General features: G+C 67.7%; 49 protein-coding genes (2 of these 49 cut by a window edge). 25 read left to right on the forward strand and 24 right to left on the reverse strand.

The window, feature by feature from the left end:
* From KPL74_06475 to KPL74_06490, 4 genes are all read right to left on the reverse strand, one after another.
* On the reverse strand, positions 1–106 hold the 5' end (the start) of the coding sequence (locus KPL74_06475; GenBank protein QWT21645.1) for a hypothetical protein. The gene continues 566 nt to the left of window position 1, outside the view; the window shows 106 of its 672 coding nt (coding positions 1–106); its start codon is at positions 104–106; its stop codon lies beyond the left edge, outside the window.
* A gap of 187 nt (positions 107–293) precedes the next feature.
* A complete protein-coding gene (locus tag KPL74_06480; GenBank protein QWT21646.1) occupies positions 294–1,022 on the reverse strand; it encodes a hypothetical protein in 729 nt (242 codons plus the stop codon).
* An 87-nt stretch (positions 1,023–1,109) separates the two neighbouring features.
* Positions 1,110–3,215, reverse strand: coding sequence for a phospholipase C, phosphocholine-specific (locus KPL74_06485; protein ID QWT21647.1), 2,106 nt, complete (start codon positions 3,213–3,215; stop codon positions 1,110–1,112).
* Positions 3,216–3,338: 123 nt separating this feature from the next.
* Positions 3,339–3,902, reverse strand: coding sequence for a hypothetical protein (locus tag KPL74_06490; GenBank protein ID QWT21648.1), 564 nt, complete (start codon positions 3,900–3,902; stop codon positions 3,339–3,341).
* Positions 3,903–4,173: 271 nt separating this feature from the next.
* Between KPL74_06490 and KPL74_06495 the strand changes: the two genes are divergently transcribed.
* The 9 genes from KPL74_06495 (at position 4,174) to KPL74_06535 (ending at position 12,906) form a co-directional block, all read left to right on the forward strand.
* Entirely contained in the window at positions 4,174–4,899 is a 726-nt protein-coding gene (locus KPL74_06495; protein ID QWT21649.1) for a hypothetical protein, read from the forward strand.
* Positions 4,896–5,621, forward strand: a complete 726-nt coding sequence (locus KPL74_06500; protein ID QWT21650.1) for a hypothetical protein — start codon at positions 4,896–4,898, stop codon at positions 5,619–5,621. The genes KPL74_06495 and KPL74_06500 overlap by 4 nt, the downstream gene beginning before the upstream one ends.
* Positions 5,618–6,376 (forward strand): aspartyl/asparaginyl beta-hydroxylase domain-containing protein, encoded by a 759-nt coding sequence (locus tag KPL74_06505; GenBank protein QWT21651.1) that lies wholly within the window; start codon positions 5,618–5,620, stop codon positions 6,374–6,376. The genes KPL74_06500 and KPL74_06505 overlap by 4 nt, the downstream gene beginning before the upstream one ends.
* Before the next feature lie 176 nt (positions 6,377–6,552).
* Complete coding sequence (locus KPL74_06510) at positions 6,553–8,313, forward strand: fatty acyl-AMP ligase (protein ID QWT21652.1); 1,761 nt, start codon at positions 6,553–6,555, stop codon at positions 8,311–8,313.
* Entirely contained in the window at positions 8,310–9,263 is a 954-nt protein-coding gene (locus tag KPL74_06515) for an NAD-dependent epimerase/dehydratase family protein (protein QWT21653.1), read from the forward strand. Before KPL74_06510 ends, KPL74_06515 begins: the two co-directional genes overlap by 4 nt.
* Before the next feature lie 29 nt (positions 9,264–9,292).
* Positions 9,293–9,544: an acyl carrier protein gene (locus KPL74_06520; GenBank protein QWT21654.1), complete on the forward strand. Its 252-nt coding sequence runs from the start codon at positions 9,293–9,295 to the stop codon at positions 9,542–9,544.
* Positions 9,541–10,725, forward strand: coding sequence for an aminotransferase class I/II-fold pyridoxal phosphate-dependent enzyme (locus KPL74_06525; GenBank protein QWT21655.1), 1,185 nt, complete (start codon positions 9,541–9,543; stop codon positions 10,723–10,725). The genes KPL74_06520 and KPL74_06525 overlap by 4 nt, the downstream gene beginning before the upstream one ends.
* A 7-nt stretch (positions 10,726–10,732) precedes the next feature.
* Positions 10,733–12,067 carry a lipopolysaccharide biosynthesis protein gene (locus KPL74_06530; GenBank protein ID QWT21656.1) on the forward strand — a complete coding sequence of 445 codons (1,335 nt, stop codon included), beginning with the start codon at positions 10,733–10,735 and terminating at the stop codon, positions 12,065–12,067.
* On the forward strand, positions 12,067–12,906 hold the full coding sequence (locus KPL74_06535; GenBank protein QWT21657.1) for a hypothetical protein: 840 nt from the start codon (positions 12,067–12,069) through the stop codon (positions 12,904–12,906). The genes KPL74_06530 and KPL74_06535 overlap by 1 nt, the downstream gene beginning before the upstream one ends.
* Positions 12,907–12,963: 57 nt before the next feature.
* Here the strand turns inward: KPL74_06535 and KPL74_06540 are convergent, their stop codons facing one another.
* The 5 genes from KPL74_06540 to KPL74_06560 are packed head-to-tail and all read right to left on the reverse strand — an operon-like array spanning position 12,964 to position 22,910.
* A complete protein-coding gene (locus tag KPL74_06540; protein QWT21658.1) occupies positions 12,964–14,334 on the reverse strand; it encodes an efflux transporter outer membrane subunit in 1,371 nt (456 codons plus the stop codon).
* Positions 14,331–17,447 carry an efflux RND transporter permease subunit gene (locus KPL74_06545; protein ID QWT21659.1) on the reverse strand — a complete coding sequence of 1,039 codons (3,117 nt, stop codon included), beginning with the start codon at positions 17,445–17,447 and terminating at the stop codon, positions 14,331–14,333. The genes KPL74_06540 and KPL74_06545 overlap by 4 nt, the downstream gene beginning before the upstream one ends.
* The gene (locus KPL74_06550) at positions 17,444–20,557 is read right to left on the reverse strand and encodes an efflux RND transporter permease subunit (protein ID QWT21660.1); all 3,114 of its coding nucleotides are present in this window, start codon (positions 20,555–20,557) and stop codon (positions 17,444–17,446) included. Before KPL74_06550 ends, KPL74_06545 begins: the two co-directional genes overlap by 4 nt.
* A complete protein-coding gene (locus tag KPL74_06555) occupies positions 20,554–21,771 on the reverse strand; it encodes an efflux RND transporter periplasmic adaptor subunit (GenBank protein QWT21661.1) in 1,218 nt (405 codons plus the stop codon). Before KPL74_06555 ends, KPL74_06550 begins: the two co-directional genes overlap by 4 nt.
* Positions 21,768–22,910, reverse strand: coding sequence for a hypothetical protein (locus tag KPL74_06560; GenBank protein QWT21662.1), 1,143 nt, complete (start codon positions 22,908–22,910; stop codon positions 21,768–21,770). Before KPL74_06560 ends, KPL74_06555 begins: the two co-directional genes overlap by 4 nt.
* A 225-nt stretch (positions 22,911–23,135) precedes the next feature.
* On the opposite strand from KPL74_06560, the gene KPL74_06565 reads away from it, so the two are divergent.
* A complete protein-coding gene (locus tag KPL74_06565) occupies positions 23,136–23,561 on the forward strand; it encodes a hypothetical protein (protein ID QWT21663.1) in 426 nt (141 codons plus the stop codon).
* On the opposite strand, the gene KPL74_06570 is transcribed toward KPL74_06565, so the two are convergent.
* Genes KPL74_06570 through KPL74_06580 form a run of 3 tightly spaced genes read right to left on the reverse strand, consistent with a single transcriptional unit; the run spans position 23,527 to position 26,129 of the window.
* Entirely contained in the window at positions 23,527–24,189 is a 663-nt protein-coding gene (locus KPL74_06570; GenBank protein ID QWT21664.1) for a DsbA family oxidoreductase, read from the reverse strand. The genes KPL74_06565 and KPL74_06570 overlap by 35 nt on opposite strands.
* Positions 24,190–24,246: 57 nt before the next feature.
* On the reverse strand, positions 24,247–25,014 hold the full coding sequence (locus KPL74_06575) for a LytTR family DNA-binding domain-containing protein (protein ID QWT21665.1): 768 nt from the start codon (positions 25,012–25,014) through the stop codon (positions 24,247–24,249).
* Entirely contained in the window at positions 25,011–26,129 is a 1,119-nt protein-coding gene (locus tag KPL74_06580) for a histidine kinase (GenBank protein QWT21666.1), read from the reverse strand. Before KPL74_06580 ends, KPL74_06575 begins: the two co-directional genes overlap by 4 nt.
* 190 nt (positions 26,130–26,319) lie before the next feature.
* On the opposite strand from KPL74_06580, the gene KPL74_06585 reads away from it, so the two are divergent.
* Positions 26,320–26,736, forward strand: coding sequence for a hypothetical protein (locus tag KPL74_06585; protein ID QWT21667.1), 417 nt, complete (start codon positions 26,320–26,322; stop codon positions 26,734–26,736).
* On the opposite strand, the gene KPL74_06590 is transcribed toward KPL74_06585, so the two are convergent.
* Positions 26,733–27,509, reverse strand: coding sequence for an SDR family oxidoreductase (locus KPL74_06590; protein ID QWT21668.1), 777 nt, complete (start codon positions 27,507–27,509; stop codon positions 26,733–26,735). The genes KPL74_06585 and KPL74_06590 overlap by 4 nt on opposite strands.
* A 109-nt stretch (positions 27,510–27,618) precedes the next feature.
* On the opposite strand from KPL74_06590, the gene KPL74_06595 reads away from it, so the two are divergent.
* Positions 27,619–28,524 carry a LysR family transcriptional regulator gene (locus KPL74_06595; protein QWT21669.1) on the forward strand — a complete coding sequence of 302 codons (906 nt, stop codon included), beginning with the start codon at positions 27,619–27,621 and terminating at the stop codon, positions 28,522–28,524.
* Between the two features lie 299 nt (positions 28,525–28,823).
* Positions 28,824–29,666, forward strand: coding sequence for an alpha/beta hydrolase (locus KPL74_06600; GenBank protein ID QWT22585.1), 843 nt, complete (start codon positions 28,824–28,826; stop codon positions 29,664–29,666).
* 47 nt (positions 29,667–29,713) lie between these two features.
* Here the strand turns inward: KPL74_06600 and KPL74_06605 are convergent, their stop codons facing one another.
* Positions 29,714–30,109, reverse strand: coding sequence for a nuclear transport factor 2 family protein (locus KPL74_06605; protein ID QWT21670.1), 396 nt, complete (start codon positions 30,107–30,109; stop codon positions 29,714–29,716).
* Between the two features lie 133 nt (positions 30,110–30,242).
* Between KPL74_06605 and KPL74_06610 the strand changes: the two genes are divergently transcribed.
* Complete coding sequence (locus KPL74_06610; GenBank protein ID QWT21671.1) at positions 30,243–31,271, forward strand: alpha/beta hydrolase; 1,029 nt, start codon at positions 30,243–30,245, stop codon at positions 31,269–31,271.
* Between the two features lie 26 nt (positions 31,272–31,297).
* Here KPL74_06610 and KPL74_06615 read toward each other — a convergent pair whose 3' ends face one another.
* Both KPL74_06615 and KPL74_06620 read right to left on the reverse strand, forming a co-directional pair.
* Positions 31,298–32,239, reverse strand: a complete 942-nt coding sequence (locus KPL74_06615) for a peptidoglycan-binding protein (GenBank protein ID QWT21672.1) — start codon at positions 32,237–32,239, stop codon at positions 31,298–31,300.
* Positions 32,240–32,346: 107 nt separating this feature from the next.
* The gene (locus KPL74_06620; protein QWT21673.1) at positions 32,347–33,576 is read right to left on the reverse strand and encodes a LysR family transcriptional regulator; all 1,230 of its coding nucleotides are present in this window, start codon (positions 33,574–33,576) and stop codon (positions 32,347–32,349) included.
* Positions 33,577–33,741: 165 nt separating this feature from the next.
* Between KPL74_06620 and KPL74_06625 the strand changes: the two genes are divergently transcribed.
* The 4 genes from KPL74_06625 to KPL74_06640 are packed head-to-tail and all read left to right on the forward strand — an operon-like array spanning position 33,742 to position 38,254.
* Positions 33,742–34,602, forward strand: a complete 861-nt coding sequence (locus KPL74_06625; GenBank protein ID QWT21674.1) for an amidohydrolase — start codon at positions 33,742–33,744, stop codon at positions 34,600–34,602.
* Complete coding sequence (locus KPL74_06630) at positions 34,599–35,489, forward strand: hypothetical protein (protein QWT21675.1); 891 nt, start codon at positions 34,599–34,601, stop codon at positions 35,487–35,489. Before KPL74_06625 ends, KPL74_06630 begins: the two co-directional genes overlap by 4 nt.
* 46 nt (positions 35,490–35,535) lie before the next feature.
* Positions 35,536–36,837 (forward strand): C4-dicarboxylate transporter DctA, encoded by a 1,302-nt coding sequence (dctA, locus tag KPL74_06635; GenBank protein QWT21676.1) that lies wholly within the window; start codon positions 35,536–35,538, stop codon positions 36,835–36,837.
* A 34-nt stretch (positions 36,838–36,871) separates the two neighbouring features.
* On the forward strand, positions 36,872–38,254 hold the full coding sequence (locus KPL74_06640) for a carbohydrate porin (protein ID QWT21677.1): 1,383 nt from the start codon (positions 36,872–36,874) through the stop codon (positions 38,252–38,254).
* A 4-nt stretch (positions 38,255–38,258) separates the two neighbouring features.
* Here the strand turns inward: KPL74_06640 and KPL74_06645 are convergent, their stop codons facing one another.
* Positions 38,259–38,708, reverse strand: coding sequence for a nuclear transport factor 2 family protein (locus KPL74_06645; GenBank protein ID QWT21678.1), 450 nt, complete (start codon positions 38,706–38,708; stop codon positions 38,259–38,261).
* Between the two features lie 314 nt (positions 38,709–39,022).
* Between KPL74_06645 and KPL74_06650 the strand changes: the two genes are divergently transcribed.
* Positions 39,023–41,932 carry a TonB-dependent receptor gene (locus KPL74_06650; protein ID QWT21679.1) on the forward strand — a complete coding sequence of 970 codons (2,910 nt, stop codon included), beginning with the start codon at positions 39,023–39,025 and terminating at the stop codon, positions 41,930–41,932.
* Between the two features lie 132 nt (positions 41,933–42,064).
* Here the strand turns inward: KPL74_06650 and KPL74_06655 are convergent, their stop codons facing one another.
* From KPL74_06655 to KPL74_06665, 3 genes are all read right to left on the reverse strand, one after another.
* Positions 42,065–42,985 (reverse strand): AraC family transcriptional regulator, encoded by a 921-nt coding sequence (locus KPL74_06655; GenBank protein ID QWT21680.1) that lies wholly within the window; start codon positions 42,983–42,985, stop codon positions 42,065–42,067.
* 63 nt (positions 42,986–43,048) lie between these two features.
* Positions 43,049–43,654 carry an outer membrane beta-barrel protein gene (locus tag KPL74_06660; protein QWT21681.1) on the reverse strand — a complete coding sequence of 202 codons (606 nt, stop codon included), beginning with the start codon at positions 43,652–43,654 and terminating at the stop codon, positions 43,049–43,051.
* An 89-nt stretch (positions 43,655–43,743) separates the two neighbouring features.
* On the reverse strand, positions 43,744–44,487 hold the full coding sequence (locus tag KPL74_06665) for a cyclic nucleotide-binding domain-containing protein (GenBank protein ID QWT21682.1): 744 nt from the start codon (positions 44,485–44,487) through the stop codon (positions 43,744–43,746).
* A gap of 212 nt (positions 44,488–44,699) precedes the next feature.
* On the opposite strand from KPL74_06665, the gene KPL74_06670 reads away from it, so the two are divergent.
* Positions 44,700–45,044 carry a carboxymuconolactone decarboxylase family protein gene (locus KPL74_06670; GenBank protein QWT21683.1) on the forward strand — a complete coding sequence of 115 codons (345 nt, stop codon included), beginning with the start codon at positions 44,700–44,702 and terminating at the stop codon, positions 45,042–45,044.
* A 72-nt stretch (positions 45,045–45,116) separates the two neighbouring features.
* On the opposite strand, the gene argS is transcribed toward KPL74_06670, so the two are convergent.
* Positions 45,117–46,868 (reverse strand): arginine--tRNA ligase, encoded by a 1,752-nt coding sequence (gene argS / locus KPL74_06675; protein QWT21684.1) that lies wholly within the window; start codon positions 46,866–46,868, stop codon positions 45,117–45,119.
* Between the two features lie 188 nt (positions 46,869–47,056).
* Here argS and KPL74_06680 point away from each other — a divergent pair, with 188 nt between their 5' ends.
* Entirely contained in the window at positions 47,057–48,349 is a 1,293-nt protein-coding gene (locus tag KPL74_06680; protein QWT21685.1) for an NAD(P)/FAD-dependent oxidoreductase, read from the forward strand.
* A gap of 134 nt (positions 48,350–48,483) precedes the next feature.
* Here the strand turns inward: KPL74_06680 and KPL74_06685 are convergent, their stop codons facing one another.
* The 3 genes from KPL74_06685 to KPL74_06695 all read right to left on the reverse strand — a co-directional run bounded on the left by KPL74_06685 (position 48,484) and on the right by KPL74_06695 (position 52,363).
* Positions 48,484–49,344 carry an aldo/keto reductase gene (locus KPL74_06685; protein ID QWT21686.1) on the reverse strand — a complete coding sequence of 287 codons (861 nt, stop codon included), beginning with the start codon at positions 49,342–49,344 and terminating at the stop codon, positions 48,484–48,486.
* A gap of 62 nt (positions 49,345–49,406) precedes the next feature.
* On the reverse strand, positions 49,407–51,746 hold the full coding sequence (locus KPL74_06690; protein QWT21687.1) for a response regulator: 2,340 nt from the start codon (positions 51,744–51,746) through the stop codon (positions 49,407–49,409).
* The gene (locus tag KPL74_06695) at positions 51,743–52,363 is read right to left on the reverse strand and encodes a response regulator transcription factor (protein ID QWT21688.1); all 621 of its coding nucleotides are present in this window, start codon (positions 52,361–52,363) and stop codon (positions 51,743–51,745) included. The genes KPL74_06690 and KPL74_06695 overlap by 4 nt, the downstream gene beginning before the upstream one ends.
* 289 nt (positions 52,364–52,652) lie before the next feature.
* On the opposite strand from KPL74_06695, the gene tviB reads away from it, so the two are divergent.
* The 4 genes from tviB to KPL74_06715 all read left to right on the forward strand — a co-directional run.
* Positions 52,653–54,020, forward strand: a complete 1,368-nt coding sequence (gene tviB / locus KPL74_06700; protein ID QWT21689.1) for a Vi polysaccharide biosynthesis UDP-N-acetylglucosamine C-6 dehydrogenase TviB — start codon at positions 52,653–52,655, stop codon at positions 54,018–54,020.
* Between the two features lie 48 nt (positions 54,021–54,068).
* The gene (locus KPL74_06705; GenBank protein QWT21690.1) at positions 54,069–55,742 is read left to right on the forward strand and encodes a GMC family oxidoreductase; all 1,674 of its coding nucleotides are present in this window, start codon (positions 54,069–54,071) and stop codon (positions 55,740–55,742) included.
* 10 nt (positions 55,743–55,752) lie between these two features.
* The gene (locus KPL74_06710; GenBank protein ID QWT21691.1) at positions 55,753–56,517 is read left to right on the forward strand and encodes a 4'-phosphopantetheinyl transferase superfamily protein; all 765 of its coding nucleotides are present in this window, start codon (positions 55,753–55,755) and stop codon (positions 56,515–56,517) included.
* A gap of 125 nt (positions 56,518–56,642) precedes the next feature.
* Positions 56,643–57,671, forward strand: partial view of a TIGR03013 family PEP-CTERM/XrtA system glycosyltransferase gene (locus tag KPL74_06715; protein QWT21692.1) — the 5' portion only. It continues 372 nt past the right edge of the window; only the first 1,029 of its 1,401 coding nucleotides appear in the window; its start codon is at positions 56,643–56,645; its stop codon lies beyond the right edge, outside the window.

Below are 57,671 nucleotides of genomic sequence, written 5' to 3' on the forward strand. Positions count from 1 at the left end.
CCAATTCCAGCGACATCGTATGGACTTCAGTGATGTACCCGTGGTGCGTATCCGACGGAAAGCGCTCGCCCAGAACGCTGGGTGTGAGCGTGGCTAAGAAGGTCATCGGCTGACTCATTTGCACTGGCTTTCAAGAGCGTCTAGCTAGACCACACAGCTCAAAGTTCAAGCTTGCGTGTGGTTGGCGAGATATCCACCCAGTGGAACTGATGTCACCGAGTGCAGCGCAGTGTGTCGAGCCGCAATAAACCTGTATGTCGGAGAAGACTGATCGATCGCGTAAGGTTTTCGCCCTAACGTCCCGAGCGAATCGCCTCGACCATCGCCTGCGCGACCGGTGTAAACGCCAGCGGCCCCGTGATGAGCATGCTCACCAGGATCGTCGTGACGCCCCAGATGTAGGCGGGATGCACGCGGCGGCGGACGAAGAGGTCGTTCACCGGCCCGGCGAGGGCAAACAGCATGATCACGGCGAACATCACCATCGGCGCGGCCTTGCCGAACGATTCCATCGGCAGCAAACGGCCGACGCCCGGGCCCATGATCGACACGGTGGCGCAGATCATCAGCCGCTTGTGCCACTCCGCCTTCTTGCGCAACGCCACGCCGCCGGCGACCAGGCCAGCGAAGACGAGGATGCCGATGGTGTTCATGACCAGGAAGATGGTCGGCGGGAAGAACGACGGCACCGCGTTGTAGCGGATGGCGAAGAACGTCGCCACCAGCCCCATCACCAGCATCGCGCAGGCGAGGATGGCGCCCAGCCAGCCGACACGGCGATGCAGCTTCAGCGAGCCGCGAAAGACGATCGCGGGCTGCGCCACGAACAGCACGATCCACAGCGTGAAGACCAGGCCGTGGATCTGCAGGAAGAGGGGCAGGCCCGGGCTGGCGGTGAAGTCGTCCGGCACCGTCCGCGAGAAGCCACCGATGATCACCGCGGCCATGGCCAGCGACATGAAGAGATAAAACGGCGGACGCACGATCCTGGCCGACGTGCGGCCGATGCCTACGCTACCCATGCCCAACCCTCGTCGATGAACCCCTGCGACGAGGCTAGCGGGTCGGTGCCGACCCGCCTATCTCCAAAATGTCCTATGCCCTGGGCCTCAGCGGCGGCCGAGTGCCGGATCCGAGACCGAGTCCTGGCCGGTCTCCCGGTGCCCCGCAAACCGGCGCGAGAACAGCTCGTCGGTGTCGCAGGTGGCGGTCAGGTCGTACCAGTGGTCGCATCCATCGATGTCCCAGCGGCTCTCGACACGATCGCCCGGCTGCAGCCAGTAACGCCGCGGCGGTTCGCGCAGGTAGTCGTTGGCCTGCACGGTGATCGCACACGGCCGGCCGCCGCTGTTGCTCAGCACCAGGTGCAACTCCCCGGAGCGTCGCCCCTGGGCCAGGGTGACCTCGGGCAAGGCGAGCCGACGCAGGTCCGCGCCGGCATCCGGCTGCTTGCCGCTGAACTGGCGCAGGAAGCCGTTCGGACCGCTGACGCTGAGGTCGTAGGCACCGGCGCTGTAGGCACTGGTCCAATGGTCCGACAGCGACTTCCCTGCCTCGACCGTATACGTCCACGGCCCGTCGCCGCGCAGCGACGAGGTCACGTGAAAGCAGGCGCCGCCGGTCCCGGTGTTCTTGAACGACAGCAGGTACAGGCCGTTGGCGCGGTCGAGCGAACCGCTGACGTCCAGGGCATAAGGCAACGCGCGCGCGGGGCGCTGGCCATGCTCCTGCACGGGCATCTGCTGGTTCGACGGCGGCGTGGGATGCAGGTCGCTGTGCGTGCCACGGTCGGGCTCGTACGACGCCGTTGGCGGTAGCCGTGGCAGCCGTCCGTCGTGGCCATCGAAGTCGAAGGCGCGGGTCAGGTCGCCGCACACCGCGCGTCGCCATGCGGAGATGTTCGGCTCCTGCACGCCGAAGCGCTGCTCGAGGAAGCGAATGATCGAGGTGTGGTCATAGGTCTCCGAACACACCCAGCCGCCCTTGCTCCACGGCGACACCACCAGCATCGGCACGCGCACGCCCAGGCCGTAGACACCGGCGTTGAAGCCGTTGCCGCCCGGATAGACCTCGCCGTCGATGGCCACCGTCGACAGGCCACGATCGCGCGTCGCCGGCGGATACGCCGGCAGCAGGTGATCGAAGAACCCGTCGTTCTCGTCGTAGGTGATGAACAGCGCGGTCTTGCTCCACACCTCGGGGTTCGCGGTCAGCGCTTCGAGCACCTGGTCGACGTACCAGGCGCCGTAATTCGCCGGCCAGCTCGGGTGCTCGGTGTACGCCTCGGGTGCGGCGATCCACGAGACCTGCGGCAGGCGATCGGCGACGACGTCGTTGCGCAGGATCTCGAACAGCGACTGCCCGTTCAGCGTATCCGTGCCGGTGCGCGCCTTGTCGTAAAGCGGATTGCCCGGCTGCGCGTCGCGGTACTGGTTGAAGTAAAGCAGCGAGTTGTCGCCGTAGTTGCCGATGTACGGGTTCGAGCCCCAGCCCCAGCCACCGGCGGCATCGAGGCCAGTGCCGATGTCCTGGTAAATCTTCCACGACACGCCGGCGGCTTCGAGGCGTTCCGGATACGTGGTCCAGCCATAGCCTTCTTCCGCATTGGACAGTACCGGGCCACCGCCCTTGCCGTCGTTGCCGACGTAGCCGGTCCACATGTAGTAGCGGTTCGGATCGGTCGAGGACAGGATCGAGCAGTGGTAGGCGTCGCAGACGGTGAAGGCATCGGCCAGCGCGTAGTGGAACGGGATGTCCTCACGGGTGAGGTAGGCCATCGTGGTCGCGCCCTTCGACGGCACCCACTGGTCGTATTTGCCGGCGTTGAACGCGGACTGGGTGTCGTTCCAGCCGTGCGGCAGGTCCTCGATGAACTGCAGGCCGAGGTTGTCGGCCTGCGGCCGGAACGGCAGGACGTAGTCGTCGCCGCCAGCCACCAGCGGCTGGTGCCACACCGAGCGGCCGCTGGCGAGGGTCAGGGCGCGCGGATCGCCGAACCCGCGTACGCCACGCATGCTGCCGAAATAGTGATCGAACGATCGGTTCTCCTGCATGAGGATCACCACGTGTTCGATGTCCTTTAGCGTGCCCGTTCGGCGCGCCGCGGGCACCGCGAGCGCTTTCTGGATCGACGGCGGCATCACCGTCGCCGTGAAGGCCGCGCCTGCGGCGCCAAGGGAAAGCTTCAGGAAGTGACGCCGGTCCTGTGAGGTCATGCGTGTCCCGTTGATTGTCGTGATCCCCTGCGGCGGGGATTGTCACGACCGGGTATGACCGTTTTGCGTGCGTGGGGCGGCGGCATGCCACGGCATGCGCATTCCGCCATCCACGTCACGTTTTCAGTGCGACGCGGTACCGCTTGCGGCGACGGGCTCGCTCGCCGTGTAACCGCGATCGGCCATCAGCTTACCCACGGCGGCTTCCGCGGCGGCGATCACCTGGGCCAGCGGCTGGTTGGCGTCGATCTCGACGATCGGTGCCCCGTGGTAGGTGAGCAACGGCGTCACTGCGATCTTCCGCGCCAGCGCGTCGCGGCGGTGGTCGGGCTTGCGCTGGCAGGCGACATCGAGGTCGACGTTGAGGCGCAGCACGAGGTCCGGTGCGTGGCTGGCCATCCAGTCGAAGGTGGCATATTCACGCCGGGCCAGGCGCTTCACCAGCCATGAGCCGCGCTCGCTCTGCGGGAATCCCGGACCGTCGTAGGCGCCGGGAATCACCGTCTGCGGGAACCGGTCGGTGACGATGATCATGCCCTTCTGGCGCAGGGCGAGCATCCGCTTGAAGCGACGCAGGCGACGCAGGGTGAAGGCGCTGATGACCAGTGCCGGGAACAGGGTGGGCTGCCGGTCTTCATCGGCGCGCTTGTTCACGCTGTCGACGTTTTGCTGGATCTTGCGATCCATGAGATTACCTACGAGCGGCAGGCGGGTCAGCGCGCGGCCGACATTGCCCGATTGCTTGCCCAAATGGACGTGCGCCGCCGGTCCATAGCGGTGAATCCAGCTTGCAATATGCTCGCAAACCGTTGATTTACCTGATCCATCGGTACCGATAATGGCGATCACTGGAGCCATGCTTACACCATCGCAAATGTGAAGATCCGGTTACCTTGAGGTAGACGAATCATAAAGAGAGTCATAACATCGTAACGTACTGCGCTACGGGACACTTGGTGTGCTCTCTTTTTCCACCCTGACCGACCCCCAGCGACCACTGTCCGTCATTGCCCTGACCGGGAGTGACGGATCGGGCAAGTCGACCCTGACCGAGGGCCTGGTAACCCACCTCCGTCAGCAGATGCCGACCGAATCGCTGTACCTGGGCCAGTCATCGGGCCGCATCGCCGAATGGATCGCCACGCTGCCCCTCGTCGGGCCGGCGTTCAATCGCTATCTGGTGGGTAAGTCCGACAAAGTCCATGCGCAGCCGTCAAAGCCGCCCGGTAATGTGACAGCGCTGGTTATCTACTTGCTTTCGCAATGGCGTGCCCACAAGTTCCGGCGCATGCTCGCGAAGTGCCACCGTGGAACTCTTATTATCGCCGACCGTTATCCGCAGGCCGAGGTGCCGGGATTTCGTTTCGACGGCCCGCAGCTTTCGAAAACCGAAGGCGGCAATTGGTGGGTGCGTCGGCTACGCGATAGCGAGCAGCGCCTGTACACGTGGATGGCGACGCACCTGCCGATGCTGGTGATCCGTCTTAACGTGGATGCGGAAACCGCGCATGCGCGCAAACCCGATCACGCGATCGAGGCATTGCGCGAAAAGGTCCGAGTGATTCCCACGCTGCGTTTCAATGGCGCAAGGATCCTCGACCTCGACGGTCGCGGCGATGCCGGCTCCGTCCTGCAGGCCGCGCTGCGCGGCGTGCACGACGCGATGCACGGAGTGCACGCATGAGCGCGGTGCAGACCATGCCACGGCTTGTCGCCGTCGTCGGTTGCGACGGCACGGGCAAGTCGACGCTTACCCACGAACTGGTGTCGCGCCTGAATGCCGCGATGCCGACGCAGCGTCGCTACCTGGGACTCATCTCGGGCGAGGCCGGCAACAGGATCAAGCAGCTGCCGTTCATCGGCCCGCGCCTCGAGCGCCGGCTCGCCGCGAAGGCCGACCGTGCGCAGAACATGCAGAACAAGCTGCCCGGGCCGATCGGCGCGCTGATCATGTACGGCTTCTCGGTATGGCGCGAAGCACATTTCCGTCGCGTGCGCCGGCTCGCCGACAGTGGCGTGCTGGTGATCACCGATCGCTACCCGCAGGCTGAAATCGCCGGCTTCCGTTACGACGGGCCGGGCCTGGGCAAGGCACGCAGCACGCAATGGTTCGTGCGCAAGCTGGCCGAGCGCGAGCAGCGAATCTACGAGCGCATGGCGATGTACCACCCTGCCCTCGTGATCCGCCTGGATATCGACCTGGCCACCGCGCATGCACGCAAGCCAGACCACGGCGTGGCTGAATTGACGGACAAGATCGCCGTCATGTCGCAGCTGCATTACAACCATGCGCCGATCGTCGACCTCGACGCCCGTGCGCCGTACGTCGACGTGTTGGACAAGGCCCTGCAGGCAGTCAATGCCGCGACCGCGTCGCTACGCCTCGCTGGAGCCGCGCCGACATGAGCGCTACCGTTCCCACCACGCCCCGCGCACCGTTCTGGCGGCAATGGCTTATCCGCGGCGGGAAGCGTTTCCTGCGCTGGAGCGGCACGTTCGAAGCGAAGCATTCGCTGGTGCCGTCGACGCCGGTGATCGGCAATGAAGTGTTCGACTGGGTGCCGCGGCTGGAAGCGGCGTGGCCGGTGATCCGCGAGGAACTCGACCACCTGCTCGAGCATCCGGAAGACATCCCCGCGTTCCACCAGGTGTCGCCGGACCAGAAACGCATTTCCAAGGGCGATAATTGGAAGACCTTCGGTTTCTACGTCTATGGCAAGCGCGTCGACGACAACTGCGCTGTGTGCCCGCGCACGTCGGCCGTGCTTGATACGCTGCCCGGGCTGCGCAGCGCGATGTTCTCCATCCTGCAGCCCCGCTACCGGATCGCACCGCACAAGGGCCCCACGCGCGCGGTGATCCGGGCACACCTCGGCCTGAAGGTTCCTGCCGATGCGCAGAACGTTTGGATCCGGGTCGACGACCAGATCCTGCACTGGCAGGAAGGCAAGGTCGTGCTGTTCGACGACAGCTACGAGCACGAGGTCCACAACGACACCGACGAAGTCCGTGCCGTGCTGTTCCTCGACATCGACCGGCCGATGGACCGCATCGGGACCCTGGCCAACCGGCTGCTGTTCAAGCTGATCTCGGCCAGCCCGTACGTCAGGCAGCCGATCGACAATATTGCCCGCTGGAACCGCGAGCGAACGCGACGCTGAGCACCCGAAAACGGCCTGGGCGGCTTGCCGCCCAAGGGCTGGCGCAGTTTTTTACTGCGAATGAGTAAATTCTTAACAAAAACGCCAATTATGGTACCATTGGGTACAGTAACCTTCCTGACACACCGTGGTGATGTCCCGCGGTGCGCCACTCGTTTGAAGAGTGCGATAAGACTATGAGCGCAGATGGAACCCTCTCGGTAGAAGCCGGCCAACCGACGCCTACCATCAATACCGTACCTTTAAGGCACGGTGATTTCGCCAGCCTTTCAGAAGTGCTCGATTACGCCGCCAATGGCGTGACCGGGGCCAACTTCTATGCTGGTGGGAAACTTATAACCGCCTTGCCTTACCGAACGCTGAGGACCCAGGCGCTTGCGCTGGCCCAGCGTTTGCTGACGCTTGGCCTGCCGCGTGGCGCGCGCCTGGCTTTCGTGGCGGAAACCACGCCCGATTTCCTGCGTTTCTTCTTCGCCTGCCAGTACGCCGGACTGGTGCCGGTCGCCCTGCCCGCCGTAGTGAACCTCGGCGGCCATGACGCGTACGTGCACAAGCTGCACGGCATGTTGCAGGCGTGCGATGCGAGCATCGCAGTCGCCTCGAAGGCCTTCGTCGGTTTCCTCGAGGAAGCGGTGGCCGGTCTCGAGCTCGCCATGTGGGGCACGCCCGAAGCGTTCGACGCACTGCCGATGGGCGATGCGGAGCTGAAGCCGCTCGGTGCGAAGGAAGTCGCCTACCTGCAGTTCACCTCGGGCAGCACGGGTACGCCGAAGGCGGCCGTGATCACCGAGGAAGCACTGCTTGCCAATTCGTTCGGCTCGATCAACCACGGCCTGGCGATCCGCGACGACGATCGTTTCGTCTCGTGGCTGCCGTTCTATCACGACATGGGCCTGGTCGGTTGCATGCTCACCGTGGTCGCCTGCCAGCGTTCGATCGACTACCTGGACACGCGCGAATTCGCGATGCGTCCGCGTCGCTGGCTCGAACTGATGAGCTCGGCAAAGGCCACCATTTCGTACAGCCCGCCGTTCGGCTACGAGATGTGCGCACGTCGCGTGCGTCCGTCCGACATCGCGTCGTACGACCTCTCGCACTGGCGCGTGGCTGGCATCGGCGCCGAGCCGATCCTGCCGGACGTGCCGGCGAACTTCGCCGAGATGCTCGCACCGGCCGGTTTCGATGCGCGCGCGATGGTGCCGTCGTATGGCATGGCCGAAGCGTCCCTCGCGGTGAGCTTCTCGCCGCTGCAGGAAGGCATCAAGGTGGACTGGGTCGACCCGACCGATCTCGCCGAACGCCTGCGCGCCACGCCGGTCGCCGCAGGCACCGGCACGGGCTTCGTCCGCTGTGGCCCCGTGCTGCCGGGCCACGAGCTCGAAATCCGCAACGACGCAGGCCACCGCCTGGGTGAGCTGCGCGTGGGCCGCATCCTGGTCCGTGGCCCGAGCATCATGCTGGGTTACTACGAGCAGCCGGCGCTGTCTGGCGCCGTGCTCGACCAGGACGGCTGGCTGGATACCGGTGACATCGGTTACCTGCACGAGGGCGAAGTGGTCGTGACCGGTCGCCACAAGGACATGATCATCGTCAACGGTCGCAACATCTGGCCGCAGGACATCGAGCGCATCGTCGAACGCCAGCCGGACCTGCGTTCGCAGGACGCGTCGGCCTTCGGCGTGCCCGGCCCGGATGGCGCGGAAGTGGCGGTCGTGGTCGTCCAGTGCGCAAGCCACGACCCGGTCGTCCGCGAGACGCTGGTCCAGTCGATCCGCCGCGACGTGCTCGAAGAGCTGGGCATCGTCTGCCTGATCGAGCTGGTGCCGCGCCACACGCTGCCGCGCACCTCGTCGGGCAAGCTGTCGCGCTCGGCATCGCGCCGCGACTACCTGGCCCGGCGCGAAGAGGAACGCTCGCCCCAAGCCGTCGCCGCGTGAACACAGGCGCCGTGGGCAGCGAGCGGCCCGTGGTGGCGCTCACCGGTGCCACTGGATTCATCGGCACCGAGTTGCGCCACCAGTTGGTCGCCGCCGGCTTTCGCGTGCGCGCGCTCTATCGCCCGCGCAACGGTCGCGCGGTGCAGAGCGAAGATGGCCTGAAGTGGATCGCCGGGGACCTCTCCGACCGTGACGCGCTTGCCGCGCTGGTCGAAGGCGCCCACGCGGTGATCCACTGCGCGGGCAGCGTCCGCGGCGCCACCCGTGCCGACTTCGATCGCGTCAACGAACAGGGCGTGTTCGACGTCGTGCAGGCGGCGACGGCGGAGCCCGCGTGCAAGCGTTTCCTGCTGATCTCTTCGCTGGCCGCACGCGAGCCGCAGCTGTCCGATTACGCCGGCAGCAAGTGGCGCGGCGAACGCGCCCTGCAGGCCACGGCCGGCGAGCTGGCGTGGAGCGTGCTGCGCCCACCGGCGGTATATGGCCCGGGCGACCGCGAGATGCTGCCGCTGTTCCGCAGCATGGCGCGCGGCCTTGCCCCGATCCCGGGCGACGGACACGGACGCTTCTCGCTGATCCACGTGACCGACCTGGCCTCGGCCGTGCTGGCGTGGCTCGAGTACGGCCAGGGCTCGGGCCAGACCTGGGAGCTGGACGATGGCCACGAGCAGGGCTACGACTGGGACACCGTGCTGGCCACGGCGTCTCGCGTGCTGCGCGACAACGCGCCGATCCGCCGGCTGACGATCCCCGCGGCGTGGCTGCGCGCGGTCGGCAGCGCCAACCTGCTGGGTGCGCGCCTGTTCGGCTACGCGCCGATGCTGACGCCCGGCAAGGTCCGCGAGCTCACCCACGCCGACTGGGTATGCCACGGCAACGACTTCACGCAAGCGACCGGCTGGCGTCCCGCGCTAGGGTTTGAGCGCGGCCTCGCCAACACCGTCGTTTGACCTCCTAAAGCAGCAACCGGAATACCCCCATGAACCATCCTGATGTCGTGGCACGGATCATCGTCCTGGTCACCCCGATCGCCGAGGGCCGCGTCGCGGTCATCACCGAGCGTACCGAGCTAACCGGCGAACTGGCGCTCGATTCGCTGAAGGTCATGGACCTGATGCTCGCCGTGGAAGACGAGTTCGACATCTCGGTTCCGATCAATGCACTTGCCGAAGTGCGCACCGTGGGCGATCTTGCGACCCTGATCCTCAAGACCATGGGCGAGAACGCGTGAAAGAGAATTCCAGGCTGCTGGCGGTGCAAGCCGTTCGCCAGGAACTGGCGGCGCTTGGCATCGATCCGTTCGGCATCCAGATCGACCGCATCCTGTCGCCGACCGAAGGCATCATCGAAGGCCGGCCGACGATCCTTGCCGGGACCAACAACTACCTGGGCCTGACCTTCGACGAAGCGACGGTATCGGCCGCGCGCGAGGCGCTGGAAAGCGCGGGCACCGGCACCACCGGTTCGCGCATGGCCAACGGCAGTTATTCGGGCCATCGCGAGCTCGAACTCGAACTGGCCGCGTATTACGGCAAGCGCGACGCCATCGTGTTCTCCACCGGTTACCAGGCCAACCTCGGCATGATCTCCGCGCTGGCCGGCCCGGGCGACACCGTGATGATCGATGCGGACAGCCATGCCAGCATCTATGACGGCTGCCGGCTGAGCGGCGCGGATACCATCCGCTTCCGCCACAACGACCCGGTCGACCTGGGCAAGCGCCTGCGCCGCCTCGGCGCTGCCGCCGCGGGCACGCTGGTCGTGGTCGAAGGCGTCTACAGCATGCTGGGCGATCGTGCCCCGTTGCCCGAGTTCGTCGCCGTGGCCCGTGAATACGGCGCGGTCCTGCTGGTCGACGAAGCCCACTCGATGGGCGTGCTCGGCTACAAGGGTCGCGGCCTGGCCGAAGACATGGGCGTGCTTGACCAGGTCGACTACGTGGTCGGCACCTTCAGCAAGAGCCTCGGCAACACCGGCGGTTTCTGCGTCGGCGATTCCGAAGACATGGAGCTGCTGCGCTACGCCAGCCGTCCGTACGTGTTCACCGCCTCGCTCGCCCCGGCGACGATCGCGGCGACGCGTGCCGCGCTGAAGCGCCTCGCCGCCGCGGACGATCTGCGCGAGAAGCTGCGCGCGAACGCCGAACGGCTGCACGCCGGCCTGTCCGCGCTGGGCTTCCGCCTTGGCGCACCGGCCAATGCGGTGGTCGCCGTGCTGGTCGGCGACAAGCTCGAGGCACTGCGTTTCTGGGACCACCTGCTCAAGCACGGCGTGTACGTGAACCTGATGGTGCCGCCGGCGACGCCGAACAACGAATCGCTGCTTCGCTGCAGCGTGAGCGCGGCACACACCTTCGAACAGATCGACGCGATCTGCGCCGCCTTCGCCAGCTGGCCGGACGCGAAGGTGTAATGTCGCGATGAAGCACTGGTTTTCCGATGGCTCGTTCCGCGCCATCGTGCGCAACGCGTCGTACCTCGGGTCCAGCAACGTCGTCAGCGCCTTGCTGGGCCTGCTGGCGCTCGCCTGTGCGGGCCGCGGCATGTCGCCGGCACTGTTCGGCACGCTGGTCGTGGTCCAGGCCTACGCCAAGAGCGTCAGCGATTTCATGAAGTTCCAGACCTGGCAGTTCGTCGTCCAGTTCGGAACGCCAGCGCTCGCGCACAAGGACCTCAACCGCTTCCGCGACGTCACCGGCCTGTCGTTTGGCCTGGACCTGGCCAGCGGCGCCGTGGCCCTGGTCGCCGGCATGGTGTTGCTGCCGTGGCTTGGCCATGCGGTCGGCCTGGATCCCGCCGATTTCTGGTGGGCGCTGGGCTATTGCACGCTGATCCCGACGATGACCGCGGCGACCCCGACCGGCATCCTGCGCGCGATCGACCGCTTCGACCTGATCGCCGTGCAGGGTGCGATCACGCCCTTCCTGCGCGCGATCGGCAGCGTCATCGCCTACTTCGCCGGCCTCGGTTTCCCCGGCTTCATCGCCACCTGGTACGTCTCCAGCCTCGCCGGCGACATCGCGTTGTGGATCTTCGCCGTGCGCGAACTGCGCCGGCAGCAGATCGACCACGCCCTGCGGCCCGGCCTGTTCGGACCGGCCCGGCGCATCCGCGGTGCCTGGGACTTCGTCTGGACCACCAACTTCGCCCATTCGATCTGGTCCGCGCGCAACGCGGGCAGCAACGTGCTGGTCGGCATCGTGCTCGGCCCCACCGCCGCCGGCCTGTTCAAGGTCGCGCTCACTTTCTTCGATGCGGCCGGAACGCCCGCGTCGCTGATGCAGAAGAGCTTCTATCCGGAAATCATGCGGCTCGATCCGGCCAGCACGCAGCCGTGGAAGCTCGGCGTGCGTTCGGCCGCGCTGGCCGGCGGCCTGGGCATCCTCGTCGCCCTGCTGGTGATCATCGTCGGCAAGCCGCTGATCTCGACGATCTTCGGCGCGCAGTACGTGGAGGCCTATAGCCTGCTGCAGGTGATGTCGGCCGCGCTGGTGGTCTCGATGGCCGCCTTCCCGCTGGAATCGCTGCTCTACATCGCCAGCCGCCAGCGTGCCGCGCTGGTCGCCCAGGCCCTCGCCGCCCTGCTCTACGCCGGGTTGCTGATCGGCCTCAGCCATGCCATCGGCCTGATGGGCGCGGCCATCGCGTACTTCGCGGGCCAGTGCCTGGAGGCGGTGTTCTCGCTTATTCCCACCGTCGCCGCGTATCGCCGGCGGCACACGCTTCGCCATTACACGCCCGGGGAGGTGCAGTGATGAACGCCAGTAATGCGCCGGCCTGGCCGAAATTCCCAGCCGAAACCCTGGGTCGGTTGTTCGACGCCGTGGACGTCGACGACATCATCGATGCGCATACCGCCCTGCCCGACCCGATCGTGCTGGCCTGTCCCGACGACTCCGTGCGGCGCTGCTACGCGCTGTGCCTGCAGTTCTGGGAAGACGGCGTGTCGCGCGACGAGCTGCTCAAGCTGGTCGACAAGCTGTTGCGCAACGAAGGCCTCAGCGCCGACGAGCGCCTGCAGTACAAGCACATCCGCGCGCGCTACAAGCACCTGCGGTTCGCCCAGCGGCTTTACCGCAAGAACCATCGTTCGAATTTCCTGTTCGACCTGACCACGCGCGTGCTCGGCCACCTGCAGGATGCGTTCCGCGGCGGCAAGCGCAATGCCATGGTCCGCCACGGCATGAAACTTCGCGTGTTGCTGGCGCCGCCGATCTGGGCCTGGATCCATCGTGCGCTGCGCCAGACGCAGCTGGACAGCGAGGCCGGCGTCATCGCCTACCAGCAGGCCGAAATGCGCCGGCTGAAGAAAGCCGTGGCCCGCGCGACGTTCGCCGGCGACCAGTTCCACATGGTGCGCAAGATCGTCAGCATGCAGGTGTCGTACTACGACACGCTGCGCGTCCTGGCGCCCAACGAGCACGCCTACCGGATGTCGCGTTTCCTGGCCGCCATCAACGGCCTGATGGGTGCGCGACACGACGAGATGGTCGCCGAATCGCTTTCGGGTCGTCGCCATTACGGCACGCCCGCGCCGCTTGCGCAGGAAACGCGCTCGCGGCTGGAGACCCTGGTCGCGCGCTACCCGCTTTAAGCGGGAGCGCCGGACCCTCGCGGAAACGCCGGCGCCAGCGCAGCGCGCCGGCCCCGCTCAGGGCGTCGAGGTGACCGTGGGCGGGGCATCGGCCTGCCAGCCGCCGCCCAGGGCCATGATCAGGTTGACGCTCGCATCCAGGCGGCGCAGGCGCAGCTGCAGCTCGCCACGGCCGGCGTCGAGCGCACCGTTCGTCGCATCGACCACGGCCGGGTAATCGGCGACGCCTTCGCGGTACTGGTTGCGCACCACCCGATCGGATTCCTTCGCGGCCGCCGCCGCACGCGCGTGCAGCTCCGCGCTGTCGCCCAGCGCGCCGGTCAGCACCAGCCCGTCTTCGACTTCGCGATACGCATCGAGCACGGTCTGCCGGTAGTTCGCCACGGCCTCGTTGTACTGCTCGTTGGCGTTGCTCTCCTGCGCCTCGAGCCGGCCGCCCGCGAACAGCGGCGCCTTCACGTCGGCCGTGCCGGTCGGGCCGCGGCGCACGCCGATGCCGGCCGCGAGGCTGATCGACGGCAGGGTCTCCGCCTTGGCGACGCCGATGCGGGCGCTGGCGGCGGCCATGCGGCGCTCGCTCGCGGCGACGTCGGGACGGCGTTCCAGCAGCGTCGCCGGCACGCCCACGGGGGTCACCGGTACGGGGGTGTCGAACGGCGCCGGGGCGATCGAGAACTCCGCGGGCGGCTTGCCGAGCATCACCGCGATGGCATGCTCCAGCTGCGCACGCGCTGCACGCGTGTCGGCGAGCTGCAGCTGCGCGGCGCTGGCACGGGTCAGTGCCTCGGACACATTGGCGCTGGAGGCCTGGCCCTGGGTGTACTGGTTACCGACCATGCGCTGCCACTGGGTCGCGCTGTCCGCGGCCGGCTCGAGCAGTTCGATCAGGGCATCGTCCTGGCGCAGCGCGAAGTAACTCTGCACCAGCTGGGCCTGCATCGACAGCGTGGCACCGGCAAGGTCGTCCTGGCTGGCCTGCGCGCTCGCGCGATGGGCTTCGACGTCGCGCCGCACGCGGCCCCACAGGTCGATCTCCCAGCTCACGCCGAGGCCAAAATCGTTCTCGTTACGCCGGCCCGACTTGATGCTGCCGATGCTGGCCTGCGGGTAAGACGCACCATTGGCCACCTGGACCAGGGCCTGGGCCTCGCGCACGCGGGCTGCGGCGGCGGCAAGCGACTGGTTGTTCACCGCCACCTGCGCGACCAGCGCGTTGAGCGTGCCGTCGCCGTAGATCTCCCACCAAGCACCGGCGATCGGCGCGGCGTTCGCGGCCTGCGCCGGCTGGCGGCCGGCCTCCTTGTACGCGGGTGTCACCGGCGCGGCCGGACGCACGTAGTCCGGACCGACCGTGCACGCGGCCACGAGCAACATGCTGCCGGCCACGGCGACGCTGCGCAGGCAGGCGCTGGCGATGCGCGCGCTCATGCCTGCGGCCCTTGTTGGACGGCCGGCGCGCGTGCGTCGCGCCTTGCCCCGAAATGTTGCATCCATCGGACGGCCCACCTGCTGAATCGATCAAGGTAAAGGTACACAACGGGCGTCGTGTAAAGGGTCAACACCTGACTGAGCACCAGGCCGCCGCCCATGGCGATGCCCAGCGGCGCATGCATCTCGGCACCGTCGCCGCGCGACACGGCCAGCGGCACCGCGGCCACCATCACGGCCAGCGAGGTCATCAGGATCGGCCGGAAGCGCAGGCGGCAGGCCTGGCGGATGGCTTCTTCCGGACTCAGGCCGTCGTTGCGGCTGGCGGCCAGGGCGAAGTCCACCATCATGATGGCGTTCTTCATCACGATGCCGACCAGCGCGAAGATGCCGATCAGGGCGATCACGTCCAGGTCGGTGCGCAACAGCAGCAGCGCGAACACCGCGCCGACCGCGGCGGACGGCAGCGTGGACAGGATCGTCAGCGGATGCACGCAGCTTTCGTAGAGCACGCCCAGGACGATGAACAGGGTGAGGAAGGCGGCGAGGATCAGGGCCGGCTCGCTGTCGGCGACCTGGCGCGCGGCGCCGGCCGAGCCCTGCAGCGTGCTGCGCACCGAGCGCGGCATGGCCAGCCGGTCCATAGCCCGCTGGATCGCCTGGGTGGCCTGCGAATTGGACACGCCGTCGGCGCGGTCGAAGGTGATCGTGGCGGCGAGCGCCTGGCCGTAATGGGAGATGTCCAACGGTGCGTTGAACTGGCGCACGCGGCCGAGCACGGGCAGCGGGACGCTGCTGCCATCGGCACCCGGCACCGCGATCGCATTGAACGCGTCGGCCGACTGCGCATGCTCCGGGGCCACGCCCATGATCACCGGGTACTCGTCCGCCGCCGTGAACACGGTGGTCGCGCGCCGGTCGGCGAACGCGTCGCGCAGCACGCCATCGATGCGTGCGTAGGAGATGCCGGCCGCCGTCGCGGCGCCGCGCTCCACGTCGAGCGAGGTGGCGACGCCCGTGGTGCCCAGGCCGCCGTGCACGTTGCTCAGCTCGGGCAGGCCCGACAGCGCCTGGACGATTTGCGGCGCCCACTTGCGCAGCAGCTCGGGCGTGTCGGCCTGGATCGTGTATTCGTTGGAAGAACGGCTACGCCGGCCACCCACGCGGATGTTCTGCACGGAGGTGACGGTGAACGTGCCGCCGGGCATCGTGGCGAGCTTGCGGTTGATCCGCGCCGCCACGTCGTCGGCGCTCGCGTCGCGCTGCGAGAGCGGCTTCAGGGTGACGAACAGGGAGCCGGCGTCGCGTTCCACGTAGCCGCCCACGCTGGCGACGGCCGGATCGGCGCGCACGGTGGCCATGAAGTCACGCAGCTTGCCGCTGGCCACGGCGAACGAGGTGTTGCCGCCGGTGTCGAAATCGCCGGTCAGCTCGCCGGTGTCCTGGCGCGGGAAGAAACCCTTCGGCACCACGACGTAGAGGTACACGCTGAGGCAGAGCACGCCGAGCAGCGACAGCATCGTCAACGGTGCGCGGCGCAATGCCCAGGCCAGGCTATCGTCGTATGCCACCTGCAAACGCGCGAAGGTACGCTCGCTCCACGCATGGATCCGGCCGTGCGTATCCTGTTTCGTCGACGGCTTGAGCCACCAGGCGCACAGCATCGGCACGAAGGTGAGCGAGACCACCAGCGAGATGGCGATTACCACCGCCAGCGTGACGGCGAATTCGCGGACGAACAGGCCGACATAGCCGCCCATCATCAGCAGCGGCAGGAACACCGCGATCAACACGGCGCTCATCGACAGAACGGTGGTGCCGACCTCGCCCGCGCCGATCCGCGCCGCTTCGCGCGGCGGCATGCCGTCTTCGATGTGGCGGGCGATGTTTTCGACCACCACCACGGCGTCGTCCACGGTGAAGCCGACGGCGATGGTCAGCGCCATCAGGGAGAGGATGTCGAGGCTGTAGCCCAGCCCGTACATCACCACCATGGCGCCCAGCAGGGAGATCGGCGCCACCGCGCTGGCGATCAGCGCCATGCGCAGGTCGCGCAGGAACAGCAGCATCACGATGACGACCAGTACGACGGCGAGCGCGAGGGTGTGCTCCGCGGCGCGCAGCGAGCCACGCACGGTGGTAGCCCGGTCGACGATGACGCCTGCCTGCATGTTGCCCGGCAGCGCCGCGCGCACGGCCGGCAGCCGCGCCATGATGCCGTCGATCACCTCGATGATGTTCGAGCCCGGCTTGTGCCGGACCAGCGCCAGCACGGCGGGCTCGCCGTTGGCCAGTGCCGCGTTGTAAGGGTCGCGCACGCCATCCTCGATCCGTGCGATCTCGCCCAGGTGCACGGCGCTGCCGTCGCGCCCGAGGACCACGAGCGAACGGAACGCATCGGCCGTGGCGAGCTGGCCGTTGGTCGCGACCTGCAGCTGGCGACCGGCCACCTCGACCGCGCCCGCGGCCTGGTTCGACACGGCACCCGCCAGCGCGTGGCGGACCTGTTCGAAACCGACGCCACGCTGGTTCATCGCCTGCGGATCCAGCGCGACGCGCACGGCCGGGACCGAGCTGCCGACCAGTTCCACTTCACCGACGCCTTCCACCTGCGACAGCATCTGGGTGAAGGTGGACGACGCCACTGCGTACAACTGCCCCGGCGTGGCGTCGCGCGAGGTCAGGCTGAGCACCAGCACGGGCGCGTCGGCGGAACTCACTTCGCGGTATGACGGGCTGGCCGGCATGTCCGCGGGAAGGTCCGCGCGCGCCGCGTTGATCGCGGCCTGCACGTCGCGCGCGGCGCCGACCGAATTGCGCGCGAGGTCGAAGGTGAGACGGATATCGGTACCGCCAGTGGTGCTTACCGAGGTCATCTCGGTCAGCCCGGCGATGCGTCCGAGCGCCTGCTCCAGCGGCGCGGCGACCGACGCCGCCATCGTCGCCGCGCTCGCGCCCGGCAGGTCGGCCGAGACCTTGATGGTCGGCACGTTCACCTCCGGAAGCGAGGCGACCGGCATGAAACGCCAGCTCACCAGGCCGGCGATCACCAGCCCCAGGCACAGCAGCGAGGTCGCCACCGGCCGGCCGATGAAGGCGCGCGAGAGGTTCATGCAGGCCGGCCCCGGCGCTGCAGCACGCGCTCGAAGGCGAGGTAGATCACCGGCGTGGTGAACAGGGTGAGCAGCTGGCTGACCAGCAGGCCCCAGAAGATCCCCACGCCCAGCGGATGGCGCAGCTCCGCACCCATGCCGCCACCGAGCATCAGCGGCAAGGCACCCAGCATCGCCGCCAGCGTGGTCATCAGGATCGGGCGGAAGCGCAGCAGGCAGGCCTGCACTATGGCCTCGCGCGGGGCCAGGCCCTGGTGGCGCTGCGCATCGATCGCGAAGTCGATCAGCATGATCGCGTTCTTCTGCACGATGCCGATCAACAGGATCACGCCGATCAGCGAGATCACGTCGAGCTCGAAGCCGCCGATGATCAGCGCCAGCAACGCGCCGATGCCGGCCGACGGCAGCGTCGACAGGATGGTGAGCGGATGGATGTAGCTCTCGTAGAGCACGCCGAGCACGATGTAGACGGTGATCAGCGTAGCCAGGATCAGCCACGGCTGGCCGGCGCGCGAGGCCTGGAAGGCTTCCGCCGAGCCTTCCCAGCGCAACTGTGCGCTGGCCGGCAGCTTCAGCTCGCGCTGGGCGGCATCGACCTGCTGGATCGCACCGCCGAGCGACGCGCCCGGGGCCAGGTTGAACGACACCGTGGCCGCCGGCAGCTGGTCGAGCCGCGTGACCACCAGCGGCGCCGTGCGCTCGCTCACCTGGGCGATCGAGGTGAGTGGGATCAGCGCGGCCGAGGGATCGCCCGCATCCGCCGCGTTCGCCGCCGCCCCACCCGTGGCGCCCAGGTACACGCCCTGCAATGCACCGGCGACGTCGGTCGCGGCCGGTGCCGCTGCCTCGAGGATCACGCGCCGCTGGCTGCCCAGGGTCAAGAGCGTGGAGACGTGGCGCTGGCCGAACGCGTTGTACAAGGCATCGCCGATCGCCGCGGAGGTGACGCCGTAGCGGCTGGCGAGGTCATGGTCGACCTGGACGAACGCTTCCAGGCCACGATCCTGCTGGTCGCTGGCGACGCTGGTGAGCTTGTGGGCATCGCGCAGCGAACCGAGCACGCGCGGCACCCACTGCGCCAGCTGGGCCGGGTCGGCGTGTTCGAGCGAGAACTGGTACTGGCCGCGGCTGACCCGGTCGTCGATGGTCAGGTCGGGCACCGGCTGCATGTACAACGCGATGCCTTCCACCTTGCGCGCGGCATCGGCCAGGCGCGCCATGACGGCGGGCACGCGATCGCGCTTGCCCAGCGGCTTCAGGTGGATCAGCAACTGCCCGGTATTCAGCGACGCCGAGCCGCCGCCCACGCCGATGAACGAGGCGACGCTGGCGACGGCGGGATCCTGCAACAGCACGCGGGTCAGCGCCTGCTGGCGATCGGCCATGGCGGCGAACGACACCGTCGGCGCGGCTTCGGTCACGCCCTGGATGTCGCCGGAATCCTGGGTGGGAAACAGCCCGCGCGGGATCACCAGGTACAGCACGACGGTCAGCGCGGCCATCGCCGCGACCAGTCCGAGCGTTGCCGCCTGGCGTGCCAGCACCCATGCCAGGCCGCGCTCGTAGCGCACCAGCACGCCATCCAGCCAGGCCTTGCCCCGCTGCGCGACGCGCCCCTGCCGCGCTTCCGGCACCCGGCGCAGCATCCGCGCGCACATCATCGGCGTGAGCGTCAGCGAGACCACGCCGGAAATCAAAATCGCCACCGCCAGCGTCACCGCAAACTCGCGGAACAGCCGGCCGACCAGTCCACCCATGAACAGCAGCGGGATCAGCACGGCGACCAACGACACGGTCAGCGACACCACGGTGAAGGCGATCTGCCGCGCGCCCTTCAGCGCCGCGGCGAGTGGCTCCTCGCCCGCCTCCACGTAGCGGGCGATGTTCTCGATCATCACGATCGCATCGTCGACCATGAAACCGGTGGCCACGATCAGCGCCATCAGGGTGAGGTTATTGATCGAGAACCCGGCCAGGTACATCACCGCGAAGGTGCCGACCAGCGAGAGCGGCACCACCACGCCCGGGATGATCGTAGCCGTGCCACTGCCCAGGAACAGGAAGATCACCAGCACGACGAGCACGACCGCGAAGACCAGTTCCACCTGGGTGTCGTGGACGGCCGCACGCACGGTGTCGGTGCGATCCGACAGCGTGGTGATGTCGGCCGCGGCCGGCAGGGTCGTCTTCAGCTGCGGCAACAGCTGCTGGATGCGGTCGACCACCTCCACCACGTTGGCGCCCGGCTGGCGGCGGATGCGCAGGATGATCGCCGGCACGTCGCCCGACCACGCGGCCAGGCGTGCATTCTCGGCGCCTTCGCTGACGTGGGCGACGTCGCCCAGCCGCACCACCGCGCCTTCGCGCTGCGCCACCGCGAGGCCTTCGAAGCCGGCGACGGTGTCGATCGGCGAGCTGATCGCGATATTGGACGAACGCACCGGGCCTTCGAGCGTACCCTTGGCCTGGTTGGAATTGGCATCGCGAATGGCACCGCGCAGGTCGTCGAGGGTGAGCCCGTTCGAGCGCAGGCGCGCCGGATCGGCCTGCACGACGATGGCCGGCTGCTGGCCGCCGTCGATGCTGACCAGGCCCACCCCCGACACCTGCGACAGCTTCGGCACCAGCCGGGTATCGGCCAGTTCACGCAGGGTCCGCAGCGAAAGGGTCGGCGAGGTCACCGCGAGTGTCATCACCGGCGCATCGGCCGGGTTCACCTTGCGGTAGATCGGCGGCTGCGAGATGTCGGCGGGCAGCAGTGGCGCGGCCGCGTTGATCGCCGCCTGCACTTCCTGCTCGGCCACGTCCAGCGGCAGGTCGAGGTTGAAGCGCAGGGTGATCGTCGAGATCCCGACCGCGCTGGACGAGGCCATCTGGTTCAGGCCCGGCATCTGGCCGAGCTGGCGTTCCAGCGGCGCGCTGATCGTCGAGGCGACCACCTGCGGCCCGGCGCCCGGATAGGCGGTGACCACCTCGATGGTCGGGAAGTCGACCTCGGGCAGTGCCGACAGCGACAGGAAGCGGTAGCCGAACAGGCCCAGCAACAGGATCGCGATGGCCAGCAGCGAGGTCGCGACCGGCCTCAGGATGAACGGGCGCGAGGGATTCACGGGCGGGCGTTCGGTGCCTGCGGCGAGGCACTCGCCTCATCGCGCTGGCACGTGGTCGCGCCAGCCGCGGGCGCCGCCGGCGCCGTGTCCGTCGCGGTGGTTGCCGTCACGCGGGTGCCGGCGCGCAGCCGGTCCGCGCCCTCGACGACGACCTGGGTCCCCGCCGCGATGCCCGAGGTGACGACGGTGGTCGCGGTGTCGCCCGCGCCGACCTTCACCGGCACGACGGCCACGGTCTTGTCGTCCTTGAGCACGTAGACGAACGCACCCTGGGCACCCTGCTGGATCGCCGCGGCCGGCACCAGCACGGCCTGGGCAAGCACCTGCACGGGCAGGCGCGCCGTGACGAACTGGTTGGGCAGGAGCGAGTCCTTCGCGTTGGCGAACTCGGCCTCGAACTTTACCGTGCCGGTGGCCGGATCGACCTGGTTGTTCGCCGCGAGCAGGTGGCCCGTGGCGAGCACGTCGTCGGGGCTGTCGCCGTAGGCATCGACCGGCACGCAGTCACCCGCGCGCAACCGTTCCAGCACGCCCGGCACCACGTTCACCGGCATCGAGAACACGACCTTGCTCGGCTGCGACTGGGTCACGACGACGATGCCGCGCGTATCCGACGGACCGACCAGGTTGCCCGGGTCGACCCGGCGCAGGCCGACCGTGCCGGAGATCGGCGCGGTGATGCGTGCGTTGGAAAGCTGCAGGTTCGCGCTGCCGATGCGGCCCTGTTCGGACTTCACTTCGGCGGTGTACTGGCGTACCAGCGATTGCTGGTCGGCCACGCGCTGGCGCGAGATCGAATCCTGCGCGAGCAGCGCCTCGTAGTGCTTCAGCGTTTCCTGCGCATTGGCGAGCTGGGCCTGGCTGCGACCAAGGTCGCCGTTGGCCAGCTGCAACTGCGCCTGGGCTTCGCGCGGATCGACTTCGGCCAGCAGGTCGCCCTGCTTGACCACCTGGCCGCCGCTGAAGGCCACCCGCTTGAGCAGGCCATCGACCTGGCTACGCACGAGCACGCTGTTGGACGGGGTCACCGTGCCGGGCTGCGCGCGGTAGACCACGAAGCCGCCCTGGCGAGCGGCGGCGGTGACCACGGGCACGGCCTGCTCGGCGGCCTGCTTGTTGCCGCCGCCACCGCGCCCCAGCCACCACAGGACGGCGATGATGAGGATGGCGACGACCACGATGATGGTCGTCCGCGACGAGCCCCGCCCGCTCACGGAAGCACCCGCTCGTACACGCGATAACGCTTGTAGTCGTGGCCGCCGATGGTTTCGACGATGTTGCGCATGCCGGCGTTGTCCTCGAGGATCCACGACAGTTCGACCTGCTCGACGCCGCGTGCCACCAGATGGTGGCGGACCGCGTCGATCACCAGGAAGGCCAGGCCCGGCCCAAGCGGCGTGTTGTGCAGGCTACGGCGCACGCCCATCAGCGGCACGCGCGAGGATTTGGGGAAGCGCACCTTGAGGTTCCAGAGCAGCTTCGCCCAGTTGAACGGCAACAGGCTGCCACCGAAGTCCTTGATGACCTCGTTGACGTTGGGCAGCGCGACGATGAACGCCACCGGCTCGCCATCGAGCTCGGCGACCTGGATCAGTTCCGGGGCGATCAACACGCGCAGCGTGTGGCCCAGGTCCTTGAACTCCGCCTCGGTGAACGGCACGAAGCCCCAGTTGTTCGCCCATGCGTCGTTGAAGATGTCGCGCAGCATGGCGAGCTCTTCGTCGAAGCGCTTGGTGTCCAGCGGGCGCACGCGGATGCGGTCGCGCACCTTGGCCAGCAGGCGATCCATGACCTTCGGCGCGGGGAAGTCCGGCGCGATCATGTAGGCAAGCATGTCCTTGGCCTTGGTGTAGCCGGCGCGCTCGATGCGCTCGCCGTAATACGGCTTCGCATGGCCCATCATGAACACGGGCGGCGTGTCGAAACCATCGACCAGCAGGCCGACTTCGTCGTTGATCGAGAGGCTGAGCGGGCCGCGCACGCGCTGGATGCCCTGGTCGTGCAGCCATCCCTCGGCGGCGCTGATCAGCGCGGCGAAGGTTTCCTGGTCGTCCTCGGCGTCGAGCATGCCGAAGAAACCGGTGGCGTCGGCGTGGCGCTCCAGATGGAGATCGTCGATCTGCGCACTGATCCGGCCCACCGGCTTGTCGCCGCGCCAGGCGATCCAGCCCTGCCAGCGGGCATGCTGGAACCAGGGGTTGGTCTTGGCACCCAGGTGCAGGCTGCGCTCCAGGTGGAGCGGCGGGATCCAGTTCGGATCGGAGCCGAGGATGGCAGCGGGTACCTTGATGAACTGGTTCAGGTCAGCCTTGCTGGCGACCGGGACGACACGCAGTGGAGCGGACGGGCTCAAGCTAAATCTCCGACGACGAACAGAAGTCCGCGCCAGTCGCCCAGGTTGCCGCTGGCTAGCGCATCTCGGGCCCGGTCATAACTGCACCGGCCAGTACGCCATTCTAGTCGTGACAGTCGTGATTTGGTACACCCTTAGGTATGTTCCTGCGCCAGGGGCGCAAGGAGACGCTGGCGCAACCGCTCGGCCCCGACTTAGACTCGGCGCGTCAGCGGGGGCGACGACATGGAACGTGAAATCAAGATCGGCAATGCCACTTTCGTGGTCGAGGATCCGGCCGGGTCGCTCGACCGTCCACCGCTGCCACTCCTGCACGCCGGGCGGCCGTCGCCCGACACCGAGCGCACGCCGTCCGAAGAGGCGTGGCCATTCAGCGCCACGCCCAAGCCGAACGCCAGCGACCCGATGGGCGAGATCGCCGCCCGCGTCGCGATGTTCGACGGCATCGCCAACGGCCGGATAAGCCCGCGCGTCCTGTTCGTGGCCTGGCTATGGACGGCGCTGACCTTCTACACCCTCGCCGCGGTGATCTTCTGCGCAGGCACGATGCCAGCCACCACGGTCGGCGTCTTGATCCTGGCCATCCACACCGGCTTCTTCCTGCGCGCCCGCTCGCTTATGCATCTTCACCGGAAGCGGCGATCTTTCTAAGCTGGCGCTCGAACTCTTCCGCCGGCTGGCCGCCGGAGATCAGGTAGCGATCGTTGACGACCACGGCCGGCACGCCCGTGATCCCGCGCCCCTGCCACAGGGCTTCGTCGCGACGGACCTCGTCGGCGAACCGGTCGGATTCCAGCACCGCGCGCGCCGCCAACTCGTCGAGACCCACCTTGCCCGCGGCTGCCACCAGCGCATCGCGGTCGCCCGGATCGGCCTGCTCGGTGAAGTTCAGCACGAACAGCTGCTGCTTCAGCGCGTGCTGGCGGCCATCACCCTCGCCCGCGGCCCATGCGAGCAGGCGGTGCGCGTCGAAGGTGTTGTAGATGCGGCTGTCGTCTGACGTATTCATCGTGAAGCCGACATCCGCGGCACGCGCCTTGATCCGCTCGCGGTTCACCCGCGCTTCGGCGGCGGGGATGCGGTACTTGGCGACGATGTGTTCCAGCGTGTTCTCGCCGCCCGCGCGCATGTCGGGATTCAGTTCGAACGGATGGAAGGTGATTTCCGCCTCCACGTCGCCACGCAGGTTTTCCAGCGCGCGGTCGAGGCCACCCAGGCCGATGACGCACCAGGGACAGGCGATGTCGGAGACGAAGTCGATCTTCAGCTTCTTGGTCATGGGCACGCTTATCGCAAGGTCAAAACGCGATGGTACACCCGGCCCGCGAGTCGTCGCCTAGCCCTGTATCGAGACCAGCTTCAGGAATGCCTCGTGCTGGTAGCGGCTCATGCGCAGCTTCTGGCCGGTGTCCATGGTCACCACGTGGTAGCCGTTGAACCACGGGTGCACGGCCCGTACGCGGCGGACGTTGACGATGGCGGAGCGATGCACGCGGGCGAACTGGCGAGGATCGAGGCGCTCGGCCAGGCTGGTCATCGTCTCGCGCATCTCGTGTTCGCGGTCGGCGAGGTGGATCACCACCGTGTTCTTGTTCGCCCGGATCCAGACGATGTCGTTCACGTCGACGAAGGTGACCTGTTCGCTCTCGCGCACGGGAATACGCTCGAGGTAGGCATCGCGGCGTTGCAGCGCATCGAGCGCCTGCATGATCCGCGCAGACGCGTCGGCCCCGCCCCCGGCGGCCGAGCGTGCCTTCGCCCGGGACAGTGCCTGGGCGAAGCGGTCGCGACTGAACGGTTTGACCAGGTAGTCCACGGCGTTCGCCTCGAACGCGCGCACGGCGTACTGCTCATACGCCGTGACGAACACCGTCGCCGGCATGCGCTCCACGCCCACAGTGCGAAACACATCCAGGCCATTCATCGCCGGCATCTGGATATCGAGGAAGACCAGGTCGGGCGAGCGCATCCGGATGGCGTCGACCGCCGACGCGCCGTCGCCGCACTCGGCCAGCTCGCCGATGGCGGGGTCGTCGCGCAGCAAGCGCAATACGGCCTGCCGGGCGATCGGCTCGTCGTCCACCACAAGCACCGACAGCGTCATGCCGCGGCGACCTCGGGCGCGTCGTCGGCGTCGTCATCTTCGACCAGGCGGAACGGCATGCGCAGGCGGCAGGCAACACCTTGTGGCCAGAGCATCTGCAACTCGACCTGCCCGGCGCTTCCGTAAAGTTCGCTTAGGCGCAGGCGGGTATTGGAGAGGCCGATGCCGTGGCCTTCGCTGGCCGAACCGCCGGGCTCGAGCACGCTGTTGCGGTTGCGCACTTCGATGGTGAGGATGTCGCCTTCGCGGCGGCTCTCGATCTCCACGCAGTCCGTGCCAACCCGCTCGCCGATGCCGTGGCGGATCGCGTTTTCGACGATGGGCTGCAGGATCAGGCTGGGTACTGCGCACGACAGCGTGTCGGGCGATATATAAATCCGGGTATCCAGGCGATCCTTGAACCGCGTGCGCTGGATGCCGAGGTAGAGATCGAGCAACACCAGCTCCTGTCGCAGCGTGATCTCCTGGCCCTGGCATTCGTCGAGGAAGGCACGCAACAGGTCGCTCAGGCGCAGCAGCATGTCTTCGGCCGAGGTCACGTCCTCGTGCAGCAGGGTGGCGATGGCATGCATGGTGTTGAAAAGGAAGTGTGGCTGCAGTTGCGTGCGCAGCACCTGCAGCCTCGATTGCGCCAGCTCGGAAGCCAGCTCCGAGGTTTCGAGCTCGCGCCGGGCCTTCTCCTCTCGGTATTGCATCGCCTGCTGGATCGCAAAGAGCGCCCAGCAGGTCAACATCCCCGTGGCAGCGTGCTGGCCGACGAACTGGCGCCACTGCAGCGCCAGGCTCGAGCCTTCGGTCACCGACGAGACCAGCGCGCCGATCAGCAAGGCAAGTCCGGTCATGCCGACGCTGGCCAGCAGCGGCATCCACAGCTCACGCCAGCGCAATGGAGTGCGCACCGGGAAGTGCTCGCCGAGGCGGAACACCAGCGGAGCCAGCGCCGCCCAGGTGAACCACTGGATGATCGACCAGCGCAGGTAGTCGCTCATGTCCCAGGTCCTGCCGCCCAGGTCGTCACGCATGTAACCCTGCAGCGCGAACACGACGGCGACCGCACCCCACAGGCTGAGGTATCGCGACATGCCCATCTGCGTCGTGCCCAGGCGAACCTTCATCGGTGTATCCAGCGGGGTGGCGCGGCCATCTTAGGCACCGCCTCGCGCGGCTGGGAAGCGAAAGATGGCATGGCTGCCATTGGTCACGCTGCTACGACGATTCGTCCCAAATACGTTCCCGACGGGCCTGCCGTGGGGCGTGATGGCCTCGCCGGGGCCACGTGCGCGCCCCTTCGTGACGGAGTCGCCCATGTCCCCTTCCCTGCCCTGCCTCGCCACCCTCGTCGCCGCCCTGTCGATGGCCGGCTGTGCTTCCAACGCATCGCGCGGACCGACCTCGGCGCCGTTCAATCTCGTCAACGCGACCGCCGACAGCGTGTCGCATGTCGCGCTGGCGCCAAGTGGCAGCGACGACTTCAGCAACGTGGACCTCGGCGAACCGCTGGCCGGTGGCCTCACCGCGGCCGCCGTGCAGTTGCCGCAGGGGCCATGCATGCGCGACCTGCGGATCACCTTTGGCGACGCACGCGAGTCGCGCATCAACGGCGTGGACGTGTGTCGCACGCATGGCCTGCGGCTGGATAGCCTGCGTGGCCGTAATGCGAGTCCCGACACCCTGGCCACCGGCGGTCCCGCCGCCGACCAGGGCACCGGGCAAGCCCTTTAGACCTGGGCCTGGCCACCATCGACGAACAGCTCGATGCCGGTGATGTAGCTCGCCTCGTCGGAGGCGAGGAACGACACCGCCTTCGCGATCTCGTCGGGCTCGCCGGTCCGGCCAAGCGGGGTCACGCTGGCGGTGTAGGCCGAGAAGTCGGCGATCTGTTGGTCGTTCATGCCCAGCTCGCTCTTGTACGCCGGGGTGACGATCGTGCCCGGGGCGACGACGTTGACGCGGATGTCGCGCCCCTTCAGGTCCTGTGCCCAGGTCCGGGCGAAGGAGCGCAGCGCCGCCTTGGTCGCGGCGTAGACGCCGAACGCCGGCACGCCCTTGAGCGAAACCATCGAGCCGTTGAGCACGATGGCGCTACCCGGGCCCATCAGTTCCAGCGCCTTCTGCACGGTGAACAGGGTGCCCTTCACGTTGATGCCGAAGTACTTGTCGAACTGGGCCTCGCTGACCTGCCCCAGCGGCGCGAACTCACCGCCGCCGGCGTTGGCGAACAGGATGTCGAGGTGGCCGCTGCGCTCGCGGATGGTGGCGAAGATGCGGTCGAGGTCGGCGGCGACGGCGATGTCGCCCTGGATCCCGGTGGCGCCGATGCTGGCCGCGGCGCTGTCCAGCTCGGCCTGGCGGCGGCCGGTGATGTAGACCGTGGCCCCTTCGCGGACCAGGCGCTCGGCGGTGGCCAGGCCCAGGCCCGAGCTGCCGCCGGTGACCAGGGCGATCTTGCCGGCGTGGCGGGTGGTGTGGATGTTGCTGTTGGCGAGTGCGTGCATGACAGGTCTCCGATGACCGCGGCGCGGTCGATGGACGAAAGTATGGTTATTCGCTTCCAGTGGATAAATAATCGCTTTGCGATTTCACTATCCACACGGGGAAATAATCGTGGACCACATTCTCGCCATGCGCGTGTTCGGCCGGCTTGTCGAAACCGGTGGTTTCGGCAAGGCCGCCGATAGCCTGCGGATGCCCAAGTCCACGGTGACCAAGCTGATCCAGGGGCTGGAGGAGCAACTGGGCGTCCGCCTGTTCGAGCGCACCACCCGGCGGGTGACCGTGACCGCCGAAGGCGCGGCGTACTACGAACGCACCCGGCAATGGCTGGCCGAGCTGGACGATTTCGAGACCACCCTGGCCGGCGGCCGCGGCAGCCCGGTCGGCACCCTGCGCGTCGACACCGGCGGATCGGTGGCCGCGTGCCTGATCCTTCCCGAGCTACCGGCGTTCCGCGAACGCTATCCCGGGATCCGCCTGCAGGTTGGCGTCACCGACCGGACGGTTGACCTGGTCGGCGAAGGCATCGATTGCGGTATCCGCAGCACGGCCGACGACCCCAACCTGGTCGCACGCCAGATCGCCGAGCTGCCGTGGGTGACCTGCGCGACACCGGGCTACCTCGCCAGTCGCGGCACGCCCATGCATCCGGACGACCTCGCCCGCGAAGGCCACGACATCGTCGGCTACTTCTCGGCGCGTACCGGCCGCGCGCAGCCGATGCGTTTCACCGATCGCGAGCGCGGCTTCGACGGCGAGCTGATAAGCGCGGTGGAAGTGAACGAGAGCAATGCCCACGTAGCCGCCGCACTGGCGGGGCTCGGCATCGTGCAGACGCTGGCCTTCGCCGCCGCGCCCGCCCTGGCGCGCGGCGACCTTCTCCCCGTGCTGGACACGTGGCAGCCGGCACCGCTGCCCGTATACGTCGTCTACCCGAGCGAAAAGCGCCATAACGCCCGCCTGCGCGCCTTCGTCGACTGGATCGCCGAGGCACTGCCGCGGCGCGCGCTGGCCTAGTGCACCCACTCCAGTAAGGGCTGGCCCTTCGGCACGATGTAGGTGCCGATCTCGGCGGCGTTGCCCGGGCCCACGTTGGCGGATAACCCGGCGACGGCGTGCTGGCGTTGCTTGCGGCGGAACAATCAATTGCGCCCCGCCACGTTCCCAGCCCCGCCACGGATTTCCACAATACGCCCATCCACCGGCGCCGGGGACATCCATCGACGCCACGTCGCTCCGCCCCGAACCACTCCCCCCTTACTGGAGACATCGCCATGACCACCCACGCCAGGCCGCCCGTCGTTTTCCATCGCCGCATGCAGATCGACGGCCTCGACATCGCCTATCGCGAAGCCGGCCCCGCCGACGCCCCCGTGATGCTCCTGCTGCACGGCTTCCCGACCTCGTCGCACATGTTCCGCCACCTGATCCCTTACCTTGCCGATCGCTACCATGTCATCGCGCCGGACTACCCGGGTTATGGCCAGAGCGACGCGCCGAACCACGAGGCGTACCACTACAGCTTCGAGAATTTCGGCAACCTCGTGCGCACCCTGCTCGAGCGCCTTGGCGTGCAGAAGTACGCCATGTACGTGATGGATTACGGTGCGCCGGTCGGCTGGCAGCTGTTCCTGAAGAACCCGGAGAAACTCACCGCCCTGGTCGTCCAGAACGGCAACGCCTACGACGAAGGGCTAAAGACGTTCTGGGATCCGATCAAGACCTACTGGGCCGATGGCGCCGCGAAGAGCCGCGACGCGCTGCGCTGGCTGGTGAAGCCCGAAACCACGATCTTCCAGTACACCGACGGCGTCGACGACAAGACGCGCATCTCGCCGGACAACTGGATCCATGACCAGGCGCTGCTCGACCGCCCGGACAACGAAGACGTCCAGATGGACGTGATGTACGACTACCGGAAGAACGTGCCGCTGTATCCGGAAGTGCAGCGCCTGTTCCGCGAGTACCAGCCGCCGACCCTGATCGCCTGGGGCGAGCGCGACACGATCTTCCCGGCCGACGGTGCGCATCCCTACAAGCGCGACCTGAAGGACCTGGAGTTCCATCTGTTCCCCACCGGCCACTTCGCGCTGGAAGATCTCGGCGACGAGATCATGCCGCTGATCCGTGACTTCCTGGACCGGAAGATCGGCAAGTAACATTCATCGAAGCGACAAAACGTCAGGGGTGCCCCGCGCGGGCGCCCCTACGTCACCCCGCCGGGTGCTTGCCCTACCCACTGCGCCCGCCACGCGGGCGCATCGAAGGGATCGGCGAAGTACTGCACTTCGCGTGTCACCTTGCCATCCTGGAAAGTCATGATGCTCACGGTGAAAGCGCGCTTCTCCCCGTAGAGGATCGAATACTCGGTGACCCAAAGGTCGCCCTTGCCGACGATGCGCCTGACCGCGAATCCCGTTGGTTTGCCGGGATGGTGGCTACGCAACGCCTGCAGGTTGGCCCGGCCATGGATCGTTTCGCCGGATTGCGGGTACTCGCACACCGCATCGTCGCGGTAGATCGCATGCTCGGCATCCTGGTCGCCCGCGGCGGATGCCGCCCAGTGTCGATCCAGCGCATCGCGGATCGTCCGCTCGTCCATCGCCATGTCTCCTACGCCGTGCCTGGATGCCAAGACTACGCGCGATGGCGACAGGCCGTTGCAAGCCACGGCAGGTTTGGGGGTGCACCCTAGTCGGCCTGGCAGGCCGCCACCCCGACGAAGGACCCCACCGATGCCCCTCGACACCGACTCCGCGCGTCGCCGCTTCCTTGCCCTGGCCGGCAGTTCCCTCGCCGCCGCCACCGTGGGACCGCAGGCGCTTGCCGCCTCGCAGCTCGCCGCCGCCAGCGCCAGTGCCTCGACCACGTTCGGCCCGCTGAAGCAGGTCCACGCGGGCGTGCTCGACGTCGGCTACATCGACATGGGCAAGTCCAGGCATCCCGCCGTGCTGCTCCTGCATGGCTGGCCCTATGACATCCATGCCTTCGCCGAGGTGGCGCCCGCGCTCGTTGCCAGGGGCTTTCGCGTCATCGTGCCGTACCTGCGCGGTTACGGCTCGACCCGGTTCCTCGACGACGCCACGCCGCGCAACGGCCAGCCTGCGGCGCTGGCGGCAGACGCCATCGCCCTGATGGATGCGTTGAAGATCCGGCAGGCGATCGTGGCGGGATTCGACTGGGGCGCACGCACCGCCGACATCCTCGCCGTGCTGTGGCCACAGCGCTGCAAGGCGCTGGTGTCGGTCAGTGGTTACCTCATCGGCAGCCAGGAAGCCGGCAAGAAACCGCTGCCACCGAAGGCGGAGCTGCAGTGGTGGTACCAGTTCTACTTCGCCACCGAACGCGGCCGCGAGGGTTACGAACAGAACCGGCATGACTTCGCGAAGCTGATCTGGCAGCTGGCATCGCCGCAGTGGCACTTCGACGACGAGGCGTTCGAGCGCAGCGCATCCGCGCTCGACAACCCCGACCACGTGGCGATCACCATCCACAACTACCGCTGGCGGATGGGACTGGCCGAAGGCGAAGCGAAGTACGACGCCGACGAACGGAAGCTCGCGGCGGGACCGACCATCGCGATTCCCACGATCACGCTGGAAGGCGACGCCAACGGTGCGCCGCATCCCGATCCGTCGGCGTACAAGGCGAAGTTCACCGGCAGGTACGAACATCGCAACGTCGATGGCGGGATCGGCCACAACCTGCCGCAGGAAGCGCCAGAGGCATTCACGAAGGCGATCGTGGACGTCGCCCACGCCTGAGGCTGGCGGACGGCGCGGCGTTTCCCTTACCTGGGCTGGGCCAGTTCAAGCACCAGCGCGCTGCTGGCCGTGCCGGTCGCCGCCGAGCCGTGCGATCCCTGGTAAGCCTTGACCGCATCCGCCGTGCCGCGGCCAAACACGCCGTCGGCCACCACCAGGGGCTGCGATGCGGACAGGCCGACCTGCAGCCGGCGCACGTCGAGGCCGCGCAGGACACCGGATGCGCCCAGGCCAAGGTCGCGACTGCCGACCGGATGGCTGTCGTCATAGCAGTCCTCCGGCGTCGCGGACAGCGTCGCCGCGGAAATCTCGAGCGAACGCACCACCAGCGGCAAGCCGAGATCCCACTGGCCGAGGTCGACCAGACGCTGGAACGCGTCCATCCGGTAGCCGGTGTCATGCGCCTGGCTGGCCAGCCCGGTCAGCCAGCGCCGGCGCTGGACAATGTACGCCTTCAGCCATGTCTTCTCGTCGACATGCGGCATCGCGCCGACGGCGGCGTTGGTCAGGTCGCGAACGGTACCCCAGCCACCCTGCACGTAGGCGTCATAGGCCAGGGCCATGCCCAGGGGCGTGGTGATCCCTGCCCGCGTCGCCGTCTGCACCGCGGGCATCAGGTAGTTCTTCGCGAAGAAATCGTCCTGGGTATCGCGCATGGCCTTGTCGTCGGCGACCGCGCGCAACAGGTTCTGGAAAAACATGTCGTGGTCGAGTGCCGTGTCAACGGCCAGCGCACGCGGCACGTAGGGCGCGAAGGTCTTGCCGAACGTCGCCGCCGCATTTGCCACATAGGCCTGCAGCAGGCGGCCGAGGCTGCCGGAGGCGAGGCTCGCCTGCGCCCTGCCATAGCTGAGGTGACCCGCGTCGGCGTGGTTGAAAGTCACCGCGCTGTAATGGCCAACGACCGACGAGGTTTCGAATACGTTGACGATGGCGGAGATGGTGCGCAGTTGCAGCTCTGTCGGCATGGCCGGGCTCCTCCGTGGCAACAAGCGATCGATTAGGCGCCCGGTCCGGGCGATGGGCAACCCGGCCATCCGGCCGTCTCCCTCCTGTTACACGCAACGCGCGGGCGTCACGGGCGCGGCGAACCCGCCGCCTTCTCCGCCGCCATCCGTCGCAACAGGGCGACGAACCGGCCCTGCAACGGTGTCGGCATCCATTCGGTGCGCCGGGTCATGGCGATGCGCCGCCAGAAATCCTTGCCCGGGGAACCGATCTCGACCAGGTGGCCCGCACGACTTTCCAGCAGGAACTGGTCGCGTGACATCAGGGTCAGCCAGTCACCCGCCAGCATCATGCCGCGCATGATCAGGACCGAGGCGCACTGCAGGCGGATCGGTGGGGGTTGCACGCCGCGTACCTCGAACATGCGCTCCCAGTTGAGCCGGAGGGGCACGCCACGCGCAGGCACCACCCATGGATAGCGCAGCAAGGCCGCCGTGGTCAGCCGCCCGCCACGCAGCGGATGGCCGGCACGCGCCACGATCACCAGCTCATCGTCGAACAGGCCTTCCTGCACGACATCGCGCGCCGGCACGGTCTGTCGCTCCGAGCCGATCAACAGGTCCATGTCGCCCTGGCGCAGGCGCGCGAGCAACTCGAGGTAGGGGCCCTCGATCACTTCGACGGCGGCCGCGGGATAGTCGGCGGCGAACGTCGCCAGCACGCGCGGCAGGAAGTGGGCGCGGGCCACCGGCAACACGCCGATGCGGATGAAACCACTGCCCGCAGCGCCACCGGCACCGACCTCCTCCAGCCCCGCGCCAAGTTCGGCGAACATCAGGCGGACGAAGTGGACCAGCCGCGTCGCCGCGTCGGTCGGGCGCACCGAACGTCCGACGCGGACCAGCAGCGACACATCCGTCGCTTCCTGCAGTTCACGCATGGCGCGATGCAAGGCCGGCTGCGACACACCTACCTCGGTGGCGGCCGCCGCGTAGCTGCTGGTGCCGACCACCGCGACCAGTGCGCGCAGCTGGGCCATGCTCAGGCGACGTTCGACATGCGCCAGCGGCTGGCCGTGCGTGCCGCGGCGAACACGGCGCACGCCGCGCACCAGCAGGCGCAGGGCATTGTCCACGCGACGGACGAAGCGGCGCCCGCCCTCGGTCAGCTCGACGCCCGCGGCGTGGCGGTCGAACAGCCGTGCGTCGAGCACGCGCTCCATCTTCGCCACCGCATGCACCAGTGCCGGCTGCGACAGGTTCACTTCGGCAGCGGCGCCACTCAGGGTCCCCACCCGCGCCACGGCCAGCAGCGCGTCGAGGTGGCGCAGGTTCAGGTCGAACAGTCGGTCATCCATATCGTTTACTTTTTTGAATAGCGCAATCGTAATTCGAATTTGGCGGCGAGCGTATGGCCGCGCATATTCCACACCGACGACGGCACTGCCGTTTTTGCAGTGCAACAATTTTCGATAGCGAATGTGAATGGCCCCAAGGCCCAATCCCTGTAGCATGAGGCGCCCGTGATCCTGTTCGACACCCACACCCACGTCATCTCGCCGGATACGGCGACCTATCCCACCGACCCGATCGGCGGCAAGCAGTCGGAGTGGTCGCGCGATCGCCCGGTCGATGCCGACGGCCTGCTCCGCGCGATGGACACCGCAGGCATCGAGCGCGCCGTGGTGGTCCAGGCCTCCACGGTGTACGGCCACGACAACCGGTACGTCACCGCCAGCGTGCGTGCCCATCGCGACCGTTTCGTCGGCGTGTACTCGATCGATGCCATGGCCGCCGACGCCGTGGATCGGATCGACCAGTGGCAAGCCGAAGGTTTGTATGGCTTCCGCCTGTTCACCACCGGGAGCACCATGCCCGGCCAGGCGGCGTGGCTGGGTCATCCGGATTCGTACCCGGCATGGGCGCACGCCGAGGCACTCGGCATCCCGGTCTGCCTGCAGATGACCATGGATGGCCTGCCCGTGCTGCGCGAGCTGCTCACCCGCTTCCCGAAGGTGCGCGTGCTGCTCGACCATTGCGCCCGGCCCGATCTCGCCGGCGGTGCGCCGTATGCCGACGCGCAGGCACTGTTCGACATGGCCGCCTTCGCGGGCGTGCACCTGAAACTGACCAATCGCACGCTGGAGGCGGCGGGCCAGGGTGCGTCGACGCCGGCCGACTTCCTCGCGGCCATCCTGAAGGCGTTCGGTGCCGATCGCATCGCGTGGGGTTCGAACTTCCCCGCCGCCGCGGGAACGCTGGCCGAGCTCGCCCGCCAGGCGCGCGAGGTCCTCGGCACGCTCGATGCCGCCGACCAGGCCGCGATCGGCCATGGCACCGCGCAGCGGCTCTATCCGTTTGCGCAGACGAGCGCCACCGCATGACCACGCTGCGCACGGTGCTGAAAACCTACCCGCATACGGAGGCGCTGAAGCGCGGCGCGCTGGTCGATCCCACGGTGACGCTCGACTTCGTCGACGTCGCGCCGGTGCACAAGGCGTTCGCACCGATGGTCCGTGAGGCCGCCTACGACGTGTGCGAACTGGCCATCGTCACCGCGCTGCAGGCCATCGCCTACGGTGCGCCGATCGTGCTGCTGCCCGCGGTGGTCGCCTCGCGCTTCCAGCGCGGCTGCCTGGTCGGCTGGTCGGACGCCGGCATCCCGGCCCCGGACCAGCTCGCCGGCAAACGGATCGCCGTCCGCTCCTACACGCAGACCACCGGCATGTGGGTGCGCGCGCACCTGGAGGAAGACTACGGCCTGGCCGCCGCGGCCGTGGACTGGGCCACGCAGGACGAAGCCCACGTCGCGGAATACATCGATCCCCCGTTCGTGTCGCGGATGCCGAAAGACCGCGCGCTCACCGACATGCTGCGCGACGGCGAGGTGGATGCCGCGATTTTCGGCAACGACCTGCCCACCGAGCCCGGCTTCGCCCCGCTGATCACCGATGCCGCCGCGCGCGACGCCGCGTGGTGGACCCGGCACGGCTTCATGCCGATCAACCACATGGTCTGCGCCAGCCGCGCGGCCTGCGAAGCATCGCCCGAAGCCGTGCGCGCGGCGTATCGCCTGCTCAAGGCGTCCGCCGCGACGGTGCCGGTCGAGCCGGGCCAGCCCGTGCCTTTCCGCTTCGGGTTCGACGTCCTGCGCGAGCCCGTCGCCTACACGATCGACGCCTGCCTGAAGCAGTCGCTCCTGCCTCGCCGACTCAGCGTCGACGAAGTCTTCGCGCCCGCCATGGAATGGCTAGGCCACGCCGGTGACTGAGCTGCGCGATGCCAATGCGCCGGCCACCCGAACCACGGAACCACGAATGACCGCGAAACCTGCCCTGCCCGGAACCACCCAGCCAGCGCGTCCGCGCCGCTACTACCAGGACCTGACCTTCCAGGTGCTGCTCGGCATGGCGCTGGGCGTGGCCGTGGGCGCGCTCGCGCCCGACATCGGCGAACAGCTGAAGCCGCTGGGCGACGTGTTCATCCGGCTGATCCAGATGGTGGTCGGCCTGATCATCTTCTGCACCGTGACCCACGGCATCGCCAGCGTGCGCGACCTGGGCAAGGTCGGCCGCATCGCGATCAAGGCGATCGTGTACTTCGAGATCGTGACCACGCTGGCCCTGGTGATCGGCCTGGTCACCATCAACGTGCTCAAGCCCGGCATCGGCATGCACATCGACCCGGCCGCGCTGCACACGCCCGCCGACGCGATCCATCCCGCCGCGCACATGTCGTTCGGCGAATTCCTGCTCAACCTCGTGCCGAAGTCCGCGGTGGAAGCCTTCGCCCAGGGTGAGATCCTGCAGATCCTGGTGTTCTCGGTGTTGTTCGCCTGCGGCCTTGCCTCGCTCGGCGACAAGGCGAAGCCGGTGCTGGACGTGGTCCACCTGGTCTCGCAGTCGCTGTTCTGGGTGATCCGCGTGGCGATGAAGATCGCGCCGATCGCGGCGTTCGGCGCCATCGCCTTCACCGTGGCGAAGTTCGGCTTGCAGACCCTGGTGCCGCTGGCCGCGCTGGTCGGCGAATTCTTCCTCACCTGCGTGCTGTTCTTCATCCTCGTGCTGGCGCCGATCGCACGCTGGGCCGGTTTCAGCCTGTGGAAGCTGATGCGCTATGTGCGCGAAGAGCTGGTGCTGGTGATCGGCACGAGTTCATCCGAAAGCGTGTTCCCGCAGCTGACCGCGAAGCTGACCCGGCTGGGCGTGCAGGAATCCGTGGTCGGGCTGGTGCTGCCGACCGCGTACAGCTTCAACCACGATGGCACGTGCCTTTACTTCGCGGCCGTCAGCGTGTTCCTGGCCCAGGCCACCGGCACCGCGTTGGGCTGGGAGCAGCAGCTGGGCCTGTTGCTGGTGCTACTGGTGACCTCCAAGGGTGGCGCCGGTGTCGCGGGCTCCGCCATCGCCGTGCTGGCCATGACGCTTGCCGCCACCAAGACCATCCCGGTCGGCAGCATCGCGCTGATCCTGGGCGTGCACCGCATCCTCTCGTCCGCTTTCGTCTTCACCAACATCGCCGGCAACTGCGTCGCCACGCTCGTGGTCGGCAAATGGGAAAAAGCCGTCGACGCCGACCAACTGCATGAAGAACTGTCGCGCGGCTACAAGGCCGCCTGACACCGACACGTCTACTCCGGGGAGGGGATGACCGATGAAGTTCCACGACTACGCCTTCGGCTGGAAAGCCGCGGGGTTGGGAGCGCTTTGCTGCCTGGCCAGCGCTTCCGCCTTCGCGCAGGACAGCAGCGACGCCGCCGCCACGGCCCAGCAGGCACCCGCGCAGAACATCTTCCAGCAATGGGCAAAGGACGGCGTGTTCATCCGCGCCAACCTGATCAACCAGTACGCGACCAATCCGCGCGGGGGCGTGGACCAGGGACGCACCAACGTCGGCCAGTTCAACATCGGCGCCGACCTGGACATGGACAAGCTGTTCGGAATCACCGGCGGCAGCTTCCATTTCACGGTGTATCGCGATTACGGCAACGGCCTGAACCACGACGTGACCGGCACGTTCGCCAAGCAGCAATACATCTACAAGAACGAGTTCCCGCAGTGGCACCTGGGCCTGTTCGCATGGGAGCAGAAGTTCCTCGACGACCGCCTCGACGTCCTGTTCGGCCGGCTCGGCACCACGGCGTACTACGCGCACCTGGCGACCAATTGCCAGTTCATGTCGGGCACGCATTGCGGCGTGCCGCGGCTGATCAATTCCGAGGCGGGCTACAGCCTGTTGCCGTCGGCGACCTGGGCGCTCAACGTCAATTACAAGCTGACCAGGCATTCGTACATCGAGGCCGGTGCCTACGAGGTCAACCCGACCACGTCGGCGAGCAACGGCCTGGATTTCTCGATCGCGAACGCCACCGGCATCACCTACCCCGTGGAATGGGGCTATGTACGGATGGACCCGGCCGAGGACCCGCACGGCTTTGAAATCAAGGCGGGCGCCTACCTCAGCACCGCGCCGCTCACCGATCCGTTCTACAACACCAGGGGCCAGTCGAAGGGCCTGCACGGCGGCACGGCGCGCGAAGCCAATTCAAACCGTTCCGGCGTCTACCTGATGGCCGATCGCGTGGTCTGGCGCCCGGGCAACACCTCGTCGCGCAACCTCGACGTCTTCGCCGGTATCGCCCACCAGCTGGAAACCGACGAGATCATGCGTCGGCAGATCTACACCGGCTTCGTCCTCACCGGCCCGTTCGCCAGCCGGCCGATCGACACCATCGGCCTGTCGCTGTCGTACTTCCGCATGACCGATGCGGAAGAGAAGTACCTGCGCGACGCGCGGATCAAGGCAGGCGGCCGTGGCAGCAACAACCCCAACCAGTTCACCGTCGAGTTGAATTACGGCTGGAAACCGGTGCCCGGCATCACGCTGATGCCGAACATCCAGTACCTCATCCATCCGGATAACTCGGGCATCCCGAACACGAAGGTGCTGCCGAAGAACCTGCTCGTGTACGGCCTGAACATGCAGCTGAACATCTCGCGCCTGTTCGGCCTGCGCCGCGCGCAGACGGCCGAATAAGCGCTCAGCCCTTCGGGCAGGCGTCGCGGCTGTTGTCGGCGATGCCAGCGATCACCCACCGGCCATCCAGCTTCACCAGGTGGACCAGGTCGGTGCCGCAGTGCTTCACCTGGCCATTGACGAGGAACTCATACGGGGTCCAGATCATGGCCAGGTTGTCGTCGACCTCGACCACGGGATCGTGGATGCGTTCTTCGATCGCATCCTTGCCCGGCTTGATGTGGTCGACGAAGTCGCCGAGCGACATCCGCACCAGCTTGTCCTTGCGCAGCAGGGCAACGCTGCCTTCCGGCTGGACCACGGCACGCATCGCGACCTGGTCGGACTTCGCCATGCCGTCGAAGAAGGCGTGCAGTGGTGCGAGCACCGCGGCGTTCGTGCCGGCGGCGTCGGCCGCGACGGCAGGTGCCGCGGCGACCAGACAGGCAGCCAGGCCAAGCATCCGGATCAACATGGAATAACCCCCCATTCCCACTGTAGGAGCGCACCTGTGCGCGATGGGATTGTGCGGGAAGCCAGCGAGCGTGGACAGGGCTTGGATATGCGAGCTGGAGAATGGTTCTCGGCCGGTGGATGGTTGTTTCCAACGCAAAATGTCGCGCGCAGGCGCGCTCCTACAATCGTAGGTTCTTGCGATTCGTGTGATTGGAATCGATCCCTCGCAGAAATCTGCTGCGCCGCCAGATGACAGCGCCGTGTCGGTCGCCCATCCTGCGGCCGCGAGCGTGTGGGGTCGCTCGTAACATTCATTAAGGACGTGGGGAAAGCATGAATCGTCGCCATCTGACGCAGGGCCCTGCCGTGCCTGCCATCCGCACGCGCCCGCTCGCCGCCGCCTGTGCCATGGCGTTGCTGCTGGCATCGGGCGCGACCTGGGCACAGGACCAGGCCAGCCAGGACACCACCCAGCCGCCGGCCAAGACCGATGCAAAATCGGCAAAAGACGCCAAGGCAAAGAAATCGGCCAATCCCGACAACACCGCCACGCTCGACGCGGTGGTCGTGACCGGCATCCAGGGGGCGATCCAGAACTCGCTGAAGGCCAAGCAGCAGTCCAGCAACATCATCGAAGCCATCTCGGCCGAGGACATCGGCAAGCTGCCCGACAGCAGCATCGCCGAAAGCCTCGCCCGCGTGCCCGGCCTGGCCACCCAGCGCATCGACGGCCGCGCCAACCAGATCTCGATCCGCGGCCTGTCGCCCGACTTCGTCGGCACGACGCTCAACGGCCGCGAACAGGCGACCATCGGCGAAAACCGCGGCGTCGACTTCGACCAGTATCCGTCCGAGCTCATCAGCGGCGTCACCGTGTACAAGACCCCGGATGCCAGCCTGGTCGGCCAGGGCCTCTCCGGTACCGTCGACCTGCACACCATCCGGCCGCTCGACCTGCCCAAGGCCGCCTTCGCGGCGAACCTGCGCGGCGAGACCACCGATGGCGGCAGCCTTAACCATGGCAGCGGCGTCGGCGACACCGGCCATCGCGCCAGTGTTTCGTACATCGACCAGTACTTCGACCACACGCTCGGCCTGGCCGTGGGCTTTGCCCAGCTCGATTCGCCGATCCAGGAGAAGCAGTACCAGGCCTGGTGGTGGAGCCTCAACAACGGCCCGCAGGGCGCGGAGACCAACTGGGGCGCACCGCATACCCCCGGCATCCCGGACAACGTGCTGTCGCAGGAAGGCATGCAGCTGCGCGCGAAGTCGCAGAACCAGCTGCGCAACGGCCTGATGACCGTGCTGGAATGGGCGCCCGACGACCATTACCACTCGACCCTGGATCTCTACTACTCCACGGTCGACGAGAAGACCCACCTCAACGGCGCGCAGTGGTCGAGCAGCCCCTACGACAACGTGTCGTACTCCAACGTCGGCGTCCAGGACGCCGTGCCCTATCCGATCGTCACCACCGGCCACATCGACGGCCTGAAGGCGATCCTGCAGAACGAATACACCAAGGAGAAGGACAAGCTCTTCTCGGCCGGCTGGAACAACCAGTACGACTTCGGCAACGGCTGGTTCATCAACGCCGACGCCGCGTATTCGATGGCCAAGCGCCGCCTGCACGACGCGTACCTGTTCGCCGGCCTGCCCGGCGAGGCGACGAGCTCGACCGACTTCTCCAACCCGGCCAATTTCGGCTTCCCGGACTTCACCCCGGGCACCAATTTCGCCGACCCGTCGGTGATCGGCTTTACCGATCCGAACAACTACGGCTACGACGGCCGCGCGGAATACGACAAGCAGAAAGACACGATCAAGTCATTCCGCCTCGAAGTCAGCCATCCGGTCGGCTGGATCTTCAGCGACTTCAACCTGGGCGTGAACTACTCCGACCGCGAAAAGACCAAGGACGCGGACGTCTTCTTCGCCTGGCTCAACGGCAACGGCTCCGACTCGGCGACCTACCAGCCGGGCTTCTCCTCGCCGATCGATCCCTCGTTCCTCAGCGGCGTCACCGACCTGAGCTACGGCGGCATCCCCGGCATCGTGAACTACGACGTGATGCGCGCGCTCGGCAGCCAGTACTACCTGACCCAGCGCAATGGCCAGGCCGACTGGAGCCGCAATTACACGGTGCGCGAAAAGGTCCCGGTCGCGTACATCAAGTTCAACCTCGACACCTCGGCCGGTGGCGTGCCGATCACCGGCAACATGGGCGTGCAGGTGGTCCGAACCGACCAGTCGTCGCAGGCGCTGCAGACCAATGGCGACACCCTGGTCGGACGGATCTCCGACGGCGCGCGTTACACCAAGGTGCTGCCCAGCCTGAACGTCGTCGCCGAAGTCGCCGACAAGCAGTTCCTGCGTTTCGGCCTGGCCAAGACGATGGCCCGCGGCCGCATCGACGACGAAAAGGTCGCGACCTCGGCCGGCGTCGCCCAGGTCACCGACGGCCCCGCGGCGGGCCAGGTGCTGTGGTCCGGCAGCGGCGGCAACCCGCAGCTGAAGCCGTACATCGCGGTGGGCGTGGACCTGTCGTGGGAGAAGTACTTCGGCGATGCGAGCTACGTCGCCGCGGCGGTGTTCGGCAAGAACCTGCTGAACTACATCTACAACCAGACCGTCCTCGACTACGACTTCTCCAAGTACACCAACGACAACCCGACGCTGACCCCGACCAGCACGGTCGGCTCGTTCACGACCCCGCAAAACGGCACCGGCGGCAAGGTCAAGGGCCTGGAATTGCAGGCCGGCATCGAAGGCAAGCTGCTCACTCCGGCGCTGGATGGTTTCGGTGCACAGGGCAACTTCTCGTTGACCAACAGCACCCTGCCGGTGAGCGCGGTGTCGAGCATCCCGGGCAGCCCGAGCACCCTGCCCGGCCTGTCGCGCAAGGTCGCCAACCTGGCCCTGTACTACGAAAAGTACGGCTGGTCGTTCCGCATCGCCGAACGCTATCGCTCCTCGTTCACCGGTGAAGCGGTCGCACTGTTCGACCAGCTCGGCTACCAGACGATCCTGCCCGATCGCCAGACCGACCTGCAGATCGGTTACGAGTTCGAACAGGGGCGCTTCAAGGGCCTGTCGTACCTGTTGCAGGTAAACAACCTGACCAACTCGCCGGAAAAGTGGAAACAGACGTCGGCGTTGCCGAACAACGTCAGCGTCGGCCGTCCGCTGGAATACAACACCTTCGGCCGGACCTTCATGCTTGGCGTGAACTTCAAGATGTAACCGGGCTGGGCGTCGTGCACGCCCAGCAGGGCACGGTCACCCGGCAGCCGACTTCTTCGTCGACGTAGGTGACCTCGCCCGTTCCCTGGCAGATCGGACAAACGGTGGCGGTGTCTCCGGGCATCGCCACCGTTATACGCCACCGCTCCGGCGGAAGCGCGCCGGTGTGTTCCCCATCACGCGCAGGAAGGTCTTGCCGAAGGCCGACTCCGATCGGTAACCCACGCGCTCGGCAACCGCCGCCGCCGTCAGATCGCCCTTGCGCAGCATTTCCGCGGCCAGGTGCATGCGCAACAGGGTCAGCACCTCGTGCGGCGACTGCTTGCCGCGCGCCTCGAAGTGGCGAGCGAAGGTCGCCCGCGACATCGCCGCCTGCGCGGCCAGCGATTCCACCGTCCACTCGCGCTCGGGCTCGCGCAACATCGCCAGCATGGCCCGGCCGAGGCGCGGATCGGCAAGCAGGGTAAGCAGCGATGGCGGCATGTGCCCGCCACTGAGCTGCGCGCGCAGGGCGAAGACCAGCAAGGCCTGGCTCAGCGCCGTGACGACGGCGAGTGCACCAGGCGCAAGCTCGCCGACTTCCACGCGGAACAGGTTGACGATGGCTTCCAGCGTGGCCATGCCGTGGTGGTCGACGAGCGATACCTGCAGGACATCGGGCAGGCTGGCGAACAGCAGGTGCCCGGCATCGCGTGCATGCATGAAGCGCCCGCACAGCAGGTCCAGCGTGGCGCCTTCGCCCGGGGTCCGCTTGATCGTGAGCGGCCCCGACGTGTCCACGCTCACCGGCCCTTCAGCGTGGATCCCATGGCTGTCGCGGACCCGGTGCGTCGTGCCGTGCGGCAGGATGATGAGATCGCCTGCACGCATCGGCAGCGTGCGCCGGCCGGGCAGTTCGATCACGCCCTCGCCGGCCAGCACGAGGTGGAACGGCGCCTCGCCCGGGCCTGCATCCTCGTGATCCATGCTGAAGCCGCCGGCCAGCTGGCAACGCAGGTCCAGCGCGCCGCGCACGCGGGCCAGCTCCAGGATACGGGTCAGTGCGTCCATCATCAGGCCAGCCGCGAGGGTGTCGCGAGTATCGGCAGCGCCGACGTACCCGGCAAGTCCGCGCGATTACAGCCGGTAGCCGAAGCTCGCGCCGTACACCCAGGGGTCGACGTGCACGGTGCCGACGCGGGCGCCGTTGACCTTCACCTTCGCGTCGAGATCGATGTAGCGGGCATCCACCGTGAACGTCCAGCGCTCGTCCAGGTGGATGTCGACGCCGGCGTGCCCGGCTGCGCCCCAGCTGTTGCCGACGTCGACCCGCGTGCCCTGCAAGGCGTTGCGCCCGTTCGCATCGAAGAACCAGGTGTAGTTCACGCCGGCGCCCACGAACGGCGACACGCGGGCGCCCTCCATGAAGTGGTAGTTCACGCCGAGAACGGGCGGCAGCTGCTTGACGCTGACGGCGCGGCTGCCGGCCAGGCGCACTTCGTGCTGGAACGGCAGCGCGGCGAGCGCTTCCACCGTCCAGCCCGGCGCGAAGCGGTATTCCACGCTGAGGGTCGGGCGGGTGCCCTTGCTCACGCTGGAGCGCATGCCGGCGATCTCGCCGGTGGTGGAGGCCGGGTCGACGACGTGGGCGCCGAAGTGCAGGGTCCAGGGGCCGTCGGCGGCCTGCGCCGCGACGGGTGCGGCAAGGACGAGGGCGGCGGCGAGGGAAACGATATGACGCACGGGGATGCTCCTTGTGGGCTGTGCCCGGCCATGGGTGGCCTGGCAAGCGCAAGGTTAGGAACCCGCGCCATCCACCTTCCTGATCCCGCTCAGTTCTTCCGGCGATCGCCCGCGCCGTCGGGAAGGCACAACGCATCGAGCAGGTCGCGCCGATGGATCCGCAGGTGCCGGCCGCTGGCCGACAGCACGCCCTGTTCTTCCATGCGCCCCAAGGCCCGGCTCACCGTTTCCACGGCGATGCCAAGGTAGCCGGCGATATCGGAGCGGCCCATCGGCAGGCGTACGCAGTCGGTCGGGCGCGACAACCTGTCGTAGCGCGCGAGCAGCGCGCGCAGGAACAACGCGACCCGCTCCAGTGCCGGCTGGCGGGCCATCGCACGCGCATGCTCCTGCGCACTGGCCACTTCGCTGCCCAGCACGCGCATCATCTTTCGCTGCAAGCCGGGCATCTGCTGGAACAGCTCTTCCAGGCGTGCGTACGGCACCTCGCATAACGTGGTGCGCTCCAGTGCCGTGGCGACGGTGCGATGGGTGTCGTCGACCAACGCGTCAACGCCGAGGATCTCCCCCGGCAGGCGGAAGCCAAGCACCAGTTCGGTGCCCTCGGCCTCGTCCATCGCGACGCGCACGGCGCCCGAACGCACCACGTACAGCGAGGTGAAAGGCTGGCCCTGGCGATAGACACTGTCGCCGCGCTGCAGGGTGCTGCGCTGGCGGGTGAGGCGGTCGAGGCGGGCGAGGCCACCCTCATCGATATGCGCTGGCAGGCAGACCGCGTGCAGTCCACATTGGCTGCAACCGAGGCGCGCCGCCGGGTAGTCAGGATCGGGCATGAGAGCTCCTTCTCGGGTGTTCGACAACGCGCGACGGTAACAGCGGTCGGGCGTGGCGCCGCCCGGCGTCAGCTCGCTGCGGCGTTATGGCACGGGTGAGACGAATTCGCCAAAACACGGCGCATCCGGGCATTTGGCCGCGCACCCGCTGGTGACACTATGACTGGCACGGGTGGCGCATCCCGCGCGGCCCGACCGATGGAGACACGATCATGCTTGACTGGGTTGCCTACCGCGATGAACTGATGGGCCGTATCGGCGAGATCGGCAAGCTGAGCCCCGGCACCGTCCAGGGTTACCAGACGCTCTCGTCCGCCGGCGCGAAGACCAACCACCTCGACGCGAAGACGCGCGAGCTGATTTCGCTGGCGGTGGCGGTGACGACCCGCTGCGATGGCTGTATCACCGTGCATACGGCCGCGGCGCTGAAACACGGCGCCACCCGCGAGGAGATCACCGAAGCCCTCGGCGTGGCGATCGCCATGAACGCCGGTGCCGCGCTGGTGTACTCGGCGCGCGTGATGGATGCCGCCGACGCCTACGCGAAGCAGGCGTGAGATCGCGTTCGCGCGGACAGGCTCCCGCCCTACGGCAGGAACTGCCCGCGCATCGCGGCGCGACGATACGGCTTACATGCGATTCGGCACGTCGATGCCGAGCAGGTCGAGCGCGCGTGCAAGCGTGGCCAGCGACAGCCGGCATATCCCGAGCCGAAGCGCGCGCGTATCGCGGTCGGGCTCACCCAGCACATCGCACTGCGCGTAGAAGCGGCTGAAGCGCGACGCAAGGTCATACGCCCACGCGGCGAGAATGCCTGGCTGCAATGCGTGCGCGGCCTCGCCCACCTTGTCGGCGAAGGCGAGGCAGCCGAGCAACAACTCGCGCTCGACCGGGAGTAACGCGGCCGATACCGGCCAATCAGCGTCGTCGACATCGCCACCCGCCTTGTCGAGCACCGAGCGCAGCCGCACCACCGCGTATTGCAGGTAGGGACCCGTCTTGCCTTCGAAGGCCACCAGCCGCTCCGCGTCGAACACATAGCCGGACAGCCGATCGCCCGAGAGGTCGGCGAACTTCACCGCGGCGATGCCGATCATCCGTGCGAGGGCGTCGTGCTCGGAAGGTTCCACGCGCGCGGACGCCTGCACGCGCTCACCGGCGCGCTCGATGGCTTCGTCGAGCAGGTCGCGCAAGCGTGCGACCCCACCCTGGCGGGTCTTGAACGGCTTGCCGTCCGTGCCGTTCACCGTGCCGAAGCCCGCGTGGACGAGGTCGATGCCTTCGGCGATGCCGGCCCGCCGCGCCGCGCGGAACACCTGCTGGAAATGCAGCGCCTGCCGCTGGTCGACGACGTAGACCACTTTCGCCAGCCCCGGCATCCGTGCACGCGCCTGCAGCGTCGCGAGGTCGGTTGTCGCGTAGAGCGCCGCGCCGTCGCGCTTGGCCAGGAGCAGTGGCGGCACCTCGCTGGTATCGCCCGGCAGGGCAACGTCGACCACCAGCGCACCGTCGCTCTCGCGTGCCACGTGGCGTGCGCGCAGGTCGGCCACCAGCGGCGCGACGTCGTCGCGGACGTCGCTTTCGCCATCCAGCGCATCGAAATGGACGCCAAGCAGGCCGAAATCCGCGACCTGGGCGTCGACGCTCAGCCGGCGCAGGTTGCGCCAGAGCGCGAGCAGGCCGGGATCGCCCGCCTGCAAGGCCGCCGTGTCCGCGCGGGCTTCGGCCATCCGCACGGGGTCGTCGCGACAGGCCGCGGCCGCCTCGGGATACAGGCGCTCGAGCGCGGCCAGCGATACCGGTGCCTCGGTGGGGAACGGGCCATCGCCATGGAAATACGCCAGCCCGGGCGACAGCCGGCGGATCGCCGCACTGAGCATGCCCATCTGCAGGCCCCAGTCGCCAAGATGGGCGTCGCCATGGGTGCGCCAGCCGAGCGCGGCATGGATCCGGCGCAGGCTTTCGCCGAGGACCAGCGAGCGAAGGTGGCCCACGTGCAGCGGCTTGGCGACATTGGGGCCGCCGAAGTCGAGCACGACGAGGCTGCCCTGCCCTTCGTCGGCGATACCCAGCCGGGGATCGGCCAGCATCCCGGCCGACGCCACGATGAGGAATCCGTCGGCGAGGCGCAGGTTGACGAAGCCCGGCCCGGCGACCTCCACACTCGAGAAGCGCGGATCGGGACGCAGTGCCAGGGCGATGTCTTCAGCGATCGCACGCGGCGGCCGGCGGGCAACGCGCGACGCAGCCAGCGCACCGTTGCACTGCAGGTCGGCGAGGTCGGGATGGCTGGACAGCTCGGCATGGGCGAGCGCGAGGGGCAAAGACAGGGCGTGGAAGACCGAAGCGAGGGCTTCGTCCACCTGCGACATCATGGACACGGACACTTTTCTCCAGCGGGGACGACGGGCGGCAGCGCTTGCGCGCCAAGGCACGGAGGGCTCAGGTTCGTCGTCGGGGGAGGCGCATCGGCATGGCATGGATGTACAGGAAAGGCTTTGCGTTCGCAAGCAACGCACGGCTTTCCTTTTATGCTCTCGGTCAGTTACTGAAAACGGGGCACTCATCCATGAACGGGAATAAACATAGGGTCGTGATCGTCGGCGGCGGTGCCGCGGGCGTGGAACTGGCCACGAGGATGGGCGGCAACAAGGCGTTCGACGTCGCACTGGTCGACCGCGACCCCAGCCACTTCTGGAAGCCACGCCTGCACGAACTGGCGGCAGGACTGCTCGGCGACGGCGAAGAGGCCGTGCCCTTCCTTGCCCACGGCACGGCGCACGGTTATCGCTACGAGCCAGGCGCCATCCAGCGCGTCGATGTCGAGGCGAAGACGATCGACCTGGCGGAAGTGCACCTGCCCGGCACCGAGGAACTGATCCTGCCGCCGCGCAGCCTCGGCTACGACACGCTGGTGCTGGCCTTCGGCAGCCGGGTGAACGACTTCGGCACGCCGGGCGTCCTCGAATACTGCGACATGCTCGACAGCCCGGGCCAGGCGATCCACCTGCGCCGGCGCATCCTCGCGCTGGCCCTGCGCACCGCGGGCGATCCCTCGTACAAGATCCGCATCGGCATCGTCGGTGCCGGCGCCACGGGGGTGGAACTCGCCGCCGAACTGCACCATGCGTTCAACGACATGCACCGCTACGGCGGCCTGGGCTCGGCGAAGAAGCTGGAAATCACGCTGATGGACATGGCGCCGCGCGTATTGCCGGCGGTGGATCCGCGTACCTCGGCGTGGGCGCAGCGCATCCTCGAACGGATCGGCGTCACCGTGCGTGTCGGCGTCGGCGTGAAGTCGGTGCAGGAAGGCTCGTTCACCCTCACCGATGGTTCGCACATTCCCTGCGCGATCCAGGTCTGGGCGGCCGGCGTCACCGGACATGACTTCGTCACGAGCCTGGGACCGTTCGAACTATCGCGCGACCGCCGCATCGTGGTCGACGCGAACCTCGCGGCGAAGGGTGTGCGCGACATCTATGCGATCGGCGATTGCGCGTATGCCGCGCATAACCCGGAAGGCACCGTGGTGCCGCCGACGGCACAGGCCGCGCACCAGCAGGCCAGCTGGCTCGCCGATGCCTTGCCCGGACTGGTCCACGGCGAAGCGGTGAAACCCTTCGTCTACCACTCCAGGGGCACGCTGGTGTCGCTCGGCGTGCGCCAGGCTGCCGGCGAAGTGCCCTCGGTCGCCAAGGGCGCGGCGGTCATCCCGATGCGCGGGTGGATCGCGAAGCTGCTGTTCGTATCGCTCGAGCAGATGCACCGGGTGACACTGCACGGGTGGATCCGTGCGACGGCGTTGTGGATCGCCGATCGTCTGCGCCGCACGACGTATCCCCCTGTAAAACTCCACTGAAGAACCCACTGTAGGAGCGCGCCTGCGCGCGATGGGCCGATACCAAAGGGTCTCGGTATAGGCCTGATCGATATTGGCCTGATCGATATCGGCCAATCGCGCGCAGGCGCGCTCCTACAGGGGTAGGTCAGGATTTATTTCACCGCGTGCTCGAGCGCTTCGTAATCTTCCTTCGACAGCTTGAGCGCCGCGCCCTTCACGTTCTCCTCCAGGTGGCCCGGGTCGCCGGTGCCCGGGATCGGCAGCATCACCTTCGAGCGCTCCAGCAGCCATGCCAGGGCGACCTGGCCATTGGTGGCGTTGAGCTTGTGCGCGATCTTCGACAGCACCGAGCCTTCCTTCGCCAGTTCGCCCGCGGCCAGCGGGTACCAGGGGATGAAGCCGATGTTGTTCTTCTCGCAATGATCGAGCACGGCCTCGCTCTGGCGGTTGCCGAGGTTGTACAGGTTCTGCACCGTCACGACCTTGAAGTGCTTCTGCGCGGCTTCGATCTGTTCAACGTTGACCTCGGAGAGGCCGGCGTGGCGGATCAGGCCCTCCTTCTGCATCTGCGCGACGGCGTCGAACTGCTCGTCGGCCGGGACCTTCTCGTCCACGCGATGCAACTGCCACAGGTCGATGCGCTCGACGCCCAGACGGCGCAGGCTCATCAGCACGCACTGGCGCAGGTATTCCGGGCGGCCGACCGGCGCCCAGATATTCGGCCCATGCCGGGTGAGGCCGCCCTTGGTGGCGATGACCAGGCCCTTGTAGGGATGCAGCACTTCGCGGATCAGGTCTTCGCTCACGAAAGGACCGTAACTATCCGCGGTATCGATGAAATTGATGCCGAGTTCAGGTGCTTTCCTGAGCACGGCCCTGGCCTTCGCGGGATCGGCCGGGTCGCCCCAGATGCCATCGCCGGTGATGCGCATGGCGCCAAAGCCAAGGCGGTTGACCTCGAGGTCGCCGCCGATCTTGAACGTGCCGCTTTCGGATGCGTTGATGCTTGCCATCGATGGACTCCAGTCGGGTTGAGGGTAGCCAACTCCATCGACATGGGTACGCGATGCGACGTTTAAAGGAGGCGAACGACCTCGTCGGTGGCCGCTTCCGGCGACTCGAGCACGGCCTGCATCGCGGCCAGCCCCGCATCGACGGCCGGGCCGTCGCCCGCCCCGATCGCCTCGGCAAGCCGTGCCGCCTCGACCTCCAGCGCCACGACCCCACAGACCATGGCCGCACCGCGCAGGCGATGCAGCGCGCGCTTTGCCGACGCCTCGTCCCCCGCCGCCACGGCCGCGGCGATGGCGCCCAGGTCGCGCGCGCCCTCCATGCGGAATGCGGACAGCACGTCCTGCGAGGCCAGCGGTGGCGTCGCCAGCAGCACATCGTGCAAGCGTTCCAGCGACAGGGGCTTACCCAGCACCGTGTCGATGCCGCTCGCCACGCAGCGACGCTGGTGATCCTCGCCGACGTTGGCCGAGATGGCGACGAAGGGTAGCCGCGACGACCCCGCCGCGCGCTCGCGCGCCCGCAACTCGGCGGCGATGTCGTAGCCCTGCATGTCGGGTAGCTCGCAATCCAGAAGCACGGCGACGAAACGGCCAGGTCGCCATGCATCGATCGCCGCCTGCCCGCGGTCGACGGCAAATGTTTCGTAGCCGAGGTAACGCAGCTGGGCCGCCATGATCTGCCGGTTCGCCGGATGGTCCTCGACCAGCAGGACGGTGCCGCCTCCCACGATCGGGGCCGCCGGCTCGCGCAGGTCGGCAGGTTCACTGGCGGGGACCAGGCTGGTCGGCAGTTCGATCCGCACCGACGTGCCCACGCCCTCCTCGCTCTTGAGTTCGAGCCGGCCACCGAGATGACGGGTGATCTCGTGGCAGATGCCGAGGCCCAGGCCGGTGCCACCCAGCCGCCGCGAACGCCGCCCGTGCGCCTGCGCGAAGGGTTCGAACAGGTCGCGCTGGCGATCGCGTGGCACGCCCACGCCGGTGTCGAAGACCTCGATCACCAGCCGACGCAGGTTGTCGTCGGTGGTGGCCTGCCACAGCGCGATCCCCACGTGGCCGTGCTCGGTGAACTTCACCGCGTTGGACAACAGGTTTTCCAGCAACTGGCGAAGCCGCGTTTCATCGAGCAGGAGCCACGGCAGTGCGCCCATCGGCAGGTCGAGCCGCGCGTCCAGCCCCTTCTGTTCGATCGCCGGGCGCTGCCCTTCGACGACGTCGCGAGCGACCGCCAGCGCATCGCACGACGCAAGCTCGGGCACGAAGCCCTGGACCTCGGTGCGGGTGTAGTCCAGCGCGCTGCGCAAAAGCTGCTGCAGGTTGCGTGCGCTGCTCTGCGCGATCGCCATCAGGTCGCGTTGCGGCGGCGAGGTCGGCATGCGCGCCATGAGGTCGATCGATGAGGTCACGGCGTTCACCGCGTTGCGCACTTCGTGGCTCATGACGGCGAGCAACATCGTCTTCTGCTGTTCGCCGCGGCGAGAAGCCAGCTGGGCGCGGCGCAACTGCCACAGCGCGAACACCAGCGCCACGAGCAGGCCGAGCCCCAGGCCGATCTCCACCCGGTAAACCGAGACGACGTGTGCCAGGGTCGGCGCGCGCAGGTAGGCGGTTTCCAGCCAGCGCTCGATCACCGCCTCGTTCTCACCAGGGGTAATCCGTCCCAGGCTCTCGTCGACCACGCCCAACAGCGCAGCGGCATCCTTGCGTACGGCGAGGCGCACCGTCGCGGGCATTTCGGGCACATCGCCCGCGATGCGCAGGCTCAGCGCGTAGTCGCGGCGGACGATGGGATGGTAGGTTGCGTCGATACCGATGCCTGCATCGGCGATGCCGCTTTCGACTGCGGCGAGGACCTGGTGCACATCGGCCAGCGGCAGCCGATGGATGGCCGGATGCTCGCGGCGCAGCCAGCTCTCGTACTCGCCGCCGCCCTTGAAGGCGACGGCGCGACCGTCGAGATCGGCCAGCACCATCCGCGCCGGACCGACGTTCCGGGCGATGATCAGCGTGTGGCCAACGTAGAACGGACGCGACAACGCGGCGATGTCGGCCAGGTCGCCGACCAGCCGGTCACTGAGGGTCGGCAGCATGTCGACCTTGCCCTCGCGCAGGGCCTGGACCGAGGCTTCCCACGAGGGCGTCCGCACCGTGACGAAGCGCAACCCGGTTTTCTTCGCGGCGAGCGCCGGGTATTCCGTCACCAGCGGATTGGCCTGGTTGCCGCGCAGCTCGCCACCCTGCTGGCCGTCGATGGCGATGCGGACCACCGGATGTGCCGCGACGGCACGCGCGCGCGTCACGGCATCCGGCGCATCGTCGGCCCATGCCGGCGACATGGCCAGGAGCGCGATCGCCGTGAGCATGCTGATCACGGCAAGGCGGATGACGGGCATGCGGATCACAGGCGTTTTCCGCGTTCCATCGCGAGGATGTGGTCACGCGCCCGGAACAGCTCGACATCGCTGACGATCTGCAGCTTGCGGAACGCCGACGCTTTCTGCGCGCTGATTGTCTTCAGGCTACGCCCGAACTTGGCGGCGATGAGGCTCACGGTCAGGCCGTTCAGCAGGCAACGGATCACTTCGCGTTCCTTCGGCGACAGCGCCGCGTCCACGCCGTCGCAACCGATCTTCTCCAGTGCGGGCGGCACGTAGATGCGGTTGGTCATCGCGGCATCGATCGCGCGCACGACCTCGTCCGGATGCTGGCTCTTGGAAACGAAACCGTGCGCACCCGCGGCAAGCAGGCTGCGCACCAGCGGGCCCTCTTCATACGCGGAGACCACGACGACCTTCATCCGCGGGAACGACGCGCGCAGCGAGCGCACCAGGCTCAGGCCATCGGGGTCGTCCGCCGCCAGGGCGTAGTCGATCAACGCCACGTCCGCCGGCATCCGCCCCAGCAACAGGCGAAAGTGCTGGCTATTGGCGGCGCCGCCGACGACGACGATCGAGGGGTAGGTCTTGAGGTGCGCGACGAGCCCTTTCAGGACGAGGGCGTGATCGTCCAGCAAGGCCACGCGCACAGACCCTACATAGGTTCGCGCGGACATGAGAGGACCAAAGCTCGGTTGCTAGTCATATGCCTACCCACGGGGGTGGTGGCGGCCGAAACATACTGCGGCCCCCAGCGCTTGTAAACGCCGTTTTCATGCGCGATGCGCCCTACCCTCGCCTCCCGTTCAGTCCCGGCCATCGGCCGTTCGTCCGAGCCCGTAAGCCATACAGGCAAGCGGATGGTGCATTGCTACGCTTTGCCCGTCCCCTCTACGGGGGTTCTCATGTCTTGGCTAAGGGGTGGACGCGGGGATGGATACACAAAGCCGTCAAGAGGGCGATACCGTCGTGGACGAACCGGCGGCCGCCGGCCATGCCCAGGGCGAGCCGTCCGCCTTTTTTCCACGCGCGCTGGACACGGTCAGGCTCGGCATCGTCGGCCTCGGCTACGTCGGCCTCCCACTGGCCGTGGAATTCGGCAAGAAATACCCAACCCTCGGATTCGACATCAATTCCCGGCGCATCGGCGAGCTCCGCACGGGCCACGACGCCACCCTCGAGGTTGACCCGGATCAATTGACGGCGGCCGCCCGGCTGCGCTTCTCGTCGGGCATGCACGACCTGGCCGAGTGCGATGTATTCATCGTGACCGTGCCGACGCCGATCGACGACGCCCGCCGGCCCGACCTCACCCCGCTGGTCCGTGCCAGCGAAACGCTGGGCAAGGTGCTAAAGCGCGGCGACGTGGTGATCTACGAATCCACCGTCTATCCCGGCTGCACCGAGGAAGTCTGCGTGCCGATCCTGGCGCGCGAATCGGGACTCGTTTTCAACCAGGATTTCTTCGTCGGCTACAGCCCGGAACGGATAAACCCCGGCGACAAAGCCCACCGCGTTACGGAAATCCTCAAAGTTACCTCGGGTTCGACCCCGGCCGCGGCCGACTTCGTCGATGCCCTCTACCGTTCGGTGATCAGCGCCGGCACGCACCGCGCTAGCTCGCTGAAGGTGGCCGAAGCGGCCAAGGTCATCGAGAACACCCAGCGCGACCTCAACATCGCCCTGGTCAACGACCTCGCGATCCTGTTCAACAAGCTCGGCATCGACACGCTCGAAGTGCTCGAGGCGGCCGGCACCAAATGGAACTTCCTGCCATTCCGTCCGGGCCTGGTCGGCGGCCACTGCATCAGCGTGGATCCGTACTACCTGACCCACAAGGCCCAGCAGGTCGGCCACCACCCCGACGTGATCCTCGCCGGCCGGCGTACCAACGACAGCATGGGCACGTACATCGCCAGCGAGCTGGTCCGCCTGATGGTGCGCAAGGGCATCAATCCCGTCTGCGCGCGGGTACTCATGCTCGGCCTGGCGTTCAAGGAAAACTGCCCCGACCTGCGCAACACGCGCGTCGTCGATATCGTCGCCGCCCTGCACGCCTATGGCGTGACCGTGGATGTGCACGATCCCTGGGTACGTGCGGAAGAGGCGATCCACGAATACGGCATCGCGCCGGTGGAAGCGCCGCGCGAAGGCACCTACGACGCCATCGTGGTCGCCGTGGGCCATCGGGAATTCGCGGCGATGGGCGCCCAGGGCATCCGTGCCTTCGGCAAGCCCGCGTCCGTGGTGTACGACGTGAAGTACGTGCTACCGCGGGATGCGGTGGATGGTCGGCTGTAGAGACAAAACAAGAATAGCCAGCGTCATCCTTGCCTGGGAGTAAGCATTGTGATCCTCGATTACCTTGATGGGTCGGTGCCTGCCGATCACGAGGCCGACCTTTGCGTCATTGGCGCGGGGCCGGCCGGCATGGCGATCGCGCGTGCCTTCCTCGGCACGTCCGTACGCGTGTGCCTGGTCGAAAGCGGCGGGCTCAGCGGCGAGGACCGCAGCCAGGCGCTCTGCGAGGGCACGGCGCACGGTGGCCTGCCCTTCGACATGGCGCACTCGCGCATGCGCGTGTTTGGCGGCAGCTGCACCCTATGGGGCGGTGGCTGCATCCCGCTTGCCGACAGCGACCTCGAACCACGCGAATGGGTGCCTGACAGTGGCTGGCCGCTGCGCTACGCCGACCTCGCCCCGTGGTACGCGAAGGCACGCGATTTCTGCCAGATCGACACGGCCCACGGCTTCGGCCCCGGGCAGTTCGATGGTCCGCCGCCACGCAAGCCGCTCGACCTCGACCCGGATGCGCTGGTCAACCTGCTGTTCGCGCGCAGCCCGATCCTGTTCGGCGACGCTTACCGCGACGAGTTGCGCGCGGCACCGAACATCCAGGTCCTGCTGCACGCCAACCTGCTCGAACTCGAAGCCAACCCGGCCGCCACGGCAGTCATGCGCGCACGGCTGGGTTCGTTGACCGGCCGCCGTGGCCACGTGCGTGCACGGCACTTCGTGCTCGCCGCCGGCGGCATCGAAAACGCGCGCATGTTGCTCGCCTCCGATGGCGTCGCCGCCTGCGGCCTCGGCAACGATCGCGACATGGTCGGCCGCTACTTCATGGATCACCCACGCGGCACGCTAGGCAACGTGCAGTCGCGCACGCCCGACCGGCTGACCCGGCCCTACGAGCGCACCATCGGCAAGGAGCGTGCGGCGATCGCCCCGGAGATCGGCCTGGCCGGTGCCGCGCAACGCCAGCACCGCGTCCTCAATGGGCGCGTGCATCCGTTTGCCGTCGAGGGTGCCGTGCCCAAGGGCATCCGCGCCCTGCGCAACGTGCGCACCGCCTTGCGGCCGCCGAATCGCAACGAGGCGGCGCTGCTGGAAGCGCGCCTTTCCGCCGCCATGCAGAACGGGCCGGGTGGCACCGCCGTGGCGGCATCGCCGCGGCTGGCCGCCAGCGCGGTGAGCCTCGCCCTGCACATGGGCGACGTGATCCGCGCCGTGGCCCAGAAAGCCGCCGACAAGCCCACCGTACAGAGCGACCGTGTCGAACTGGTCGGCTTCTTCGAGCAGGCACCGAACCGCGATTCGAGGGTCACGCTGGGCCATGTGCGTGATCCGCTGGGCCTGCGCCGGGTCAACATCGACTGGCGCCTGACCGAACTGGACCGTTACACCTACCGAACCCTGGCCGCGGTGGCCGGCCGGCCGCTCGCCGACGCCTGCGGCGGCACGTTCGTGCCCTCGGCCTGGACGGTCGACGCGGGCGCGACGCCGGAAGTGTTCGGCACCGCGCACCACATGGGCACCACGCGCATGTCCACCGACCCGTCCACGGGCGTCGTCGACACCGCCGGCACGGTGCATGGCATGCATAACCTGCACGTCGCCGGCAGCTCGGTCTTCCCGACCAGCGGCTGGGCCTTCCCCACCTTCACCATCGTCGCCCTCAGCCTGCGCCTTGCCGAGCACCTGCGCGTGCTCCTGAGCGTCTGCGAAGGCAGCGGGCTAAGCTGACGAGGCGCGCATGTCTGGCGAGCGCAGGGACCAGTTCGTCCGCCATGTGGGTTCGCGCCTGCGCGAGTGTGGTTTCAGCGCAGGCACTGCGCGCCAGGCGGTGGTGGTCGTCTTCGACGCCGCCGAATTCGGCGAGCACCAGGCCGGCGCCAACGACGTGCTCGACCGGACCGAGCGTGCCCGCGCGGCGCGTTTTCGCTTCCGCGATGATCGCGACGCGTATGCGATGGCGCACGCGGTCTGGCGCGTCGCGCTGGGCCAGTGCCTCGCCGTCGCACCCGAAGAAGTGCCGCTGGCGGCGACGACGACGGGCCAGCCAAGGCTGCCCGGCAGCGCCCTGTCCACCAGCCTCAGCCACAGTGGCAGCATGATCGCGATATCGGTATGCACTGCCGCGACGGTCGGCATCGACATCGAACGCATGCCGGCGAAGATCGACCTGGAATCGCTGGCCCCGGTGTTCTGCACGCGCCAGGAAATCGAGGACATGACCGCCTTCGACGGCGAGGTTCGCCATCGCCGGCTGATGGAACTGTGGACGCGCAAGGAGGCCTTGCTGAAGGCCTTCGGCGTCGGCCTGCGCACCGATCCGGCGAGCACGCCGGCGCCTGCGTTCGAGTTGCTGTTGCCACCACCGGATGCCGCGCACTACCCCGCGTGTGCAACCCGCAACGTCGGCCACGAGGACGGCTGGGTCGCCGCCGTCGCGACGCCCGCCGGTGTCCATGACGCGCGCCTGCACGTGCTCGCGCCCACGGCCGGCCATCCGAACTGACACACCGCTGTTACAACCATTCGGACTAGCCATCCCACGACCGGAAGTGCAATCGACACACCTGCGCACGGCGCCTAGCCTCGCTGCATCGGCACGCTACACGGCGTGCGACTAGGGGATCTCCGATGCTTCGCCTGTTCCGACAGCCGATCGTTCGCTGGCTTACGTTGCTCGGTGCCGTCGAGCTGGCGCTGCTGGCCTTCTCGCTCAACGTCGCCACCTGGATCCGTTTCGCTCCGTCGCCCGAAGACCTGCAGGCCTCAAACAATACGGTGGTCGCCCGCGCCACCATGTTCGCCGTGGTGATCTTCCTCGGCATGGCGGCGCTGGGCGAATACCGTGGCAACCTGCGCATGAGCTGGCGCGGCCAGCTTGCCCGCCACGCCATCGCCTTCGTCCTCGGCGGTTTCGCGCTGATCGTCGGTTACTACGTCATCCCGCCCGCTTACGTGGGCCGTGGCGTGCTCGGCATGGGTCTGGTCATCGGCTTCGTCACCACCGCGGCCTTCCGCGGCCTGTTCATGCGCCTGGTCGAAATGGATGCGCTGAAGCGCCGCGTGCTGGTGTTCGGCGCCGGCACCCGTGCCGCCCAGATCCACACCCGCATGCGTCGCCGCTCCGATCGCCGTGGTTTTTACCTCGTCGGCTACGTACCCGGGCCGAACGACACAGCGCAGGTGCCCGAATCGCTGCTGCTGGATCGCCAGATGCCGCTCGCCGAGCTGGCCGCGCGCGAGCGGATCAGCGAAATCGTGGTGGGCGTCGACGACCGGCGTGGCTCGCTGCCGATGGAAGACCTGCTGGCCTGTCGCCAGCTCGGCGTGCAGATCACCGACCTGACCACCTTCGTCGAGCGCGAAGCCGGCCGCGTGCAGCTGACCATGCTCGATCCCTCGTGGCTGGTGTTCTCCTCCGGCTTCAACGCCACGCCGCTGGCATTGTTCGCCAAGCGCGCATTCGACATCGTCGCGTCGTTCACCATCGCCCTGCTCTGCTGGCCGCTGATGCTCGGCGTCGCCCTGGCCATCCGCCTTGAATCCGGCCGCGGCCAGCCGATCTTCTACCGCCAGGAGCGCGTGGGCGAACACGGCCGTACGTTCTGGTTGTACAAGTTCCGCAGCATGCGCACCGATGCCGAGATGGACGGCGTGGCC

The sequence above is a fragment of the Bacillus sp. NP157 genome (genome assembly GCA_018889975.1).
Lineage (GTDB): Bacteria > Pseudomonadota > Gammaproteobacteria > Xanthomonadales > Rhodanobacteraceae > Luteibacter.

Excerpts from the sequence above, each read along its gene's own strand:
- KPL74_06480 (QWT21646.1), bottom strand. The coding sequence starts at position 1,022 with ATGGGTAGCGTAGGCATCGGCCGCACGTCGGCCAGGATCGTGCGTCCG.
- KPL74_06485 (QWT21647.1), bottom strand. The coding sequence starts at position 3,215 with ATGACCTCACAGGACCGGCGTCACTTCCTGAAGCTTTCCCTTGGCGCC.
- KPL74_06490 (QWT21648.1), bottom strand. The coding sequence starts at position 3,902 with ATGGATCGCAAGATCCAGCAAAACGTCGACAGCGTGAACAAGCGCGCC.
- KPL74_06500 (QWT21650.1), top strand. The coding sequence starts at position 4,896 with ATGAGCGCGGTGCAGACCATGCCACGGCTTGTCGCCGTCGTCGGTTGC.
- KPL74_06505 (QWT21651.1), top strand. The coding sequence starts at position 5,618 with ATGAGCGCTACCGTTCCCACCACGCCCCGCGCACCGTTCTGGCGGCAA.
- KPL74_06510 (QWT21652.1), top strand. The coding sequence starts at position 6,553 with ATGAGCGCAGATGGAACCCTCTCGGTAGAAGCCGGCCAACCGACGCCT.
- KPL74_06520 (QWT21654.1), top strand. The coding sequence starts at position 9,293 with ATGAACCATCCTGATGTCGTGGCACGGATCATCGTCCTGGTCACCCCG.
- KPL74_06530 (QWT21656.1), top strand. The coding sequence starts at position 10,733 with ATGAAGCACTGGTTTTCCGATGGCTCGTTCCGCGCCATCGTGCGCAAC.
- KPL74_06535 (QWT21657.1), top strand. The coding sequence starts at position 12,067 with ATGAACGCCAGTAATGCGCCGGCCTGGCCGAAATTCCCAGCCGAAACC.
- KPL74_06540 (QWT21658.1), bottom strand. The coding sequence starts at position 14,334 with ATGAGCGCGCGCATCGCCAGCGCCTGCCTGCGCAGCGTCGCCGTGGCC.
- KPL74_06545 (QWT21659.1), bottom strand. The coding sequence starts at position 17,447 with ATGAACCTCTCGCGCGCCTTCATCGGCCGGCCGGTGGCGACCTCGCTG.
- KPL74_06565 (QWT21663.1), top strand. The coding sequence starts at position 23,136 with ATGGAACGTGAAATCAAGATCGGCAATGCCACTTTCGTGGTCGAGGAT.
- KPL74_06570 (QWT21664.1), bottom strand. The coding sequence starts at position 24,189 with ATGACCAAGAAGCTGAAGATCGACTTCGTCTCCGACATCGCCTGTCCC.
- KPL74_06575 (QWT21665.1), bottom strand. The coding sequence starts at position 25,014 with ATGACGCTGTCGGTGCTTGTGGTGGACGACGAGCCGATCGCCCGGCAG.
- KPL74_06580 (QWT21666.1), bottom strand. The coding sequence starts at position 26,129 with ATGAAGGTTCGCCTGGGCACGACGCAGATGGGCATGTCGCGATACCTC.
- KPL74_06585 (QWT21667.1), top strand. The coding sequence starts at position 26,320 with ATGTCCCCTTCCCTGCCCTGCCTCGCCACCCTCGTCGCCGCCCTGTCG.
- KPL74_06590 (QWT21668.1), bottom strand. The coding sequence starts at position 27,509 with ATGCACGCACTCGCCAACAGCAACATCCACACCACCCGCCACGCCGGC.
- KPL74_06600 (QWT22585.1), top strand. The coding sequence starts at position 28,824 with ATGCAGATCGACGGCCTCGACATCGCCTATCGCGAAGCCGGCCCCGCC.
- KPL74_06605 (QWT21670.1), bottom strand. The coding sequence starts at position 30,109 with ATGGACGAGCGGACGATCCGCGATGCGCTGGATCGACACTGGGCGGCA.
- KPL74_06610 (QWT21671.1), top strand. The coding sequence starts at position 30,243 with ATGCCCCTCGACACCGACTCCGCGCGTCGCCGCTTCCTTGCCCTGGCC.
- KPL74_06615 (QWT21672.1), bottom strand. The coding sequence starts at position 32,239 with ATGCCGACAGAGCTGCAACTGCGCACCATCTCCGCCATCGTCAACGTA.
- KPL74_06620 (QWT21673.1), bottom strand. The coding sequence starts at position 33,576 with ATGGATGACCGACTGTTCGACCTGAACCTGCGCCACCTCGACGCGCTG.
- KPL74_06630 (QWT21675.1), top strand. The coding sequence starts at position 34,599 with ATGACCACGCTGCGCACGGTGCTGAAAACCTACCCGCATACGGAGGCG.
- dctA (QWT21676.1), top strand. The coding sequence starts at position 35,536 with ATGACCGCGAAACCTGCCCTGCCCGGAACCACCCAGCCAGCGCGTCCG.
- KPL74_06640 (QWT21677.1), top strand. The coding sequence starts at position 36,872 with ATGAAGTTCCACGACTACGCCTTCGGCTGGAAAGCCGCGGGGTTGGGA.
- KPL74_06645 (QWT21678.1), bottom strand. The coding sequence starts at position 38,708 with ATGTTGATCCGGATGCTTGGCCTGGCTGCCTGTCTGGTCGCCGCGGCA.
- KPL74_06650 (QWT21679.1), top strand. The coding sequence starts at position 39,023 with ATGAATCGTCGCCATCTGACGCAGGGCCCTGCCGTGCCTGCCATCCGC.
- KPL74_06655 (QWT21680.1), bottom strand. The coding sequence starts at position 42,985 with ATGATGGACGCACTGACCCGTATCCTGGAGCTGGCCCGCGTGCGCGGC.
- KPL74_06665 (QWT21682.1), bottom strand. The coding sequence starts at position 44,487 with ATGCCCGATCCTGACTACCCGGCGGCGCGCCTCGGTTGCAGCCAATGT.
- KPL74_06670 (QWT21683.1), top strand. The coding sequence starts at position 44,700 with ATGCTTGACTGGGTTGCCTACCGCGATGAACTGATGGGCCGTATCGGC.
- KPL74_06680 (QWT21685.1), top strand. The coding sequence starts at position 47,057 with ATGAACGGGAATAAACATAGGGTCGTGATCGTCGGCGGCGGTGCCGCG.
- KPL74_06685 (QWT21686.1), bottom strand. The coding sequence starts at position 49,344 with ATGGCAAGCATCAACGCATCCGAAAGCGGCACGTTCAAGATCGGCGGC.
- tviB (QWT21689.1), top strand. The coding sequence starts at position 52,653 with ATGGATACACAAAGCCGTCAAGAGGGCGATACCGTCGTGGACGAACCG.
- KPL74_06710 (QWT21691.1), top strand. The coding sequence starts at position 55,753 with ATGTCTGGCGAGCGCAGGGACCAGTTCGTCCGCCATGTGGGTTCGCGC.